The 56,581-nt window shown below is 71.6% G+C and carries 52 protein-coding genes (2 of these 52 running past the window's edge); 23 read left to right on the forward strand and 29 right to left on the reverse strand.

Going from position 1 to position 56,581, the window contains the following annotated elements:
• The 3 genes from ACFFIC_RS24185 to ACFFIC_RS24195 all read left to right on the forward strand — a co-directional run.
• On the forward strand, positions 1-2,235 hold the 3' portion of the coding sequence (locus tag ACFFIC_RS24185; RefSeq protein ID WP_377055191.1) for an efflux RND transporter permease subunit. Its footprint begins 870 nt before the window's first position; the window shows 2,235 of its 3,105 coding nt (coding positions 871-3,105); its start codon lies beyond the left edge, outside the window; the stop codon is at positions 2,233-2,235.
• Between the two features lie 82 nt (positions 2,236-2,317).
• Positions 2,318-3,091, forward strand: a complete 774-nt coding sequence (locus tag ACFFIC_RS24190; protein ID WP_377055193.1) for a hypothetical protein — start codon at positions 2,318-2,320, stop codon at positions 3,089-3,091.
• A 185-nt stretch (positions 3,092-3,276) separates the two neighbouring features.
• Complete coding sequence (locus ACFFIC_RS24195) at positions 3,277-5,637, forward strand: FdhF/YdeP family oxidoreductase (RefSeq protein ID WP_377055195.1); 2,361 nt, start codon at positions 3,277-3,279, stop codon at positions 5,635-5,637.
• Between the two features lie 20 nt (positions 5,638-5,657).
• Here ACFFIC_RS24195 and smpB read toward each other — a convergent pair whose 3' ends face one another.
• Both smpB and dapA read right to left on the reverse strand, forming a co-directional pair.
• Complete coding sequence (gene smpB, locus ACFFIC_RS24200; protein ID WP_377055197.1) at positions 5,658-6,146, reverse strand: SsrA-binding protein SmpB; 489 nt, start codon at positions 6,144-6,146, stop codon at positions 5,658-5,660.
• A 4-nt stretch (positions 6,147-6,150) separates the two neighbouring features.
• Positions 6,151-7,029, reverse strand: a complete 879-nt coding sequence (gene dapA, locus ACFFIC_RS24205) for a 4-hydroxy-tetrahydrodipicolinate synthase (RefSeq protein WP_377055199.1) — start codon at positions 7,027-7,029, stop codon at positions 6,151-6,153.
• Positions 7,030-7,197: 168 nt separating this feature from the next.
• On the opposite strand from dapA, the gene ACFFIC_RS24210 reads away from it, so the two are divergent.
• The 4 genes from ACFFIC_RS24210 to ACFFIC_RS24225 are packed head-to-tail and all read left to right on the forward strand — an operon-like array spanning position 7,198 to position 10,920.
• Positions 7,198-9,150 (forward strand): lytic transglycosylase domain-containing protein, encoded by a 1,953-nt coding sequence (locus ACFFIC_RS24210; protein WP_377055201.1) that lies wholly within the window; start codon positions 7,198-7,200, stop codon positions 9,148-9,150.
• Positions 9,147-9,992: an alpha/beta fold hydrolase gene (locus ACFFIC_RS24215; RefSeq protein WP_377055203.1), complete on the forward strand. Its 846-nt coding sequence runs from the start codon at positions 9,147-9,149 to the stop codon at positions 9,990-9,992. Before ACFFIC_RS24210 ends, ACFFIC_RS24215 begins: the two co-directional genes overlap by 4 nt.
• Complete coding sequence (locus ACFFIC_RS24220; protein WP_377055205.1) at positions 9,992-10,432, forward strand: phosphatidylglycerophosphatase A family protein; 441 nt, start codon at positions 9,992-9,994, stop codon at positions 10,430-10,432. The genes ACFFIC_RS24215 and ACFFIC_RS24220 overlap by 1 nt, the downstream gene beginning before the upstream one ends.
• The gene (locus ACFFIC_RS24225) at positions 10,432-10,920 is read left to right on the forward strand and encodes a CinA family protein (protein WP_377055734.1); all 489 of its coding nucleotides are present in this window, start codon (positions 10,432-10,434) and stop codon (positions 10,918-10,920) included. Before ACFFIC_RS24220 ends, ACFFIC_RS24225 begins: the two co-directional genes overlap by 1 nt.
• Here the strand turns inward: ACFFIC_RS24225 and ACFFIC_RS24230 are convergent.
• From ACFFIC_RS24230 to eno, 10 genes are all read right to left on the reverse strand, one after another.
• A complete protein-coding gene (locus ACFFIC_RS24230) occupies positions 10,917-11,981 on the reverse strand; it encodes a threonine aldolase family protein (protein WP_377055207.1) in 1,065 nt (354 codons plus the stop codon). The two genes, ACFFIC_RS24225 and ACFFIC_RS24230, sit on opposite strands and share 4 nt — an antisense overlap.
• A gap of 67 nt (positions 11,982-12,048) precedes the next feature.
• Positions 12,049-12,540, reverse strand: coding sequence for a type II toxin-antitoxin system RatA family toxin (locus ACFFIC_RS24235; protein ID WP_377055209.1), 492 nt, complete (start codon positions 12,538-12,540; stop codon positions 12,049-12,051).
• Position 12,541: 1 nt separating this feature from the next.
• Complete coding sequence (gene lipA / locus ACFFIC_RS24240) at positions 12,542-13,606, reverse strand: lipoyl synthase (protein ID WP_377055211.1); 1,065 nt, start codon at positions 13,604-13,606, stop codon at positions 12,542-12,544.
• A 71-nt stretch (positions 13,607-13,677) separates the two neighbouring features.
• On the reverse strand, positions 13,678-15,072 hold the full coding sequence (gene lpdA, locus ACFFIC_RS24245; protein WP_377055213.1) for a dihydrolipoyl dehydrogenase: 1,395 nt from the start codon (positions 15,070-15,072) through the stop codon (positions 13,678-13,680).
• 41 nt (positions 15,073-15,113) lie between these two features.
• Positions 15,114-15,605, reverse strand: coding sequence for a GNAT family N-acetyltransferase (locus ACFFIC_RS24250; protein WP_377055215.1), 492 nt, complete (start codon positions 15,603-15,605; stop codon positions 15,114-15,116).
• A complete protein-coding gene (locus ACFFIC_RS24255) occupies positions 15,602-16,972 on the reverse strand; it encodes a pyruvate dehydrogenase complex dihydrolipoamide acetyltransferase (RefSeq protein ID WP_377055217.1) in 1,371 nt (456 codons plus the stop codon). Before ACFFIC_RS24255 ends, ACFFIC_RS24250 begins: the two co-directional genes overlap by 4 nt.
• Before the next feature lie 16 nt (positions 16,973-16,988).
• Positions 16,989-18,443, reverse strand: coding sequence for a pyruvate dehydrogenase complex E1 component subunit beta (locus tag ACFFIC_RS24260; RefSeq protein WP_377055219.1), 1,455 nt, complete (start codon positions 18,441-18,443; stop codon positions 16,989-16,991).
• A 1-nt stretch (position 18,444) separates the two neighbouring features.
• Positions 18,445-19,479, reverse strand: a complete 1,035-nt coding sequence (gene pdhA / locus ACFFIC_RS24265) for a pyruvate dehydrogenase (acetyl-transferring) E1 component subunit alpha (protein ID WP_377055221.1) — start codon at positions 19,477-19,479, stop codon at positions 18,445-18,447.
• A 265-nt stretch (positions 19,480-19,744) separates the two neighbouring features.
• Positions 19,745-20,074: an FtsB family cell division protein gene (locus ACFFIC_RS24270; protein ID WP_377055223.1), complete on the reverse strand. Its 330-nt coding sequence runs from the start codon at positions 20,072-20,074 to the stop codon at positions 19,745-19,747.
• 174 nt (positions 20,075-20,248) lie between these two features.
• A complete protein-coding gene (eno, locus tag ACFFIC_RS24275; protein WP_377055225.1) occupies positions 20,249-21,532 on the reverse strand; it encodes a phosphopyruvate hydratase in 1,284 nt (427 codons plus the stop codon).
• Between the two features lie 226 nt (positions 21,533-21,758).
• Here eno and ACFFIC_RS24280 point away from each other — a divergent pair, with 226 nt between their 5' ends.
• Positions 21,759-22,478, forward strand: coding sequence for a hypothetical protein (locus ACFFIC_RS24280; protein ID WP_377055227.1), 720 nt, complete (start codon positions 21,759-21,761; stop codon positions 22,476-22,478).
• Between the two features lie 34 nt (positions 22,479-22,512).
• Here the strand turns inward: ACFFIC_RS24280 and wrbA are convergent, their stop codons facing one another.
• The 4 genes from wrbA to tpiA form a co-directional block, all read right to left on the reverse strand.
• A complete protein-coding gene (wrbA, locus tag ACFFIC_RS24285; protein ID WP_377055229.1) occupies positions 22,513-23,115 on the reverse strand; it encodes an NAD(P)H:quinone oxidoreductase in 603 nt (200 codons plus the stop codon).
• 151 nt (positions 23,116-23,266) lie between these two features.
• Entirely contained in the window at positions 23,267-24,898 is a 1,632-nt protein-coding gene (locus ACFFIC_RS24290) for a CTP synthase (RefSeq protein WP_377055231.1), read from the reverse strand.
• Positions 24,899-25,001: 103 nt separating this feature from the next.
• Positions 25,002-25,373: a preprotein translocase subunit SecG gene (secG, locus tag ACFFIC_RS24295; protein ID WP_377055233.1), complete on the reverse strand. Its 372-nt coding sequence runs from the start codon at positions 25,371-25,373 to the stop codon at positions 25,002-25,004.
• 68 nt (positions 25,374-25,441) lie between these two features.
• Positions 25,442-26,200 (reverse strand): triose-phosphate isomerase, encoded by a 759-nt coding sequence (gene tpiA, locus ACFFIC_RS24300; RefSeq protein ID WP_377055235.1) that lies wholly within the window; start codon positions 26,198-26,200, stop codon positions 25,442-25,444.
• 132 nt (positions 26,201-26,332) lie between these two features.
• Between tpiA and ACFFIC_RS24305 the strand changes: the two genes are divergently transcribed.
• The 8 genes from ACFFIC_RS24305 to lexA all read left to right on the forward strand — a co-directional run bounded on the left by ACFFIC_RS24305 (position 26,333) and on the right by lexA (position 35,065).
• Complete coding sequence (locus ACFFIC_RS24305; protein WP_377055237.1) at positions 26,333-28,231, forward strand: peptidylprolyl isomerase; 1,899 nt, start codon at positions 26,333-26,335, stop codon at positions 28,229-28,231.
• Positions 28,228-29,745, forward strand: coding sequence for an anthranilate synthase component I (trpE, locus tag ACFFIC_RS24310; protein ID WP_377055239.1), 1,518 nt, complete (start codon positions 28,228-28,230; stop codon positions 29,743-29,745). Before ACFFIC_RS24305 ends, trpE begins: the two co-directional genes overlap by 4 nt.
• Positions 29,746-29,961: 216 nt before the next feature.
• On the forward strand, positions 29,962-30,588 hold the full coding sequence (locus tag ACFFIC_RS24315; RefSeq protein WP_377055241.1) for an anthranilate synthase component II: 627 nt from the start codon (positions 29,962-29,964) through the stop codon (positions 30,586-30,588).
• 2 nt (positions 30,589-30,590) lie between these two features.
• Positions 30,591-31,598, forward strand: coding sequence for an anthranilate phosphoribosyltransferase (gene trpD, locus ACFFIC_RS24320; protein ID WP_377055243.1), 1,008 nt, complete (start codon positions 30,591-30,593; stop codon positions 31,596-31,598).
• Positions 31,599-31,689: 91 nt separating this feature from the next.
• Positions 31,690-32,517 (forward strand): indole-3-glycerol phosphate synthase TrpC, encoded by an 828-nt coding sequence (trpC, locus tag ACFFIC_RS24325; RefSeq protein WP_377055245.1) that lies wholly within the window; start codon positions 31,690-31,692, stop codon positions 32,515-32,517.
• Positions 32,514-33,023, forward strand: coding sequence for a cyclic pyranopterin monophosphate synthase MoaC (gene moaC / locus ACFFIC_RS24330; RefSeq protein WP_377055247.1), 510 nt, complete (start codon positions 32,514-32,516; stop codon positions 33,021-33,023). The genes trpC and moaC overlap by 4 nt, the downstream gene beginning before the upstream one ends.
• On the forward strand, positions 33,023-34,228 hold the full coding sequence (locus ACFFIC_RS24335; protein WP_377055249.1) for a molybdopterin molybdotransferase MoeA: 1,206 nt from the start codon (positions 33,023-33,025) through the stop codon (positions 34,226-34,228). The genes moaC and ACFFIC_RS24335 overlap by 1 nt, the downstream gene beginning before the upstream one ends.
• 105 nt (positions 34,229-34,333) lie before the next feature.
• Positions 34,334-35,065, forward strand: coding sequence for a transcriptional repressor LexA (gene lexA / locus ACFFIC_RS24340; protein ID WP_377055251.1), 732 nt, complete (start codon positions 34,334-34,336; stop codon positions 35,063-35,065).
• 50 nt (positions 35,066-35,115) lie between these two features.
• On the opposite strand, the gene ACFFIC_RS24345 is transcribed toward lexA, so the two are convergent.
• Positions 35,116-37,299 carry a ComEC/Rec2 family competence protein gene (locus ACFFIC_RS24345; protein WP_377055253.1) on the reverse strand — a complete coding sequence of 728 codons (2,184 nt, stop codon included), beginning with the start codon at positions 37,297-37,299 and terminating at the stop codon, positions 35,116-35,118.
• A 79-nt stretch (positions 37,300-37,378) separates the two neighbouring features.
• Here ACFFIC_RS24345 and gltX point away from each other — a divergent pair, with 79 nt between their 5' ends.
• Positions 37,379-38,785, forward strand: coding sequence for a glutamate--tRNA ligase (gene gltX / locus ACFFIC_RS24350; protein ID WP_377055254.1), 1,407 nt, complete (start codon positions 37,379-37,381; stop codon positions 38,783-38,785).
• On the opposite strand, the gene ACFFIC_RS24355 is transcribed toward gltX, so the two are convergent.
• Positions 38,766-39,692: a LysR family transcriptional regulator gene (locus ACFFIC_RS24355; protein ID WP_377055256.1), complete on the reverse strand. Its 927-nt coding sequence runs from the start codon at positions 39,690-39,692 to the stop codon at positions 38,766-38,768. The genes gltX and ACFFIC_RS24355 overlap by 20 nt on opposite strands.
• A 112-nt stretch (positions 39,693-39,804) precedes the next feature.
• On the opposite strand from ACFFIC_RS24355, the gene ACFFIC_RS24360 reads away from it, so the two are divergent.
• The 6 genes from ACFFIC_RS24360 (at position 39,805) to ACFFIC_RS24385 (ending at position 44,868) form a co-directional block, all read left to right on the forward strand.
• Complete coding sequence (locus ACFFIC_RS24360) at positions 39,805-40,821, forward strand: ABC transporter substrate-binding protein (RefSeq protein WP_377055257.1); 1,017 nt, start codon at positions 39,805-39,807, stop codon at positions 40,819-40,821.
• A gap of 4 nt (positions 40,822-40,825) precedes the next feature.
• Positions 40,826-42,217 (forward strand): amidohydrolase family protein, encoded by a 1,392-nt coding sequence (locus tag ACFFIC_RS24365; protein WP_377055259.1) that lies wholly within the window; start codon positions 40,826-40,828, stop codon positions 42,215-42,217.
• On the forward strand, positions 42,214-42,999 hold the full coding sequence (locus ACFFIC_RS24370; RefSeq protein ID WP_377055261.1) for an ABC transporter ATP-binding protein: 786 nt from the start codon (positions 42,214-42,216) through the stop codon (positions 42,997-42,999). Before ACFFIC_RS24365 ends, ACFFIC_RS24370 begins: the two co-directional genes overlap by 4 nt.
• Positions 42,996-43,745, forward strand: a complete 750-nt coding sequence (locus tag ACFFIC_RS24375; protein ID WP_377055263.1) for an ABC transporter permease — start codon at positions 42,996-42,998, stop codon at positions 43,743-43,745. The genes ACFFIC_RS24370 and ACFFIC_RS24375 overlap by 4 nt, the downstream gene beginning before the upstream one ends.
• Positions 43,745-44,491 carry an ABC transporter permease gene (locus ACFFIC_RS24380; RefSeq protein WP_377055265.1) on the forward strand — a complete coding sequence of 249 codons (747 nt, stop codon included), beginning with the start codon at positions 43,745-43,747 and terminating at the stop codon, positions 44,489-44,491. Before ACFFIC_RS24375 ends, ACFFIC_RS24380 begins: the two co-directional genes overlap by 1 nt.
• Positions 44,492-44,622: 131 nt before the next feature.
• Positions 44,623-44,868, forward strand: a complete 246-nt coding sequence (locus ACFFIC_RS24385; protein WP_377055266.1) for a hypothetical protein — start codon at positions 44,623-44,625, stop codon at positions 44,866-44,868.
• Positions 44,869-44,958: 90 nt separating this feature from the next.
• Here the strand turns inward: ACFFIC_RS24385 and ACFFIC_RS24390 are convergent, their stop codons facing one another.
• The 11 genes from ACFFIC_RS24390 to dxr form a co-directional block, all read right to left on the reverse strand.
• Positions 44,959-45,834 carry a DUF697 domain-containing protein gene (locus tag ACFFIC_RS24390; protein ID WP_377055268.1) on the reverse strand — a complete coding sequence of 292 codons (876 nt, stop codon included), beginning with the start codon at positions 45,832-45,834 and terminating at the stop codon, positions 44,959-44,961.
• 49 nt (positions 45,835-45,883) lie between these two features.
• Complete coding sequence (locus tag ACFFIC_RS24395) at positions 45,884-47,287, reverse strand: YcjX family protein (protein WP_377055270.1); 1,404 nt, start codon at positions 47,285-47,287, stop codon at positions 45,884-45,886.
• Positions 47,288-47,307: 20 nt separating this feature from the next.
• Entirely contained in the window at positions 47,308-47,712 is a 405-nt protein-coding gene (gene gloA / locus ACFFIC_RS24400) for a lactoylglutathione lyase (RefSeq protein WP_377055272.1), read from the reverse strand.
• Positions 47,709-48,581, reverse strand: coding sequence for an LpxI family protein (locus ACFFIC_RS24405; RefSeq protein WP_377055274.1), 873 nt, complete (start codon positions 48,579-48,581; stop codon positions 47,709-47,711). Before ACFFIC_RS24405 ends, gloA begins: the two co-directional genes overlap by 4 nt.
• A 7-nt stretch (positions 48,582-48,588) precedes the next feature.
• Complete coding sequence (gene lpxA, locus ACFFIC_RS24410; protein ID WP_377055276.1) at positions 48,589-49,419, reverse strand: acyl-ACP--UDP-N-acetylglucosamine O-acyltransferase; 831 nt, start codon at positions 49,417-49,419, stop codon at positions 48,589-48,591.
• A 2-nt stretch (positions 49,420-49,421) separates the two neighbouring features.
• Positions 49,422-49,940: a 3-hydroxyacyl-ACP dehydratase FabZ gene (gene fabZ, locus ACFFIC_RS24415; protein ID WP_377055278.1), complete on the reverse strand. Its 519-nt coding sequence runs from the start codon at positions 49,938-49,940 to the stop codon at positions 49,422-49,424.
• A 2-nt stretch (positions 49,941-49,942) separates the two neighbouring features.
• Positions 49,943-50,995: a UDP-3-O-(3-hydroxymyristoyl)glucosamine N-acyltransferase gene (lpxD, locus tag ACFFIC_RS24420; protein ID WP_377055280.1), complete on the reverse strand. Its 1,053-nt coding sequence runs from the start codon at positions 50,993-50,995 to the stop codon at positions 49,943-49,945.
• A 3-nt stretch (positions 50,996-50,998) separates the two neighbouring features.
• Complete coding sequence (locus tag ACFFIC_RS24425) at positions 50,999-51,823, reverse strand: OmpH family outer membrane protein (protein ID WP_377055282.1); 825 nt, start codon at positions 51,821-51,823, stop codon at positions 50,999-51,001.
• 31 nt (positions 51,824-51,854) lie between these two features.
• A complete protein-coding gene (gene bamA / locus ACFFIC_RS24430; protein ID WP_377055284.1) occupies positions 51,855-54,482 on the reverse strand; it encodes an outer membrane protein assembly factor BamA in 2,628 nt (875 codons plus the stop codon).
• Between the two features lie 132 nt (positions 54,483-54,614).
• Positions 54,615-55,742 (reverse strand): RIP metalloprotease RseP, encoded by a 1,128-nt coding sequence (gene rseP, locus ACFFIC_RS24435; RefSeq protein WP_377055286.1) that lies wholly within the window; start codon positions 55,740-55,742, stop codon positions 54,615-54,617.
• 26 nt (positions 55,743-55,768) lie between these two features.
• A protein-coding gene (dxr, locus tag ACFFIC_RS24440; protein WP_377055288.1) for a 1-deoxy-D-xylulose-5-phosphate reductoisomerase crosses the window boundary here: on the reverse strand, positions 55,769-56,581 show its 3' portion. The gene runs 357 nt beyond the window's last position; 813 of the gene's 1,170 nt are visible here — the last part of the coding sequence; its start codon lies beyond the right edge, outside the window; the stop codon is at positions 55,769-55,771.

Here is a 56,581-nt window from a genome sequence, read left to right on the forward strand (position 1 = left end):
GCCAACGTGATCGAGGTGGCGGATGGCATCCGCGCCATGCTGCCCGAGGTGCAGTCATGGGTGCCGGCAGGCGTGCGGATCCAGGTGGTGAGCGACCGCTCCGTGACCATCCGCGCCTCGGTGGCGGAGGTGCGGCTGACGCTCGCCCTGACCATCGGGCTGGTGGTGGCGGTGGTGGCGGTGTTCCTCCGCCGCTGGGCGCCGGTGCTGGCCGCCAGCGCGGCCGTGCCGCTTTCCCTGCTCGGCACGGTCGCCGTCATGTGGTGGATCGGCTACTCGCTGAACAACCTTTCCCTCATGGCGCTGACGATCTGCGTGGGCTTCGTGGTGGACGATGCCATCGTCATGATCGAGAACATGGCGCGCCATCGCGAAAGGGGCCTTTCCCCCATCGAGGCCGCGCTGGCGGGGGCGAAGGAGATCGGCTTCACCGTTCTCTCGATCACCGTCTCGCTGATCGCGGTGTTCATCCCGCTGCTGGCGATGGGCGGGATCGTCGGGCGGATTTTCCGCGAGTTCTCGGTGACGCTCGCGGTCGCGGTCGCGATCTCCGGCGTGGTGTCGCTCACGCTGACGCCCATGATGGCCGCCTGGATGGAGCGCGGCGGGCCGGAGAAGCCGCCCGGGCGGCTGGCGCGCTGGTTCGAGGCGGGCCTTTCGGCCACCGTCAACGGCTATATCCGCAGCCTGGCCTGGCTGCTGCGCTGGCGCTGGTCGATGCTTCTCGCGACCTTCGCGCTGATGGGCGTGACGGTCTGGCTCTACATCATCGTGCCCAAGGGCTTCCTGCCGACGCAGGACACGGGGCTGGTGTCAGGCAGCACCCAGGCGGCGCCCGACACCTCCTTCGCCACCATGGAGGCCCTGCAGCGCCGGGTCGTGGACATCATCGCGGCCGATCCCGCGATGGAAAGCGTGGGCTCCACCGTGGGCAGCAGCAGCGGACAGGGGGCGGCCAACCGCGCCACCATGTACATCACCCTCAAGCCCATCGAGGAACGCAAGGTCTCGGCCGAGCAGGTGATCGCGCGGTTGCGTCCGGCGCTGAGCCGCATCCCCGGCGCGGCGGTGTTTCTCCGCGGCAACGAGGACGTGCGGATCGGCGGGCGCCAGGATGCCGGCCGCTTCTCCTACGTGCTGCTGGGCAACGACATCGAGGAGCTGCGCGAATGGACGCAGACCATGGTGCAGGCGCTGCGCGGCGTACCCGGCATCAACGACGTCGGCAGCGACCAGGACCGCGCGGGGCTGGTGACGCGGGTGGAGGTGGACCGGGCGGCGGCCGCGCGGCTGGGCGTGCAGCAGTCCGAGATCAACGCGGTGCTGAACAGCGCCTTTTCCCAGCGGCAGGTCTCGACCATCTATCGCTCCCGCAACCAGTACCGGGTGGTGCTGGAGATCGATCCAACCCTCCAGCAGGGGCCGGAGGACCTGTCACGCGTCTTCCTGCCGGGCCAGGGCGACACGCAGGTGCCGCTGTCCGCCATCGCTCGGGTGGTGCCGGCCTCGGCGCCGCTGTCGGTCACGCACCAGGGCGGCTTCCCCGCCGCCTCCATCTCCTTCAACCCCGATGAGGGGCTGAGCGTGGAGGAGATTCGCCAGCGGATCGAGGAGGTGCAGCGCCAGGTGCGGCTTCCCAGCACCATCCGCCCGCAGTTCGGCGGCAACGCGGCGGCGGCGCAGGCCTTCTCCAAGGACATGCCGCTGCTGATCGCGGGCGCCTTCCTGGCGATCTACGTGGTGCTGGGCGTGCTGTACGAGAGCTACGTTCACCCGTTGACCATCATCTCCACGTTGCCGACGGCGGGGCTCGGCGCGCTGCTCGCGCTGCTGGTCACGGACACGCCCATGACGGTGATCGCGCTGATCGGCGTGATCCTGCTGCTGGGCATCGTGAAGAAGAACGCCATCATGATGGTGGACTTCGCGCTCGAGCACGAGCGCCAGCACGGTGGCACCAGCGAGGACGCCATCCTGGCGGCCTGTCGCGAACGCTTCCGCCCGATCCTGATGACCACGCTCGCGGCGCTGCTGGGCGCGGTGCCGCTCGCCTTCGGAACGGGCACCGGGTCGGAGCTGCGCTCTCCGCTGGGCATCGCGATCATCGGCGGGCTGATCGTCTCCCAGGTGCTGACGCTCTACACCACGCCCGCGGTCTACATCGCGCTGGACCGGCTGCGCTGGCGTGATGTCGCGCGCGAGGGGCCGAATGGGGTGCCCGCGCCGGCGGAGTAGCCGGCCGCCGCGTGCGCGGGGCTTGCGGCGCGGGGTGAAGCCGGGCCTGCTTGCCCCTCCTCCGCCAACAAAGGAAAGCCGCTTGGACCCCATCGATGCCGCCGCCCGCCTCCTGGCGGGTGCGCGCCGCGCCGGCCCCCTGCCCCGCCTGCCACAGGAGTTGCGGCCCCGCGACCTCGCGCAGGCGGAGGCCATCCAGCACGCGACCCTTGCCGCGCTGGGCGAGGAGATCGGTGGCTGGAAGGTCGGACGGCAAGGCGGGCAGCCGTTCAGCGCGCCCTTCCCTGCCTCGGCCACGGTGGAGGACCGGGGCGGGCTCTCCGTGGCTCTCCCGGCCGGGAGCCTGATCGAGTTGGAGATCGCGCTGCGCTTTTCCGCCGCGCTCGATCCGGCCGGCGTGGCGGCCCTGCGGCCGGAGGACCTGCCACGGGTCGCGCGGATCGCCACCCTGTTCGAGTTCGTCCAGCCGCGCTTCGCCGAGGGGGCCGACCCGGCGCCGCTCGACCGCGTCGCCGAATGCCTGGGCAACAACGGGGGCGCCGTCCGGGCCGGGGCGACGTCCTGGTCGCTCGCGATGCTGGACGCGCCGCCCGTGACGCGGCTCAGCCAGGACGGGGCGGTGCTGGCGCGGCACGAGGGGCCGCACGTTGCCGCCCCCGTGCTGCCTTTGATCGAGGCCTGGATCGCGCGGCTGGCGCGCGAGGGCCGCGGGATCGCGGCCGGGGAGGTGCTCACCTTCGGAAGCCTGACGGGGATGCGCCCCGTCCCTGCCGGAGGCGCGGCCTATCTCGGCGAGATCGAGGGGCTTGAGGCGCTTCGCTGCGCCATCGCTCTGCCGGACACGAGGAAGCCGTGACCCGGACCGCCTGAACGGCCCGCACGGATTGTCGGGCGAAACGCCTACCCTCACCCCGCGTTGGCGGTTTGTCGGATGGATCGCGCGGCAGGCCCGGAAAAGGGCCGGCTGCGCTTTGCGCCGGATGGGGCTTGCAGGCCGGCCCCCCGCGGAAGGCCGCAGATAGGGATGGGTGGGCCAGGGCGATGAGCGATCGGGACCAGACGGTTCATTACGACAGCCCCGCGGGCGGCTGGGGCTCGCTCCGGGGGATCGCCCGCATCTTCGGCGAGGAGTGGAACACCCCGGCGGTGATGGAGACGCTGGCGCGGCAGAACAAGCCGGGCGGCTTCATGTGCGTCTCCTGCTCCTGGGGCAAGCCGGCCGACCACCACGCCTTCGAGTTCTGCGAGAACGGCGCAAAGGCGACGCTCTGGGATCTGACCACGCGCCGCTGCACGCCCGAGTTCTTCGCGGAGCACAGCGTGACGGAGCTGCGCGGCTGGTCGGACTTCGAGCTGGAGCAGACCGGGCGGCTCACCCACCCGCTGCGCTACGACCGCGCGACGGACCGCTACCTCCCCTGCGGCTGGGAGGAAGCCTTCGCCGAGATCGGCAGGGAGCTGCGCGCGATCGACCCGAAGGCGGCGGTCTTCTACGCCTCGGGCCGGGCGAGCCTCGAGACGTCCTACCTTTACGCGCTGTTCGCCCGGCTATACGGCACCAACAACCTGCCCGACAGCTCCAACATGTGCCACGAGACGACGTCGGTGGCGCTGAAGAAGGTGATCGGCGCCAGTGTCGGCACGGTGGTCTTCGACGACTTCTCCAAGTGCGACGCGATGTTCTTCTTCGGCCAGAACACCGGCTCCAACAGCCCGCGCTTCCTGCACCCGCTGCAGGAAGCGGCGAAGCGGGGCGTGAAGATCGTCACCTTCAACCCCGTGCGGGAGAAGGGCCTCGAGTTCTTCATCAACCCGCAGAGCCCCGTGGAGATGCTGACCGGCAAGGCGACCCAGATCAGTGCGCAGTATTACCAGGTGCGCCCTGGTGGCGACATCGCGGTGCTCATGGGCATGTGCAAGCACGTCTTCGCCCGCGACGACGAGGCCCGCAAGCGCGACCGGCGCGTGCTGGACGTGGATTTCCTGAAGCAGCACACCGCGGGGCTGGAGGAGTTCGAGTCCAAGGTCCGCTCCACCACCTGGGAAAGCATCGAGGCGGAGTCGGGCCTCTCGCGCGCCGACATCGAGGCGGCGGCGCAGGTCTATGTCGAGGCCGAGCGCGTCATCGGCATCTACGGCATGGGCCTGACCCAGCACGTGCACGGCTTCGAGAACATCACCATGTTCGTGAACCTGCTCCTGCTGCGCGGCAACATCGGGCGGGAGGGCACGGGCATCTCGCCGGTGCGCGGCCATTCCAACGTGCAGGGACAGCGCACCGTCGGCATCTCGGAAAAGCCCGAGCTCGTGCCGCTCGACCGGCTCGCCACCCAGTTCGGCTTCGAGCCGCCGCGCGAGGAGGGCATGAACACGGTCGCCGCCTGCCAGGGCATCCTCGCGGACGAGGTGCGCGCCTTCTTCGGCCTTGGCGGCAACTTCGTGCGCGCCATTCCCGAGCGTGACCGGATGGAGGAAGCCTGGACGCGGATGCGGCTGACCGTGCAGGTCGCGACCAAGCTCAACCGCAGCCACTTGGTGAACGGCGAGGTGGCGTTCCTCCTGCCCTGCCTCAGCCGGACCGAGAAGGACGTGCAGGCGGGCGGCGCGCAGGTGGTCACCATGGAGGACACCTTCAGCTGCATCCACGGTTCGATCGGCCATCGCGTGCCCGCCAGCGAGCACCTGCTCTCGGAAGCCGCGATCGTCGCCGGCGTCGCCAAGGCGACGCTGCCGCCCAACCCACGCCTGTCCTGGGACGCGTGGGTGGGCGACTACGCCCGCATCCGCGCCGAGATCGCCGAAACCTACTCGGAGGAGTTCCACGACTTCGAGGCGCGCAAGTTCACGCCCGGCGGCTTCTACCGCGGCAACTCGGCGCGCGAGCGGATCTGGAAGACCGAGACCGGCAAAGCGACCTTCACCTCGCCGAAGATGATGTCCGCCACGGGCTTCGACGACGCGCCGGGGCGCTACCGCCTCATCACCATGCGCAGCAACGACCAGTTCAACACCACCATCTACGGCTACAGCGACCGTCTCCGGGGCATCGAGGGCACGCGCGACGTGCTGCTGATCAACCCGCAGGAGATGCGCCGCGCCGGGCTGGAGCCGGGCCAGGTCGTCTCGCTTCTGAGCGACGCCGGTGACGGGGTCGAGCGCGCGGTGCACGGGCTGGTGGTGACGCCGTTCTCGCTGCCCGATAACTGCCTCGGAGGCTACTACCCCGAGATGAACCCGCTGATGCCCGTCACGCACCACGACGAGCATTCGAAAACGCCTGCCGCGAAGTCGGTGCCCGTGAAGATCCGCCCGACCGCGGAGTTCCGGCCGGTGGCACCGCTGGAGCCCGACGGGCACGACACCCGCACGGCCGACGGCCCCGTGGGTCTCGACCGCGCCTGAGCGGGACGCGCGACGGGGCTTCAGCCCTTGTCGCGCATCACCCGGGCCTTGTCCCGCTTCCACTCGCGGTCGGCGATGGCCTGGCGCTTGTCGGCCTTGGACTTGCCCTCCGCGAGGCCAAGGGTAAGCTTGGCCAGGCCGCGATCGTTGAAGTGGATGTCGAGCGGCACCAGGGTCGCGCCCTCGCGCGAAATGGCACCGGCCAGCGTCTCGGCCTGCTTGCGGTGCAGCAGCAGCTTGCGCGGGCGGCGCGGCTCGAACTTGGCCACCACGCTGCCGGCCTGCCATTCGGGAATGTAGAGGTTGAAGATCCACATCTCGCCGTCGCGCTCGCCGGCCCAGGCCTCGGTCAGCGTCGCGCGGCCGGCGCGCAGGCTCTTCACCTCCGGGCCGACGAGCGCGATGCCGGCCTCGTAGGTGTCGAGGATCTTGTAGTCGAAGCGTGCCTTGCGGTTCTGCGCGGCGACGCCGTGGCTGATCAGGGTCTTCTTTTTCTTCGGTTCGGCCATGGGTTCAGTTCAGCAGGCCGGCGCCGCTCAGCGCGGACCGGACGCGCGCGCGGGAGGCTTCGGCGATGGGGGCCAGGGGCATGCGGCAGAACTCCGTGCCGCGCCCCAGCAGGCTGGCGGCATACTTCACCGGACCGGGCGAGCTTTCGCAGAACATGGCATCGTGCACGGGCACGAGGCGGTCCTGGATGGCCATGGCATCGGCCAGCCGCCCCTCCGCCCAGGCGTCGTGCATCTCGCGGCACAGACGGGGGGCGATGTTGGCGGTCACGCTGATGCAGCCGACGCCGCCAGCCGCGAGAAAGGAGAGTACGGTGTGGTCCTCCCCCGAAAGCTGGCAGAATTCCGGCCCGCAGGTAGCGCGGGTGTGCAGCGGGCGCGTCAGGTTCGCCGTCGCGTCCTTCACGCCCACGATGTTCGGGTGCTTCGCCAGCCGCGCCATGGTCTCCACGCTCATGTCGATCACCGAGCGGGGCGGGATGTTGTAGATGACGATGGGCAGGTCGGCGGCGTCGGCAATGGTCTTGAAGTGCAGGTAGAGGCCCTCCTGCGTCGGCTTGTTGTAGTAGGGGGTCACCACCAGGGCGCCATCCGCGCCCGCCTTCTTCGCGTGCTGGGCCAGCGCCACGGCCTCGGCGGTGGAGTTGGAGCCGGCGCCGGCGATCACGGGCACCCGGCCGGCCGCCGCCTCGACGCACATCTCGACCACCCGCTGGTGCTCCGCATGGGAGAGGGTCGGGCTTTCCCCGGTGGTGCCGACGGGGATCAGACCCTGGGCGCCCTCGGCCACCTGCCAGGCGACGAGGTCCTGAAAGGCGCGCTCGTCCAGCTTGCCATCGGCGGTCATGGGCGTGATGAGCGCGACGAGCGAACCCTTGAACATCTGGCGTTTCCTGGCAGCGGGATGGGCGTCATGTGGGGTGCCGGCGCCCCGCGCGCCAGCGGAGAAAGGGCTTACGCGCCGCTCCCGGCATGAACAAGGGCCCGCGAGCCTGGCGGGGCGCAGGGCGGGCGCGACAGGCGGGCCCGCAGCGGGCTAGAAACGACGCCGATGCGAATCCCTGCCCGGCCCCTGGCGACCATCCTCCTCGCCTCGCTCTGCCTGCCCGTGTCCGCCCAGCCCTGGACGGGCGAGGGGCAGCGGAACGCCGGGCGCGTGGCGCTCGGCTACGCCAATGGCGGCCGCTATGCCCAGGCCGAGGTGGCGGCGGCGCAGGCGGACCCCCTGGTGCAGAAGATCGCGCTGTGGCTGCGGTTGCAGCAGCGCGGCCAGGGCACCGGGGCGGAACTGGCCGCCTGGGTCGCGGCGAACCCCGACTGGCCCCTGCCCCAGACGATGAACCGCCGCGCCGAGGAAGCGCTGGCCGCCGATCCCGACGATGCCCGTGCCCTGGCCCATTTCGCCCGCAACCCTGCCGTCACGCTGGACGGCGCCCAGCGCCACGCCGATGCGCTCTCCCGCGCCGGGGATACCGTCCGGGCCGCGGCCATTCTGCGCGCCGCCTGGGCCGGAGGCGCCGGGGATGCCGCCGCCGAGGCCGGCTTCGCGGAGCGCAACGCCGGCGTCCTGACGCCCGAGGACCGCTGGCGCCGTTTCGACCGCCTGTTCCTGTCGCGCGATCTGATGGATGCCGGGCGGGCGGCGGCCTGGGTCGATCCGTCCCAGCGGGCGCTGGCGGATGCGCGCCTCGCCATGGCGGCGGAAGCGGCCGTTCCGGTGACGGAGGGTGCCGATCTCGGCCTGCTCGCGGCCAGCGCGCGGCTGCTGCGCCGCCAGGACCGGGATGTCGAGGCCGCGAGCGCCTGGGCCGCCGCCGCGCCGCTCCAGCGCGAGCTGGAGCCGTCCGGCGCGCGGACGATCTGGGCGGAGCGCCAGATCCTGGCCCGCAAGCTGCTGCGCCTCGGGCAGGACCGGCTGGCCTATCAGGTCGCCTCCGAGCACGGGCAGGCCGGCGGTGAGGCGCGGCAGGAGGCGGAGTTCCTGTCCGGCTGGATCGCGCTGCGCCGGCTCGGCGATGCGTCCGGTGCCACGCGGCACTTCGCCCTGCTCGGCGATAACAGCGCCAGCATCATCACCCGCGCCCGGGGCGCCTATTGGCAGGGCCGGGCGCTGGAGGCGACCGACGCCACCCGTGCCCGCGTCAAGTACGGAGAGGCCGCGCTGCTGGGCACCGCCTTCTACGGCCAGATTGCGGCGTTGGCCCTTGGCGAGGACGAGGCACGCGTCTCGGCCCGCATCCGCGCCATCGCGCCGGCCCAGCCGACTGCGGAGGCGGCAGCCCTTTTCGCCGGCCGGGAACTGGCCGCCGCCGCCGCCACCCTGGCAGACCTGGGCGACACGCGCCGCGCCCGCATCTTCCTGCTGCGGATGGAGGAGCTTTCCCCCGACCCGCCGGACCGCGTGCTGATCGCGCGCCTGGGCGCCTCGCTGGGGCGGCCCGACTTCGCGGTCTGGATCGCGCGCCGGGCCGGGGCGGATGGCGTGATGCTGCTGCCCGAGGGCTGGCCCGCCCCCTACCCTGCCCCGCCCGGCACGCTGGAGCCCGCCATCGTCAATGCCATCGCCCGCCAGGAAAGCAACTTCGACCCGGAAGCGGTCTCCGCTGCCAATGCGCGGGGGCTGATGCAGCTTCTGCCTGGCACGGCGGCGGGGGTGGCGCGGAAGCTGGGCGTGCCGCACCAGCCGAGCTGGCTGACCACCGACCCCGCGCACAACATGCGGCTGGGCGCGCAATACCTGGCGGACCAGATGGCGCGCTTCGGCGGCAACCTTGCCCTCGCCGCCGCCGCTTACAACGCGGGTCCCGCGCGGGTGGCGGAATGGCTGGCCACCTATGGCACGCCGGGGGAAGGCGGGATGGACGTGATCGACTGGATCGAGCTGATCCCCTTCGCGGAGACGAGGAACTACGTGCAGCGGGTGGTGGAGAACACGGTGGTCTACCGCGCGCGGGAGCCCGTCGCGGCGCCGCACCCGCTGCGCCCCTGGATGACCGCGCCGTGAGGCCGCTGGTCCGGCAGGTCCGTGCCCGCGATGGCCTCGCGCTCAGCGCGCTGGAATGGGCAGGGGACGAGGCGCGCACACCACTCCTCTGCCTCTCCGGCATCTGCCGCACGGGCTGGGACTACGAAGGCTTGGCCGAGCGGCACGCGGGAAAGCGCCGCGTGGTGGCGCTCGACTACATGGGCCATGGCGAGAGCGCCAGGGCGGCGGAGGTGTCGCGCTACCGGCCCGAGCGGGCCGCGGCGGACGTGCTGGATGCCTGCGCGGCGCTGCACCTTCCCCGGGCCGTGGTGGTCGGGACCTCCTTCGGCGGGATCATGGCGATGATCCTCGCGGTGCTGCGCCCGACGCTGCTGCGAGGCGCCGTGCTGAACGACATCGGGCCGCGGATCGACCCGCGCGGTGTTTCCCTGGTCGGGAACTTCGCAGGCCATGACCCCGGCTTCCGGACGATCGAGGAAGCGGTGGAATACCTGCGCAGGGTGATGCCGCGCATCCCGCTGCCGGACGAGGCCTCGTGGCGGCACTTCGCGCAGCTCACCTACAAGCCCGACGAGGACGGGCGGCTGCACCCGCGCTGGGACACGCGCATCCAGCAGGCCATGGAGGCGGGCGGGGGCACGCTGGACCTCGGCCCGGTGTTCCGCGCCATGCGCCCGATCCCGGCCATGCTGGTCTGGGGCGAGGAAAGCGAGTTCCTGGCTGCCGACACCGTGCGTGCCATGGTCAGGGACAAGCCCGACCTGGAGCTGGTCACCCTCCCCGGCGCCGGCCACGCGCCCACCTTGAACGAACCCGAGATTGCCCGGCCGCTGGACCGTTTCCTGGACAGCATCCGCTGATGGGGCCTGCCCTGGCGGTGGCCAGCCTTTGCGGCATCGGCCGGCTGCGTCCGGCGCCCGGCACCTGGGCTTCGGTGGCCGTGCTTCCGGCAGCACTGCTGGGGCCCTGGTGGTGCCTGGGCCTCGGGGTGAGCTTCGCCCTGCTGGGCTTCTGGGCGGTGTCCCGGCTGCCGGAGGCGCGGGAGGATCCCGGCTGGGTCGTGGCGGACGAGGCCTCCGGCCAGTGCCTGGCCCTGGCGGCTCTTCCCGCCGGCGCTTCCTTCTGGTGGGTGCTGGCGGGCTTCGCGCTGTTCCGGCTGCTCGATATCCTCAAGCCCGGCCCAGTGGGCTGGGCCGACCGCATGGAAGGGAGCCTTGGCGTGATGCTGGACGACGTGCTGGCGGGGCTGATGGCCGCGGGCCTGCTCGGACTGGGGTGGCTGGCGGCGGGGGCGGCGTGATGGAGCCCGGAGAGGACCTCGCGGCCGCCCTGCTGGAGGCGCTGCGGGCGAAAGGCCTGACCATCGCCACGGCGGAATCCTGCACCGGCGGCCTCGTGGCCGCGGCGTTGACCGCGGTGCCGGGTTCCTCCGATGCCGTGGTTGGCGGCTTCGTCACTTACTCCAATGCCATGAAGACCAGGATGCTGGGGGTGCCGGAAAGCGTCCTGGCGGAGGTGGGCGCCGTTTCCGAGGCCTGCGCGCGGCGGATGGCGGAGGGCGCGGCGCGGGAAAGCGGGGCCTCCCTCGCCGTCTCCACCACGGGCATCGCGGGCCCGGGCGGCGGCAGCGCGGAGAAGCCGGTGGGGCTGGTCTTCATCGGCGCGGCCCGGCGCGACGGCCCCACCGAGGTGCAGCGCCACGTCTTCCCCGGGGACCGCGCGACCGTGCGGGCCGCGACGGTGGAGGCGGCGCTGCGCCTCGCCTCGGGGATGCTCGCCGCCGGCTAGTGCCGGATGATGCGGCGGATGGCTTCCAGTGCCTCCCCGATCATCGGCGCCTGCACATCGAGATGCGTGCAGGCGCGCAGCCGCCCGCCGAGGGCGCTGACCGAGATGCCCTCGGCCAGCAGGGCCGACTGCAGGGCCGCCGGGACCATGCCGGCACCGGTCGGGTCGAAATAAACGAGGTTGGTGTCGGGTTCCTCCACCGCCATGCCCTCGATCTGCCGGAGGCCGGCAGCGAACGCCCGGGCATTGGCGTGGTCCTCGGCCAAGCGGCCGATGTTATGGTCCAGCGCATAGAGACAGGCGGCCGCGCAGATGCCGGCCTGCCGCATGGAGCCGCCCAGGCGCTGCTTCCATCGCCAGGCGCGGCCGATGAAGTCCTCCGACCCCACCAGCACGGCGCCGAGCGGGGCACCCAAGCCCTTGGTGAAGTCGAGCCAGGCCGTGTCGAAGCCCGCGCACATCGCATCGGCCGGCACCCCGGCGGCGACGCAGGCGTTCATCAGCCGGGCGCCGTCCATATGGGTGGCCCAGCCCTGGTGATGGGCGATGCCCGTCAGCTCGTTCAGCACCTCCACCGGCCAGACCGCGCCACCGCCGGTGTTGGCGGTCTGCTCGATCTCCAGCAGGGTTTGCGGCGGAGCGTAGCGGCTGCGGGCACGGATGGCGCCGCGCAGCGCGTCGGCGTCGAACATGCCGCGCGGGCCACGCAGCGGGTTGATCTGCACGCCCGCGATGGCCGCGTGGCTGCCGCCCTCGCTGCTCAGGATATGCGCGCTCTCATGCGCCACCACCTCGTCGCCGTTGCGGCAATGGGTGTTGAGCGCGACCACGTTGCACATGGTCCCGGACGGCAGGAACATCGCCGCCTCCTTGCCCAGCAGCCTGGCCATGCGGTCGCACAGGGCGTGCACGGTGGGGTCGTCGCCGTGCTGCTCGTCGCCGACCTCGGCCTCCATCATCGCGGCCTTCATCGCGGGCGTGGGGCGGGTCTGGGTGTCGGAGTAGAGGTTGATGCGGACCGGCGGCGCGCCGGGCACGGGGCGCTCGGGGGCATGGACCATGGAAGAACTCCTCGCGACGTGTCGCGGGGGTTCTGCCAGGGGCGACGGCCGCCGGCCAGGGGGTGGCTCAGCCCTCGCTGGGCTTCGGTGCCGGCCCGGGCCGCGCGGTGAGCCCGGCGCCCGGGCGCTCGCGGCCGTAGAGGGCCATGGCGCGGCGCTCGAAGGCGCGGACCATCAGGCGCACGGCCTCGTTGAAGACGGTGCCGATCACGGCCTGGAGCAGGCGGGACTTGAACTCGAAATCGACGAAGAACTGCACCTCGCAGCCGCCCTCGGCCGGGGCGAAGCGCCAGTGGTTGTTCAGGTAGCGGAAGGGGCCGGTGAGGTATTCCACATGCACGTGGTCCGGGCGCTCCATCCCCACGCGGCTGCGGAAGGTCTCGCGGAACATCTTGAAGCCGATCGTCAGGTCCGCGATCAGCTCCCCCTCGGACCGCGACACGATGCGGGAAGCGACGCACCAGGGCAGGAATTCCGGGTAGCGGCGCACGTCCGCCACCAGGTCGAACATCTGCTCGGGCGTATAGGGAAGGCGCTTGCGCTCCGCGTGGGTGGGCATCTCAGGCGACGGCCGTGCTGCCGCGGGTGGCAGCGCTGAGCAGCGCGGCCTCGCGCGCCCCGCGCAACTCCGCGAAGTCCCGGTCCGCATGGTAGGAGGAGCGGGTGAGCGGGGTGGCGGAAACCAGCAGGAAACCCTTGGCGCGCGCCATGCGGGCATAGTCCTCGAACTCCGCCGGCTCCACGAAGCGGTCAACGGCGGCGTGCTTCACCGTCGGCTGCAGGTATTGGCCAACGGTCAGGAAGTCGATCTCGGCGGAGCGCATGTCGTCCATCACCTGAAGCACCTCCGAGCGGCTCTCGCCCAGGCCCACCATGACGCCCGATTTGGTGAAGATGCCGGGATCCAGCCGCTTCACCTCGTCCAGCAGGCGGAGGGAATGGAAGTAACGCGCCCCGGGCCGGATGGTCGGGTAAAGCCGGGGCACTGTTTCAAGGTTGTGGTTGAACACGTCCGGCCGGGCCTCGACCACCACCTCCAGCGCGCCGTCCTTGCGGAGGAAGTCGGGGGTGAGGATCTCGATCGTGGTTTCCGGTGCCGCGGCGCGGATGGCCGCGATGGTGCGGGCGAAGTGGCGCGCGCCGCCGTCGCGCAGGTCGTCGCGGTCCACCGAAGTGATGACGACGTGGCGCAGGCCGAGCGCCGCCACGGCGTCGCCCACGCGGCGGGGCTCGTCCTCGTCCAGCGCGTGGGGCATGCCCGTGGTGATGTTGCAGAAGGAGCAGGCGCGCGTGCAGATGCCGCCCATGATCATCATGGTCGCGTGGCGCTGCGACCAGCACTCCCCGATGTTCGGGCAGGCGGCCTCCTCGCAGACGGTGACCAGCTTGTTGTCCCGCATGAGGTTGCGGGTCTCGTGGTAGACCGGGTGGTTCGGGGCCTTGACCCGGATCCAGTCCGGCTTGCGCTTGATCGGGTTGTCCGGCCGGTTCGCCTTCTCCGGATGGCGGAGGGGGGCCGTGGCGGCGCTGGGCACGATACGGGCGATAACAGCCGCCGGGGTTTCCGGGGCGTCCGCGGCGGTGGCGCCGCCGGCGCGGTGATCCACCAGGATACGGGTGGTCATGGGTGTCATCCTCGGCCCCGCCCCCCGGTCTGACGCGGGGCGGGGCGATGGGGGTGGAAGCGGTCCGGCCGCTAGATGTGGATCACCCGGCCATAGGCATCAAGCACGGCCTCATGCATGGCTTCACTGACCGTGGGGTGGGGGAAGACGGTGTGCATCAGCTCGGCCTCGGTGGACTCGAGGGTGCGGGCGATGCCGTAGCCCTGGATCAGCTCCGTCACCTCCGGCCCAACCATGTGGGCGCCCAGCAGCTCCCCGGTCTTGGCGTCGAACACGGTCTTCACCAGCCCCTCGGGCTCGCCCAGCGCGATCGCCTTGCCGTTGCCGATAAAGGGGAAGCGGCCCACCCGCACCTCATGGCCGGCCTCCTTGGCGCGCGCCTCGGTCATGCCGACGCTGGCCACCTGCGGGCGGCAATAGGTGCAGCCCGGGATGTTGTTCACGTCCATGGCGTGCGGATGCAGGCCCGCGATGCCCTCCACGCAGAGGATCGCCTCATGCGAGGCCTTGTGGGCCAGCCAGGGCGGCCCGGCCACGTCGCCGATCGCGTAGATGCCGGGCTCCCCGGTGCGGCAAAGCTCGTCGATGACGATGTGCGAGCGTTCCACCACCACCTTGGTGCCCTCGAGGCCGAGGTTCTCCACGTTGCCGACGATGCCCACCGCGGAAATCAGGCGGTCCGCGGTGATCTCCTGCACCTTGCCGCCGACATCGACGCTCACCGTCACGGAATCGGCCGACTTCGTGACCTTGCCGACCTTGGCGCCGGTCAGGACCGTCATCTTCTGCTTGGTGAAGGCCTTGTGGACGAAGGTGCTGATCTCGACGTCCTCCACGGGAAGGATGCGGTCGAGCGCCTCGATCAGCGTCACCTGGGCGCCCATGTTGAGGAAGAAGCTGGCGAACTCGCTGCCGATCGCGCCCGAGCCGACGACGACCAGGGACTTCGGCATGGCGTCCGGCACCAGCGCCTCGCGGTAGGACCAGATCAGCTTGCCGTCCGGCTCCAGGCCCGGCAGCACGCGGGCGCGGGCGCCGGTGGCCAGGATGATGTGCTTCGAAGCCAGCTCCGCCACCGGCTTGCCATCCTTGGTGACGGACAGCTTGCCGGGGCCGGCGAGCTTGGCGGTGCCGTCAAACACGGTCACCTTGTTCTTCTTCATCAGCCCCTTCACCCCCGCCGAAAGCTGGCCGGAAACGGCGCGGGAACGCTTCACCACCTTCTGGAAGTCGTAGCGGATGTTGTCGGCCGAGAAGCCATAGGCATCGAGCGTGTGCAGGAGGTGGTTGATCTCGCTGGCGCGCAGCAGGGCTTTGGTGGGGATGCAGCCCCAGTTCAGGCAGATGCCGCCGAGGTTCTCGCGCTCCACCAGCGCGACCTTCATTTTGAGCTGGGACGCGCGGATGGCGGCGACATAGCCGCCGGGCCCACCGCCCACCACCACCAGGTCGAATTCGTCGGCCATGCGGGCCTCCTCCGTGCGGGCGCCGGGCGCCGCGTGATCCGTCAGGCGGCCAGTTGCCGCAGGGCCTCTCCGGACAGGCGCTGGCCCGTCCATTCGTCCATGCCCCGGGCACCCAGGCCGCGATAGAAGGCGATGGAGGGCTCGTTCCAGTCGAGCACCTGCCAGTCCAGCCGCGTCCATCCCTCCGCGACCGCCCGCCGGGCGAGGAAGCGGAAGAAGGCGCGGCCGATGCCGAGGCCGCGATGCGCGGGCTCGACGAAGATGTCCTCCAGGTAGATTCCGGGGCGCCCGGTGAAGGTGCTGACGTTGTTGAACCACAACGCCTGCCCGACCACCCTGCCCCCGACCTCCGCGAGCACCGCGTGCAGGAAGGGCTTCTCCCCGAACAGCAGGGCGCGGAAGTCCTCCTCGGTGGCGACCGCCTCGTGCAGCAGCTTCTCGTAATCCGCCAGCTCGCGGACCAGGCGAACCACCTCGGCCAGGTCGGCCGGGGTGGCGTCGCGCAGCGTGAACGGGGCGGCCGCCTCGGTCACAGCATCAGGCTCAGGGGATCCTCGACGATCGACTTGAAGGTCGCGACCCATTCGGCCGCCAGCGCGCCGTCGATCGCCCGGTGGTCCACGGAGAGCGTCACGGTCATCACCGTGGCCACGGCAAGCTGCCCGTCCTTCACCACCGGCCGCTTTTCCCCGGCGGAAACCGCAAGGATGCCGGCCTGGGGCGGGTTGATGATCGCGGAGAACTCCTTCACCCCGAACATGCCCATGTTGGAGATGGAGAAGCCGCCGCCCTGGAACTCCTCGGGCTTCAGCTTGCCGGACTTCGCGCGCGCCGCGAGGTCCTTCATCTCGTTGGAGATGGTGGCCAGCCCCTTCTGGTCCGCGCGGCGGATGATCGGCGTGATCAGCCCGTCCGGGATGGAAACGGCGATGCTGATGTCCACGTCGTCGTAGAGGACCATCGCGTTGTCGGTCCAGGTCGCGTTCGTCGCCGGCAGCTTCCGCAGGGTCGCGGCCGCGGCCTTGATGACGAGGTCGTTGACCGACAGCTTGTAGGCCCCCGCGCCTTCCTTGGGCGAACGCGCGTTCAGGTCGGCCCGCAGCTTCAGCAGCGCGTCGAGTTCCACGTCGATCGAGACGTAGAAATGCGGGATGGTCTGCTTCGCCTCGCTCAAACGGCGGGCGATGACCTTGCGCATGGAGGAATGCGGCACCTCCTTGTGCGGGGCGGTGATGACCGGCGCGGCAGCGGGCTTCGGCGCCGCCGGGGCGGGCGCCGCGGCCGGGGCCGGCGCGGCCGCCTGGGGTGCGGGTGCCGCGGCGGGCTTCGGTGCGGCCTGCGCCGCCTCCACGTCCGACTTCACGATGCGGCCGTTCGGGCCGGAACCCTTGAGGGAGCCAAGGTCGATGCCCGCCTGCGCTGCGATGCGGCGGGCGAGCGGGGAAGCGAAGATGCGGCCGTTCGCCGCGCCGCCGGAGGCGGGCGCCGACGGCGCCGGCTGCGCCTTGGGCATGTCGGGCACCACCGGCTGCTCGGCGGCGCCCGCCACCTTGCCACCCGAGGCCTGCACGCCCTCGAGGGCGGGGCTGCCGGAGGGGGAGGGCGTGGATTCGGTGGCCTTGGATGCCGGCGCGGAGGCGCCCGAGGGAACCGCCTCGCCTTCCTCCACCATGACGCCGATGGGCTGGTTGACCTTCACGCCCTCGGTGCCGTCGGGCACGAGGATCTTGCCGAGGATGCCCTCGTCGACGGCCTCGAACTCCATCGTGGCCTTGTCGGTCTCGATCTCGGCGATCACGTCGCCGGACTTGACCGCCTCGCCTTCCTTCTTGAGCCAGCGGGCGAGCGTGCCCTCGGTCATGGTGGGCGACAGGGCGGGCATCAGGATGTTGGTGGCCATGGTGCGCGCGCCCCTCTTACTTGTAGGTGACTTTGCGCACCGCCTCGACCACCTGCGCCACCGTGGGCAGCGCGAGCTTCTCGAGGTTGGCGGCATAGGGCATCGGCACGTCCAGGCCCGCGACCCGGACCGGCGGCGCGTCCAGATGGTCGAAGGCGCCCTCGATCACCTGCATGGCGACCTCGGAGCCGATATTGGCGAAGGCCCAGCCCTCCTCCACCGTGACGAGGCGGTTGGTCTTCTTCACCGAAGCCAGAACCGTCTCGATGTCGAGCGGGCGGATGGTGCGTAGGTTGATCACCTCGGCCGAGATCCCCGCCTTCTCCAGCTCGGCGGCGGCCTGCATCGCGAGCCCCACCATGATGGAGTAGGACACGATGGTGACGTCCGCGCCCTTGCGCTCGATCTTCGCCTTGCCGATCGGAAGGATGAAGTCCTCCGCCACCGGGCACTCGAAGGTCTGGCCGTAAAGGATCTCGTTCTCCAGGAACACGACCGGGTTGGGGTCGCGGATCGCGGCGCGCAGCAGGCCCTTCGAATCCGCCGAGGACCAGGGCGCGATCACCTTCAGTCCCGGCACATGCGCGTACCAGGAGGTGTAGTCCTGGCTGTGCTGGGCGGCCACGCGGGCGGCGGCACCGTTGGCGCCGCGGAACACGATGGGGCAGCCGAGCTGGCCGCCGGACATGTAGAGGGTCTTGGCCGCCGAGTTGATGATGTGGTCGATCGCCTGCATGGCGAAGTTGAAGGTCATGAACTCGACAATGGGCTTCAGCCCCGTCAGCGCCGCGCCGACGGCCATGCCGGTGAAGCCGTGCTCGGTGATGGGCATGTCGAGCACCCGCTTGGGCCCGAACTCGTCCAGCATCCCCTGGGAGATCTTGTAGGCGCCCTGGTACTGGGCGACCTCCTCGCCCATCAGGAACACGTCCTTGTCGGCGCGCATCTCGGCCGACATGGCATCGCGCAGTGCCTCGCGCACCGTGATGGGCTTGGTCGGGCCCCAGTCCTTCTCCGGCTCCGCGGTGGCCTTGGGCTCGGCCGCCGCGCCCTCGCGGCGCTCGGCACCGCGGGCGGACACCGCGCCGTAGTCCTCGGCTGTTTTGGCGACCTTGGCCACGTCGCCGCCGTGCTGGGTTGCGTTGGATTCCGGAAGCTGGACCGAGGCGGCCTTGCTCCCCTGGTCGGCGGCCGGGGTGGCGGCATCGCCCGCGGGTGCCGCGCTGCCGTCGCCGCCGTCCAGCTCGGCAATGGCGGCGTTCACCTGCACGCCCTCCGTGCCCTCGGGCACGAGGAGCTTCGTGATCTTGCCCTCGTCGACGGCCTCCACCTCCATGGTGGCCTTGTCCGTCTCGATCTCGGCGAGCACGTCGCCGGACTTCACCTCGTCGCCTTCCTTCTTCAGCCAGCGGCTGAGCTTGCCCTCCGTCATGGTGGGAGAAAGGGCGGGCATCAGGATCGTCGCGCCCATGTCAGCGGGTCTCCACCAGGATGTCGGTCCAGAGCTCGGACTCGTCGGGTTCGGGGCTCGACTGGGCGAACTCGGCGGCATCGGCCACGATGCCCTTCACCTCGTCCTCCACCGTCTTGAGCTCCGCCTCGCTCCGGCCAGCCTCCAGCAGCAGCTTGCGCACCTGCTCGATGCAGTCGCTCTGCTCGCGCATCTTCTGCACCTCCTCGCGCGTGCGGTACTTCGCGGGGTCGGACATGGAATGGCCGCGGTAGCGGTAGGTGAGCATTTCCAGCAGGTAGGGGCCCTTGCCCTCGCGGCAGTGGGCCACCGCGCGCTCGCCGGCGGCCTTCACGGCCAGCACGTCCATGCCATCCACCTGCTCGCCCGGGATGCCCCACGGCGCGCCGTTCAGGGAAAGGTTCCGGGAGGCGGAGGCGCGCTCCACGCTCGTGCCCATGCCGTAGCGGTTGTTCTCGATAACGAAGACGCAGGGCAGCTTCAGCAGGGCGGCAAGGTTGAAGCTTTCATAAACCTGTCCCTGGTTCGAGGCACCCTCCCCGAAATAGGCGAGCGCCACCTTCCCGTCCTCGCGGTACCAGTTGGCGAAGGCCAGGCCGATGCCGAGCGCGACCTGCGCGCCGACGATGCCGTGCCCGCCATAGAAGCCCTTCTCGCGGGAGAACATGTGCATGCTCCCGCCCTTGCCCTTGGAATAGCCGCCGATCCGCCCGGTCAGCTCGGCCATCACGCCGCGGGCCTCCATGCCGGTGGCCAGCATGTGCCCATGGTCGCGGTAGGAGGTGATGACCTCGTCGCCGTCCTGAAGGGTCATCTGCATGCCCACCACCACGGCCTCCTGGCCGATGTAGAGGTGGCAGAAGCCGCCGATCAGGCCCATGCCGTAAAGCTGGCCGGCCTTTTCCTCGAAGCGGCGGATCAGCAGCATCTCGCGGTAGGCGCGGGCCAGGATGTCCTGATTGTGCCCGGCGGAAGGAGGCGCGTCCTTTCCGTTGCCACCGCGGCTCTTGACCGCGCTTTCCGTCCCGTTGGCCATGGGCTGCTCCTGGGTTCAAGCCGTTCGAAACACGGCCTTACCAGGGCAGATACGTTTGCCGACGCCCGACGGCAAGTTATAGGACTCAGCTAAGTCCTTGATGTTGCAGTGCGGTATGAGGATTTCCAGAAAACAATCTCATGGGCGTGAGCGGTTCTCGCCGACGAAGCAGGGCAAGCCCCGGCAGAATTCATGTTCTGCCCATGGGAAAGCGGCCCGGCGCTTGCGCCCGGGCGACGTTCCCCGCCCATGCCGTGGCCGCCGATCAGAACAGGCGGCGGTTCGGCGCGTAGGGCACGATGATCTCGTCCTTGGCGACAACATTCAGCAGCGCGCGGGCGCGCTCCTCCAGCATGTCGCGGTCCAGGTGCTCGGCCCGCAGGCCCGCCACCTTGCGCTCCATGGCGTCGCGCTCCGTTTCCGCCTCGGCCAGCACGATGCGGGCCATGGCGATCTCGGCATTGCGCGTGTCACGCGCGATCAGGCCACGCGTGCCGTGCGTGGCATGATGCGCGAAGTAGCCGCAAAGCGCGAAAAACATGGCCGGAAGCACCAGAGCTTGCGCCCGGCGCTTCACGCCTTTGAAAAAAGCCAACTGCCCCTCCCCCGAAGAGCTTAGGCCGATCGGAATGATCCCCTGCGCCCGAGTAGAATAGCAGCGCTGCTGCGGTGCAAGGCGTTTCGCGGCGAAGTCGTTGAATTTATGCGTTCGCGTTGCCGGTGAAGCGCCATTGCCACAGGCACGGGCGCTTCACCGCACGCCAGGGCGCTACCGTGCGCGGGGAAGAACCGTGCGGCCGGCGTAGCGCCCCGCGCGGCCCAGCTCCTGCTCGATCCGGATCAGCTGGTTGTACTTGGCCAGACGGTCCGAGCGGGACAGGGAGCCGGTCTTGATCTGCCCGCAGTTGGTGGCGACCGCGAGGTCGGCGATCGTCGCGTCCTCCGATTCGCCGGAGCGGTGCGACATGACGGCCTTGTAGCCGGCGCGGTGCGCCATCTCCACGGCCTCCAGCGTCTCGGTCAGGGTGCCGATCTGGTTCACCTTCACCAGGATGGCGTTGCCCACCCCGCGCTCGATCCCCTGGCGCAGGCGCTCGGGGTTGGTCACGAACAGGTCGTCGCCCACCAGGTTCACCGTCTTGCCCAGCCGCTCGGTCAGCAGCTTCCAGCCCTCCCAGTCATCCTCGGAGCAGCCGTCTTCGATGGAAACGATGGGGAAGCGGCCGCAAAGGTTGGCCAGGTAGTCCACCATCCCCGCGGCATCGAGCTTCTTGCCCTCGCCCTCCATGTCGTAGGTGCCGTTCTTGAAGAACTCGGTGGCGGCGCAATCCAGCGCGAAGACCACGTCCTCGCCCACCCGGTGCCCGGCGGCCTCGCAGGCCTTGGAGATGAAGCCGAGCGCCTCCTCCGCGCTCTGGAGATTCGGCGCGAAGCCGCCCTCGTCGCCCACGTTGGTGGCGTGGCCGGCGTCGTGCAGCGCCCGCTTGAGCGACTGGAAGATCTCCGAGCCGATCCGCACGGCATCCGCCATGGTGCCGGCGGCCACCGGCATCACCATGAACTCCTGGATGTCGATCGGATTGTCCGCGTGCTGGCCGCCGTTGATGATGTTCATCATCGGCACCGGCAGGGTGCGGGCGAAGGTGCCGCCGACATAGCGGTAGAGCGGCAGGCCGTAATGCTCCGCCGCCGCCTTGGCCGAGGCCAGGGAGACCGCGAGGATGGCGTTCGCCCCAAGGCGCCCCTTGTTGGGGGTGCCGTCCAGCTCGATCATCGTTTCGTCGAGCTTGATCTGGTCGGTCGCGTCGAAGCCCGAAAGGGCATCGAAGATCTCACCCTCCACGTTGGCCACCGCCTTGCGCACGCCCTTGCCGCCGTAGCGGGACTTGTCGCCGTCGCGCAGCTCCACCGCCTCGTGCGCGCCGGTGGAGGCGCCGGAGGGAACGATGGCACGGCCGGTGGCGCCGCTGTCCAGCACCACCTCCACCTCCACCGTCGGGTTGCCGCGGCTGTCGAGGACCTCGCGGGCGATGATGTCGGCGATGGCGGACATGGGGCTTGCTCCAGCTCTTGCTTGCGTGGGTGGGCGGGGGACGATGGGGGCGGCGATACGGCCGCGGGGCCCGGGGGGCAAGGGGGACGGCTCTGCCAACATCGTTACGAGCCCCTTCGGATCCTCGCGGCCACGCCGCCGCTTGCACCCCGGCTCCCGCGCGGATAGCACCGGAAACGGAACGGAACCGCACGGCCGCGCCCGCGGCCTTTGCTGGAGCATCGGGATGAACCGCCTCACCCTCGCCTCCGCCTGCCTCGGCCTGGCCCTTGCCCTGCCGCACGGCGCCCTTGCCCAGAAGCGCGATGGCCAGCCCACGCTGGCGCAGCTGTTCACGTTCGACATGCTGGACGTCCAGGTGCCCTTCCTCGAGCGGACGCTCGGCCCGGCCAAGCGGGTGAACCGCATGGGGTCCGGCTCCGAACGGGAATACGTGGTCGAGCGCTGCACCGTTCGTGCCCGGGTGGCCCGCGACAACAGCGTGATGGCCTACACGCTGGTGCTCTCCCCGCGCTGCACGACGAACCTTTCGGACATCTTCCGGCAGCCCTTGCCGACGGCCAACGTCATGACGGCCGGTGCGCTGCTCCGCACCGGCGCCACCGTCACCATCCCCTGCCTGGTCTCCTGCGGAAACGCCGCCGACCCGGAGGGGGCCGTCGCCTGGGAGGGTGGACGGTCGAACAGCCTGGTGGACATCGTCGGGCGCATCACCTTTGCCGACAGCGCCACGCTGGCGGCGGCCGGCGCCCTGAAGGACCGCATCCAGCGCGAGCGGGGGGAGGCTTACGTGGTGGACGAGCGCTACAACTGCGAGCCGCGCTACCGCGAGGCGGCGGCGGAGGCCTTCCGCAATCTCACCTTCACCAGCATCACCGTGGGCCGCGGCGTCGCGGCGGAGCTACGGGCCGCCACCACCCGCTCCTGCGCCCCCGCCCGCCGCTGAAAGGGAAGGAGCCGTTCCCGGCCCCTCCCCGTGCTCAGACGGCCAGCTTCGCCGCGATCTTCGCCACGTGGGCGCCCTGGTAGCGTGCCCCGGCCAGGTCATCCGCGGTGGGCTTGAGGCTGCCATCCCCGCCCGCGACCGTGCTGGCGCCATAAGGCGTGCCGCCCTGGGCGACGGCCGGGTTCATCTGCGGCTTGAAGGAATAAGGCAGGCCCACGATCACCATCCCCAGGTGCAGCAGCACCGTGTGTGTCGAGGTGAGCGTCGTTTCCTGCCCCCCATGGAGCGAGGCGGTGGAGGTGAAGGCCGCGCCGACCTTTCCCACCAGGGCGTCGGTGAACCAGAGGCCACCCGTCTGGTCCAGGAAGTTCTTCATCTGCGACGCCATGTTCCCGTAGCGGGTGGGCGTGCCGATGATGATCGCGTCGTAGTTCGGCAACTCCGCCACCGTCGCGACCGGCGCGGCCTGGTCCATCTTATAGTGGGAGGAGCGGGCGACATCCTCGGGCACCAGTTCCGGCACCCGGCGAATGTCCACCGTGGTTCCGGCAACGGAGCGCGCGCCCTCGGCGACCGCATCCGCCATCGTCTCGATGTGGCCGTAGCTCGAATAATAGAGGACCAGCACTTTCGCCATGATCGTACATCCTTATCGGCAGCCCGCCGGATTGGCGGACGGTTGCCGCTAAGGTAGGGCCGGGCCGCGAGGCTGCACCGCGCGTGCCGGAAATCGCCGTTATTCACGCGCAGGGGGTGACAAGGCCGTCATCCCCCCGCCGCCGGCAGGTTCAGACCAGCCGCGCCTGCCGAACAGCCGCCCCGATGAAGCCCGCGAAAAGCGGGTGCGGCTCGAAGGGCTTGGACTTCAGCTCGGGATGGTACTGCACACCAAGGAACCAGGGATGGTCCGGGCGCTCCACGATCTCAGGCAGAACGCCGTCTGGCGACATGCCGGAGAAGCGCAGGCCCGTGGCCTCCAGCTTCTCGCGGTAGTTCACGTTCACCTCGTAGCGGTGGCGGTGGCGCTCGCTGATCTCGGCGCGGCCGCCATAGATGGAGCGCACCAGCGAATCCTCCGCCAGAAGGGACGGATAGGAGCCCAGCCGCATGGTGCCGCCGAGATCCCCGCCCTCCTCGCGCCGCTCAAGCTGGTTGCCCCGCTTCCATTCGGTCAGCAGGCCCACCACCGGGTCCTCGCAGGGCCCGAACTCGGTTGAGGAGGCGCCAGGAAGGCCCGCCTGGTTCCGCGCGGCCTCCACCACCGCCATCTGCATGCCGAAGCAGATGCCGAAGAAGGGCACGTTCCGCTCCCGCGCGAACTGCACCGCCCGGATCTTGCCCTCGCTCCCCCGCTCGCCGAAGCCGCCGGGCACGAGGATGCCGTGCACCCCCTCCAGCCGCTTGGTGGCGCCCTCTCCCTCGAAGATGGAGCTGTCCACCCAGTCGAGCCGCACCTTTACGTTGTGCGCGATGCCGCCATGGGTCAGCGCCTCGCCCAGCGACTTGTAGGCATCCAGCAGGGACATGTACTTGCCCACCACCGCGACCGTCACCTCGCCCTCCGGCTGCTGGAGGGACTGGACGATGCGCTGCCAGCGGGACAGGTCGGGCTCGCCATAGACGGACATGTCGAAGTGGCGGAGCACTTCGCGGTCCAGCCCCTCGGCGTGGTATTGAAGCGGCACGGCGTAGATCGAGGAAGCGTCCAGCGCCGGGATCACGCTCTCGGGCCGCACGTTGCAGAAGTTGGCGATCTTGCGCCGTTCGTTCTCGGGGATCGGCCGGTCGCTGCGGCAGAGCAGCACATGCGGCTGGATGCCGAGCCCCAGCAGCTCCTTCACGCTGTGCTGGGTGGGCTTGGTCTTCAGCTCGCCGGCCGAGGCGATCCAGGGCACCAGCGTCAGGTGGACGAAGATGCTGCGGCGCGGCCCCAGCTCGTTGGCCAGCTGACGCAGCGCCTCCAGGAACGGAAGGCTCTCGATGTCGCCGACGGTGCCGCCGACCTCCACCAGCACGAAGTCGTAGTCCTCCACACCCGCGGTGATGCCCTCCTTGATGGCATCGGTGATGTGCGGGATCACCTGCACGGTGCCGCCCAGGTACTCCCCGCGCCGCTCCTTCGCGATCACCTCCGAATAGATCCGCCCGGTGGTATAGGCGTCGGACTGGTTGGCGTGCACGCCGGTGAAGCGCTCGTAATGACCGAGGTCGAGGTCGGTCTCGGCCCCGTCATCGGTGACGAAGACCTCGCCGTGCTGATAGGGGCTCATCGTCCCCGGATCGACGTTGAGATAGGGGTCCAGCTTCCGCAGCCGGACCTTGTGGCCGCGCGCCTGCAGGAGGGCCGCGAGGGATGCGGCGGCGATGCCCTTGCCGAGGGAGGAGACCACGCCGCCGGTGATGAATACGTACCGCGTCATGGGAGACCCTCATAGCAAGCGTTTGGGCGCCGCAGCCAGGGGCGCGGACGCAAGGAAGCCATGCGCGGCCGCCCCTTGCGAGGGGGGCGGCCGGAACCGGTTCTCAGTTGGTCGGAACGGCCGGCGCCGGGGGCAGCGCGGGCGCGGCCGGCGCGGCAGGTGTGCTGCCGGGGGCGGCGGGCGTCGCGCCGGAGGGACCGCCCGGCACGGCGGCCGGCGGGGCGTCGAACAGCGAGCGCTGGCGTCCGGTGCCCTGGTTCATCAGGCCCAGCGCAAGGGCCAGCGCCATGAACACGGCGGCGAGCACCCCGGTGGCCCGGGTCAGGAGGTTGGCGGTGCCCCGGCCGGACATGAAGTTGCCCATGCCCTGGGAGGAGCCGATGCCCAGCCCGCCGCCCTCGCTGCGCTGGAGCAGCACCACCCCGATCAGGGCGGCGGCGACGAAGAAATGCAGGACGAGGAGGACGGTGATCATGGCGGCCGGGTTCTAGCGCCGTTGCGCACCCGGGGGGAAGGGCTAACGCCCTTCCCCTCCCCGGCCTGTCAGGCCGGCACGGCGGCGGCGATGCCCAGGAAGTCGGCCGCCTTGAGGCTCGCGCCGCCCACCAGAGCCCCGTCCACGTTCGGCAGGGCCAGGATGGCGACGGCGTTGGAGGGCTTCACGGAGCCGCCGTAGAGAAGGCGGAGCGTTTCCCCCTCCCCCGGGAAGCGCGCCACCAGCTCGGCCCGCATGCGGGCGTGCATGGCGGCGATGTCGGCCTCGGTGGGGGTGCGCCCGGTGCCGATGGCCCAGACCGGCTCATAGGCGACCACGCCCTTGGCCGCCGGGAAGCCGTCCGGCAGCGATCCCGCGAGCTGGGCCGCGACCACCGCCTCCGCCTGGCCCGAATCGCGCTGCGCCTCCGTCTCGCCCACGCAGACCACCGGGATCAACCCGGCATCGATCACGGCCTCTGCCTTGGCCCGCACCAGGGCGTCGGTCTCGCCCCGGTCGGCCCGGCGCTCGGAATGGCCGAGGATGACGTAGCCACAGCCGGCATCGGCCAGCATGGCCGCCGAGACGTCGCCGGTATGGGCGCCGTTGGGCTCGGCCGCGCAGTCCTGCCCGCCGATCGCGACGGCCTTCCAGCCCATGGAGGCGGCGGCGACGTGCAGGTGCAGGAAGGGCGGGCAGATCAGCAGGTCGGCGCCGGTGGCCTGTTCCAGCCCGGCGCGCACGCCCTCGGCCAGCGCCGCGGCGTCCCGCAGGGTGCCGTTCATCTTCCAGTTGCCGGCGATCAGGGGACGGACTCCGGGGGTCATGCGCGCTTCTCTCCTGGCCGCTGGGTGCAACAATGCGTCCCGGGGCGCGTATCGGGGCGCGGGCCGTTTGGCAACGGGGCCCGGGTGCGCTACGGGCTGGCGCTCTTTCCGCCTCCCTGCAGGGCTGCCGCCATGATCACCGCGTTCCGCCGGCTCGCCGGCACCTGGTTCGCCAAGGGCCTCTTCATCCTGCTGGTCCTGTCCTTCGGGATCTGGGGCATCGAGGACGTCGTCCGCAACTTCGGGCGCGACAGCGCCGTGGCGCGGGTGGGCGGCCAGCCGATCGAGCTGCCGGAGGCGCAGAACGCCGCGCGGCGCGAAACGCAGCGCCTGGCGCGCCAGCTCGGCCCCAACTTCGAGCCCAACGACGCCTTCCGCACCGCGGTCGCGCGCCAGGCGGTGGAGAACCTGATCGCCTCCCGCGCCCAGACGCAGGAAGCGCAGCGCATGGGGGTCGGCGCCTCGGTGGACGCCATCCGCGCCTATACCTTCTCCATTCCGTCCTTCCAGGGCGCGGATGGCCGGTTCAACCCGCTGATCCTCAACCAGTTCCTTCGCCAGAATGACCTAACGGAGGCCGACTTCACCCGCCTCGTGGTGGCGGACCTGGAGCGCCAGCAGCTTGTCGGCGCCATCCGCGCCGGCGCGCGCTCCCCGGACGCGCTGACGCGCCGGCTTCTTGCCTTCGCGGAGGAGAAGCGGGTGGCGGAGGTTGCTGAATTTCCCCTGTTGAGCGCCCCCGAGGTGCCCGAGCCGACCGAGGCGCAGCTCACCCGCTTTCACGAGAACAACCCGGCCCAGTTCTCCTCTCCCGAATTCCGCGACGCATCCCTCGCCCTGCTCTCGGCCCAGTCCGTCCTGCCGCGCGTGACGGTGAGCGACGCCGAGGTGGAGGCCGGGCTCGACGCCCAGCGCGAGCGCAACGGCTCCCCCGAGCGCCGCACGGTGGAGCAGGCGCTGGTCAGCACCCGCGAGGCGGCGGATGCGATCCGCGTGGCCTGGACGGGTGGCGGCGACCTGTCCGCGATCAAGGCCCAGGCCGAGGCCGCAGGAGGTTCCGCCCTGGAGATGGGTCAGATCACGCGCTCCGAGATGCCCGTGGAGAACATCGCCCAGGCTGTCTTCGCCCTGCCCGAGGGCGGCGTGACGGAACCCGTGCAGAGCCCCTTCGGCTGGCACGTCATGAAGGTGACGGCGATCCAGCCCGCGGCGGAGGTGCCGATCGAGCAGCTGCGCGCCCAGGCCCGGCAGGCGCTGTCGCTGGAAAAGGCGGCCGACATGGTGTTCGAGGAGGCGAACAAGCTGGAGGACGCGCTGGCCGGCGGCGCCACGGTGGAGGAGGCGGCCCAGCGCTTCGGCCTCGCCGCCGCCCGCGTTTCGGTGGACCGGCAGGGCAACGGGCGCGACGGCCAGCGGGTGGAGCTGCCCGGCGGCCCCGTGGCGCGCACGGCGGTGCTGGACGCCATCTTCGCCAATGCCCCCGGCAACGGCCCGCGCGTGGCCGATGCCGCCGGCAGCTTTGTGGCGCTGGACGTTCCGGCGGCCACCCCTGCTGCCCTGAAGCCCTTCGCCGAGGTGCAGGCCGAGGTGCGCCGCGCCTGGACGCTGGACGCCCGCCGCCGCGCGCAGGAGGAGCGTGCGGCGGCGCTTCTGGCAGCCGCCCAGGGCGGCAAGGACTTCGCCGAAGCGGCCCGCGAGGCGGGCGTGGAGGCGGTCCGCATGGGGCCTTCCGCCCGCGATCCCCAGTCCGCGGCCCCCGGCGGCATCCCGCGTGAGCTTCTGCCGGGCCTCTTCGCCGCCAAGCCCGGCGAGGTGACGATGGCCGCCACGGCGGACGGCTTCGCGGTGGCGCGGCTGGCGGAGGTTGTGGCCGCGGACGTGGCGGCGGACACGGCCGGCCTGGCCCGCGTGAAGGGGGAGGTGGAGCAGTCCATGCAGGACGACCTGGAAGCGCAGTTCGCCGCGGCGCTCCGCGCCCGCAGCAGCGTGACCATCAACCCGTCCATGATGGACCAGGTGGCGGGGCGATGAGCGCCGCCGGAACCGGCTACGCCACCTTCGCGGAGGTCTATGGCGCCGGGCGCGGGCAGGTGGTTTCGCGCGAGCGGGTGGCGGATCTCGACACCCCCGTGGGCGCCTTCCTGAAGCTTGCCGAGGGCCGCCCCAACACCTTCCTGCTCGAAAGCGTGGAGGGCGGGCAGAGCCGGGGCCGCTATTCCGTCATCGGCCTCGCGCCGGACCTGGTCTGGCGCTGCCGCGACGGGCAGGCCGAGATCAACCGCCATGCCCTTTCCGCGCCGCACGCCTTCGTGCCCGAGGAGGCCGCGCCGCTGGACAGCCTGCGCGCCCTGATCGCCGCCTGCCGGATGGATCTGCCGCCGGGCCTGCCGCCGCCCGCGGCCGGGCTCTTCGGCTATCTCGGCTATGACATGGTGCGCGAGATGGAGCGCCTTCCGGCGCGCACGGCGGACGTGCTGGGCATCCCCGACGCCATCCTCGGACGCCCCACGCTGATCGCGGTCTTCGACCATGTGCGGGACGTCCTGACCCTTTGCGCGCCCGTCCACCCCACCGAAGGCCAGACGGCCCGTGCCGCCTTCGAGGCCGCGCAGGCCAGGCTGGACGAGGCCGAGGCGGCACTGGACCGCCCGGTGCCGCGCGCAGCGCCGCCGGCAGCGCTTCCCGCCCCGGGCACGCCTTCCTCCAACTTCACGCGCGAGGGCTTCATGGCCGCGGTGGAGCGCGGCAAGGAGCTGATCGCGGCGGGCGACGCCTTCCAGATCGTGCTGAGCCAGCGCTTCCAGGCTCCCTTCGCCCTGCCCCCCTTCGCCTTGTACCGGGCGCTGCGGCGGCTGAACCCGGCGCCCTTCCTGTTCCACTTCGACTTCGGCGGCTTCGCGGCGGTGGGGGCGAGCCCGGAGATCCTGGTCCGCCTGCGCGACAACACCGTCACCGTCCGCCCGCTGGCCGGAACCCGGCGCCGCGGCACGACGCCGGAGGAGGACGCCGCGCTGGAACGCGAGCTGCTCGCCGACCCCAAGGAGCGGGCCGAGCACCTCATGCTGCTGGACCTCGGCCGCAACGACGTGGGGCGGGTGTCCGCCATCGGCAGCGTGCGCGTGACCGCCCAGTTCGGGATCGAGCGCTACTCCCAGGTCATGCACATCGGCAGCGAGGTGCAAGGGCGCCTGCGGCCCGGGCTCTCCGCGCTGGACGCGCTGGTGGCGGGCTTTCCGGCCGGCACGCTCTCGGGCGCGCCGAAGGTGCGGGCCATGGAGATCATCGAGGAAACCGAGCCCTCCCGCCGCGGGGTCTATGCCGGATGCTTCGGCTATTTCGGCGCCGATGGAGGCATGGACACCTGCATCGGTCTGCGGATGGCGCTGGTGAAGGACGGGGTGATGTCCGTGCAGGCCGGCGCGGGCGTGGTGGCCGACAGCGACCCGGAGGCCGAGTACGAGGAAACGCGCCAGAAGGCGCGCGCCCTGTTCCGCGCGGCGGAGGAGGCGGTGCGCTTCGCCGCCGTGCCAGGACGTAACGGCTGAGGCGCCGTTCGGGCCCGGCGGGAGGAACCAGAGAACGGGTTCGATCCGCCGGCGACTCACTGTTCGCATGGGCGCCGGGGCCTCGCCTGATGCGGAAGACCGACCCGCCGGGCCGCGATGCCTGCGGCCGGCCTGGGGCGCGGAGCCATGCCCGCCACGCCAAGCGCCCAACCGCCGCTTGACCGCGGACGGTCCCTCGGCGGAAGTGAGGGGGCCATGATCCTGCTCATCGACAACTACGACAGCTTCACCTTCAACCTCGTCCACTTCCTCGGCGAACTGGGCGCGGAGGTGGAGGTCTGGCGCAACGACGCGCTCTCGGTGGAGCAGGTGCTGGAGAAGCGGCCGGCGGCGGTGGTGATCTCCCCCGGGCCATGCACCCCGAACGAAGCGGGGATCTGCCTGGACCTGATCGGAGCGTCCGCGAGGAAGGGCGTGCCGGTGTTCGGCGTCTGCCTTGGCCACCAGGCGATCGGGCAGGCCTTCGGCGGCACGGTGGTGCGCGCGCCCGAGCCCGTGCACGGCAAGGTGCACGCGGTGCATCACGGCGGCACGGACGTCTTCGCGGGCCTCCCCTCCCCCTTCCAGGCGACGCGCTACCATTCCCTGGTGGTGCGGCGGGAGGACATGCCGGAGCAGCTTGCCGTCACCGCCGAGACGCGGGAGGGGCTGGTCATGGGGCTCGCGCACCGCGACCTTCCGGTCTGGGGCGTGCAGTTCCACCCCGAAAGCATCGCCTCCGCCCACGGGCACGACATCCTGGCCAATGTCATGCGCATGGCGGGAATCAACCTTCCGCCGCGCACGGGGAACCCGTCCGGGCCCCTGCCGCAGGCGGCCTGAGCATGTCCCTCAAGCCCGTCCTGGCCCGCCTCGCCGCCGGGGAGCGCCTTGCGGAAAGCGAGGCGGAGGCGGCCTTCGGCACCGTCATGGCGGGGGAGGCCACGCCCGCGCAGATCGCGGGCATGCTCATGGCCATGCGCGTGCGGGGCGAGACCGTTTCCGAGATGACCGGCGCCGTCCGGGCCATGCGCGCCCGCATGGTGGCCGTGGAGGTACCCGAGGGCGCGATCGACCTCGTCGGCACGGGCGGGGACGCCGCGGGCACGCTGAACATCTCGACCGCGGCCGCCCTGGTGGTGGCGGGGGCCGGGGTTCCGGTGGCCAAGCACGGCAACCGCGCCCTGTCCTCCCGCGCCGGGGCGTCGGATGTGCTGGCGGCGCTGGGCGTGAACACCGACGTCCCCTTCGAGCGCTTGCCCGAGGTGATCCGCAGCGCCGGCATCCTGTTCCTCATGGCCCCCCGCCACCACGCGGCGCTGCGCCACGCGGCCGGGCCCCGGATGGAGCTGGGCACGCGCACCATCTTCAACCTGCTGGGGCCGCTGACCAACCCGGCGCGGGTGCGGCGGCAGATGACCGGCGCCTTCGCCCCGCAATGGCTGCGGCCCATGGCCGAAACCCTGGCGCGGATCGGGACGGAGCATGCCTGGCTCGTCCACGGGCAAGGCCTGGACGAACTGACGGTCGCCGGCCCCTCCGATGTCGTGGAATTGAAGAACGGTTCCATCCGTGAGTTCCAGGTCACGCCGGAGGAGGCGGGGCTCGCCCGGCACCCCGCCGAATCCCTGCGCGGCGGCGAACCCGGGGAGAACGCCGAGGCGCTTCTTGCACTGCTGCGGGGCGCGGAAGGTGGCTATCGCGACTGCGTCCTGCTGAACGCCGCCGCGGCCCTGATCGTCGCCGGCCGGGTATCCGACCTTCGCGCCGGCGCCGCGATGGCGGCCGAATCCGTCGCCTCCGGCGCGGCGATGCTGGCGTTGGAGAGGCTTCGGGTGGCCACCGCCGCCTGACCTCCCCGCAGCCGGGATGGCTGCCCTGCGGCGCGGCCCTCTCAGGACCCGCTTGACGCGCGGCGCGCATCGGCGCCAGGAACCGCCCATCATGGACCAGACCTTTCCGGTTACGGACGCGCCCTTCTCGGACACGCTCCGGAAGATCCTCGACGAGAAGCGGGCCGAGGTTGAGGCCCGGCGGCGGGAGACCCCCCTGGGGGAGATGGAGCGGCGGGCCCGCTCTGCCCCCGCGCTGCGCCCCTTCACCGGCGCGCTCTGCGAGGCCGTGGCGGAGATGCGCATCGGCCTGATCGCCGAGATCAAGCGTGCCTCCCCCTCGGGCGGCCTCATCCGCGAGCCCTTCGACCCCGCCGCCATCGCCCGCGCCTACGAGGAGGCCGGCGCCACCTGCCTCTCGGTGCTGACCGACGAGCCCTGGTTCCAGGGCAATGCCGAGCACCTGCGCCTGGCCCGCGAGGCGACGAAGCTGCCCGTGCTGCGCAAGGACTTCATGATCGACCCCTGGCAGGTCTTCGAGGCCCGGGCCATGGGCGCGGATGCCATCCTGATCATCATGGCCGCGCTGAGCGACGCCGAGGCCGAGGCGCTGGAGGACGTGGCGCGCACGCTCGACATGGGCGTGCTGGTGGAGGTCCATGACGAAACCGAGCTGCAGCGCGCTCTGGGCCTGGAGACGCGGCTGATCGGGGTGAACAACCGCGACCTGCGTTCGCTCAAGACCGACATCTCCGTGACCGAACGCCTGGCCCCCATCGTGCCGGCGGACCGCATCCCGGTGGCCGAGAGCGGCATCCGCACCCCCGCCGACGTTCGCCGCATGGCCGCCGCCGGGGCGCGCTGCCTCCTCGTGGGCGAGCACCTGCTGCGCCAGCCCGATCCCGGCGCCGCCGCCCGCGAGCTGGTTCAAGCCGCTTGAGCGGCCCACAACCCGCCGGCGCCGACCGCGAAGGCGGTGCCCTCACCCATTTCGACACCGCCGGCCGGGCGGCGATGGTGGATGTCTCGGCGAAGGCCGAGACCGTGCGGGAGGCCACCGCGCGCGGGCGCATCGTGATGCAGCCCGAAACCCTGGCCCTGATCGCCGCCGGCCGCGCGGGAAAGGGCGACGTGCTGGGGGTCGCGCGGCTGGCCGGGATCATGGCCGCCAAGCGCACGGCGGACCTCATTCCCCTCTGCCATCCCCTGCCCCTGTCCTCCGTCTCGCTCGACCTGGACCTGGCGGCGCCGGACGCGGTGGAGATCGCGGCCACGGTGCGCACCGCCGGGCGCACGGGCGTGGAGATGGAGGCGATGACCGCCGTGACGGTGGCCGCGCTGACCATCTACGACATGGTCAAGGCCGCCGACCGCGGCATGCGGATCGAGGCCGTGCGGCTGGTGCGGAAATCCGGCGGCAAGTCGGGCCTGTTCGAGGCGCCCTGATGATCGCGGTTTCCGAGGCGCTGGAGCGCATCCTGGCCGGGCTGCGGCCGACGGGCGCTGAAACCGTGGCCCTGCCCGACGGCTGGGGGCGGGTGCTGGCCCGGCCCGTGGCGGCGCGGCTGACGCAGCCCCCTGTCGATGTCTCGGCCATGGACGGCTATGCGCTGCGGGCCGCCGAGGCGACGCTCGGCGCGCGGCTCCGCCTGGCCGGCGCCTCCCCCGCCGGACGCCCCTTCACCGAGGCCCTTCGGCCGGGCGAGGCCGTGCGGATTTTCACGGGCGGCGCCCTGCCGCCCGGCGCCGACGCCATCCTCCTGCAGGAGGACGCCCGGGCGGAGGACGGCCACGTCACCCCCACCGAAGCACCCCGCGCCGGCCGATGGATCCGCCGCGCCGGGCTGGATTTCCGCCTCGGCGACGTGCTTCTGCAGCCGGGCCGCCGGCTCAGCGCACGCGACGTCGGGCTGGCAGCGGCGGCCAACCACCCGTGGCTGCACGTCCACCGGCGCCCGCGTGTCGCGATCCTGGCCACAGGCGACGAGATCGTCCTGCCCGGGGAGGCCCTGCCGCCCGGGGGCATCGTGTCCTCCAATGCCCATGCCTTGTCGGCCCTCGTGCGGGCCGCCGGCGCGGAGCCGCTGGTGCTGCCCATCGCGGGCGACGACCGTGCGGCGATCGGCGCCAGCGCCGAGGCCGCCGCCGGTTGCGACCTGATCGTGACCACCGGCGGCGCCAGCGTGGGGGAGCACGACCTCGTCCAGTCCGCGTTGGAGCCGCTGGGCTTCTCGCTGGACTTCTGGAAGATCGCGATGCGGCCGGGCAAGCCGCTGATCTGGGGCGGGCTGCGCGGCGCGCCTCTGCTGGGCCTGCCGGGCAATCCGGTGTCGGCGATCGTCTGCGCCGTGGTCTTCCTGGTGCCGGCGCTGCGCCGCCTGTCCGGGCTTCCGGCAGCTCCCGTGGAAACCCGCTCCGCCCTGCTGGGCCGCCCGCTTGAGGCGAACGACCGCCGCCAGGACTACCTGCGCGCGGAGCTTTCGCGCGATACGCAGGGCCGCCAGGTGGTCACGCCCTTCCCCGTGCAGGACAGCTCCATGCTGGCGACGCTGGCGCGGGCCGATGCCCTGGTTGTGCGCGCGCCGGGCGCGCCGGCCGCCGGAGCCAACACCGAGGTGGAGTTCGTGGAACTTTCCTTTCTGGGAGTTTGAGGAACAGATTGACCGACACGGGAGAACTTTCATAGAACTTCCAGGTCGGTTGCCCGTTTGTTCGTGCAGAAGACTGCCCCTCGCCCCCAGGGAGACGCCCGGACCATGCTGACCCGCAAGCAGCACGAACTTCTCACCTTTATCGACCGGCACCTCCGGAACACCGGCTTCTCCCCGTCCTTCGAGGAGATGAAGGAAGCGCTGAACCTCAAATCCAAATCCGGAATTCATCGCCTGATCACGGCACTGGAGGAGCGCGGTTTCCTCAAGCGCCGTGCCCACCGCGCCCGCGCCCTCGAGGTCATCCGCGTTCCGGACAGCCTGTCGGCGCGCAGCCCCGCGCCGGCGGTTCCCGCCGCGCCCGCCCCGGCCACGGTTTTCCCCGCCAATGTGATCCGCGGAAACTTCGCCCAGAACCTGCCCGGCGCGGTGCGCACGGCGAATGATGCCGCCGCGGTCCACCTGCCGCTCTATGGCCGCATCGCCGCGGGCCTTCCCATCGAGGCGCTGCGCGACGGTGGCGAGAGCGTCGAAGTGCCGGCCGCCATGCTCGGCGGCGGCGAGCACTACGCGCTGGAAGTCGCGGGCGACTCGATGGAGGGCGCCGGCATCCTGGACGGCGACACCATCATCATCCGGCGCGGCGACACCGCCGACAGCGGCTCCATCGTCGTGGCGCTGGTGGACGAGAACGAGGTGACGCTGAAGCGCCTGCGCCGGCGCGGCAATTCCATCGCTCTCGAGGCCGCCAACCCGCGCTACGAAACACGGATCTTCGGGCCGGACCGGGTCAAGGTGCAGGGCCGTCTGGTGGGCCTCGTCCGCCGCTATCACTGAGCGGCCACAAAGGACCGGGAGGCCGGGGGAAGCCATTCCCCCGGCCTTTTTCATTCCGTTTCGGCTGCCGGCTCGGATTGCGGCTGCGCCTTCGGGGTGGGGACCGGAGGCACCCAGGGCCGCTCCCCGCGCGTCATGCGGTCCGACCGGATCACCACCCCTTCCGGCCTTAGCCAGACCGCGTGGGCACCGTCTCGCCAGACGCTGAAGCGGTCCACGCGCGGCGTCTCGCGGCACCGGCCGCGGATCGGTTCGAGCGAGAGCATCACGGCGGCCTTCCCGCAGCCGGTCTCCGCCATCACGGGCGGCGGTGGCGCGGCGGGCCCGCGTCGCGGGCGCGGGACCTCGCGCGGCGGCTGGCGCAGCAGGATGGCCGCCGGGCCTCCTTCGCGGAGGCGCAACAGGCAGGAAAGCGGCGTGCAACTGGCCCCTGGCAGCTCCCCCTCGCGCGGCAGGGTGGCGGCACCGTCCTCGCCCCAACTCCGCAGCCAGGATTCCCGCATCAGGCGGTTGGCACCCGAGGCGCGCTCCGACAGCACGCCGGCCGGGGTGGAAAGCGCCAGCATCCGCCCATCCGCCGCCACCAGGATGTCGGGCGGGGTGACCAGAAGGCCCGAGCACAGTCCCAGCACCATGACTGGCACCCCCGCCCAGCGCCAGGCAAGGCGCCAGAGGCAGAGCCAGCAGAGCCCGAGGGCGAAGAGGATCAGTCCCCAGCCCGGGATGGGCGGCGCGGCCATCGCGGCGCCGGGCCAGGCCGCCACGAACCGCCCCACGGCAAGCGTGGCCTCCACCCCCCAGCCCATGACGGCAAGGGCTGGCCCGTCCCAGCCCAGCGGCATCAGGAACAGCGCCAGCATGCCCGCCGGCATCACGACCAAGGAGGTGACGGGCACCGCCACCGCATTGGCCACGACGCCGTAGAGCTGCAGGCGGCCGAAGTGGTGGAGGCCGAAGGGCGTGGTCGCGGCGCCCGCCACCACGGAGGTGAGGATGAGGCCCAGAATGGCCAGCGCCGCCCGCCCCCGCCAGCCCCGCACGCGCAGCCGGCGGGAGGGTCCGCGCAGGGCCTCGGCGGCCGCGACCAGCGCCAGCACGGCGGCGAAGGACATCTGGAACGAAGGGCCGAGCAGAGCCTCCGGACTGAACAGCAGCACCATCCCCGCCGCCACGGCGAGGGCGCGCGGCGAAAGGGCACGGCGGCCGGTCAGGATGGCCAGCGTCACCAGCGCCGCCATGGCGAAGGATCGCAGCATGGGCACGCCCGCGCCCGTCAGCAGCGTGTAGCCGCCGCCCATCGCCAGGCCCAGCACCGCCGCGGCACCCTTGGAATCCATCCGCAGCGCCAGCCATGGCACGGCGGCGATGCCGGCGCGCAGCAGCAGGAAGCCGGTCCCGATCACGATGGCCACGTGCAGGCCGGAGGGCGAAAGCAGGTGTGCCAGCCCGGCGTCGCGCAGCGCCGCCAGTTCGGCCGCCGGAATGGCCGACTGGGATCCCGTCAGCAGCGCCGCCGCCACCGCGCCGGTTCCGCCCGGCAGAGCGGCGGCGACGCGCGCCTCGATCCCCGCCCGGAGGCTGGAAAACACCGGCGCCTTCCCCTCCGCCAGGATGGCCGCCGGGTTCAGCGCGAAGCCCGATCCCGCAAGCCCCGAGAAGAAGGCCGCCCGCTGGAAATCGAAGGCGCCTGGATAGGCCGGGGCCATGGGCGGGCGAACAAGGGCGCGCACGGAGATGGTGTCCCCTGGCCGGGGCCGGGCGGGATCGGCGTTCCGCAGGCGGATGCGGAGCTGGCGGGCCAGCGGCGCCTCCCCGTCCAGCCGCGGCGCGTCCAGCAGCAGGCGGCGGCCCTCGGGCAGCAGGTCCACCGCCGCCACGGTGCCTGTGACCACGGTGGCGGTGCGCGGCAATGCCGAAGAGCCGGGTGCGTTGGCCGCGTGGAACAGGGGCGCACCGAACCCCAGCGCCGCGGCGCCGACCAGCGCCAGGGCGGCGCCGGTGAGCGGCCACCGCCCCACAGCCAGAGCCGCCAGCAGCAGCGGCGGCCAGGGCATCGCGAGCCAAAGGAGGCCGGGCTCGGCCGGCAGCCCGAAATAAATCAGGACCCCCGCGCCCATGGCCACCGGCAGCCAGAGCGGCCAGCGCCCCCATTCCGCGGCCACCCAGCCCCGAGCGCGCTCGGAAAGCGGGGGACGGGGCTCGGCAAGGGGAAGCGGCGCGGCGTGAGCGGACATGGGCGGGACCCATGCTAGCGCAAACACATCACGCGGGCGTGAGGAGTCAACAGCGCGGCCTTGCGTGATAGAGGGGCGCATGACCGTCCGAACCCGCTTCGCCCCCTCCCCCACCGGCTACCTCCACATCGGGGGGGCGCGCACCGCCCTCTTCAACTTTCTCTTCGCGCGCCACCACGGCGGCCGGTACCTCCTGCGGATCGAGGACACGGATCGCGCGCGCAGCACGCCCGAGGCGGTGCAGCAGATCCTGGACAGCCTGGACTGGCTGGGCCTTTCCCCGGACGAGCCGCCGGTGATGCAGACCTCTCAGGAGGCGCGGCACGCGGAGGTCGCGCGCGCGCTGCTGGAGAAGGGCGCCGCCTATCTCGCCTTCGACACGGCGGAGGAGCTTGTCGCGATGCGCGAGCGCGCCCAGGCCGAGGGCCGCCCACCCCGCTACGATGGCCGCTGGCGCGACCGCGACCCGGCGGAGGCCCCGGCCGGCATCGCCCCCGTCATCCGCATCAAGGCGCCCCGGGACGGCGAGACGGTGGTCCACGACCTCGTGCAGGGGGAGGTGCGGGTCCAGAACAGCGAGCTGGACGACATGATCATCCTCCGCTCCGACGGCACGCCGACCTACCTCCACGCCGTGGTGGTGGACGACCACGACATGGCCATCACCCACGTCATTCGCGGCGACGACCACCTGACCAACACCTTCCGCCAGTGCATGGTCTATGACGCCATGGGCTGGGCGCGTCCGGAATTCGCCCATATCCCGCTGATCCACGGGGCGGACGGCGCCAAGCTTTCCAAGCGGCACGGCGCCGTGGGGGCGCTGGAGTTCCGCGACCAGGGCCTGCTTCCGGAGGCCGTGTGCAACTACCTGCTGCGCCTGGGCTGGGGCCATGGCGACGAGGAGTTCGTGCCGCGTGAGCGGGCGATCGAGCTGTTCGACCTCAAGGATGTCGGCCGCGCCGCCTCGCGCATGGATTATGCGAAGCTGATGCACCTGAACGGCCAGTACATCCGCGCCGCGGCGCCGGAGGCGCTGCTGCCCCGCGTGCTGGCCCGGCTGGGCGAGGTCGGCGAGGCGCAGGCGGCCCGGATCGCCGCGCTGATCCCCGACCTGCAGCCGCGCGCCCGCAGCCTGGAGGAAATGGCGGAGGGCGCCCGCTTCGCCCTCGCCTCGCGCCCCCTGAAATACGAACCCAAGGCCGCGCTGGCGCTGGAGGACCATGTGGCGCGGGAGCGGCTGGCGAGGCTCTCACGCGCGCTGTCCGCCATCGAATGGGACCGCGCCGGGCTGGACGCCGCGCTCCGCCAGTTCGCGGAGGCTGAGGGCGTGAAGCTCGGGCAGGTGGCGCAGCCGCTGCGCGCCGCGCTGACCGGCAGCCTGCAATCCCCGCCGATCGACGCCGTGCTCTTCGCGCTCGGCCGCGAGGAAAGCCTGGCCCGCATCGGCGACGGGGCCGAGGGCGTCACCCTGGTGGGCGGCTGACGGGTTCCGCGATGGTGGCCAGCGCCGCGAGCAGCCGTTCCAGCAGGGCCTCGCTCAGCGCCGGCAGTCGCCGGTCCGTCGGGACGCAGACCGCGAGCGCGGTGCGGGAATGCGGCGCCGAGTCCAGCGGGCGCCAGACCAGCTCGCCGCGCGTCTCGTCCGCCAGCACATCCAGGCGGGAAAGATAGGCGACCCCGAGCCCCGCGCGCGCCAGGGCCCGCATGGGCAGCACGCGGTTGCACTCGGCGAGCGTGACGAGGTTGACCCCCGCCGCCTGCACGGCCTGCGCGATCTCCCATCGCCCGGCGATGCTGGCATCGGGCAGGATGGCAGGCCAGGCGGCGCAATCCCGCAGGCTCGGCCGGGCGGCGGTGGCCAGCGGGTGCGAAGGCGCGACCACCGCCCCCATGGGAAAGTGAAAGCGCCTGACCACGCGGGCCGGGCCGGGCTCGGCGGGGTTGAAGCAGGCGCCGAGATCCGCGGTGCCATCCGCCAGGGCACGCAGCACGCCTTCGGCGTCCGACAAGGTGATGGCGAAGGAGGCGCGGGGCGATTCGCGGCGAAAGGCCTCCAGCAGCGAAGGCAGCACGGCCTCGGACAAGGCTTCTCCCACGGCCATCCGAACGGTGCCGCTGCCGGGCCCGCGCATGGCCTCCAGCGTTTCGCGGAGCTGGCGCTCCTCACGGCGCCACAGGCGGATGCGGTGAAGCATCATCTCCCCCGCCGAGGACAAGCGAAGCCCGCGCGGCAGCCGCTCGAACAAGGGAAGGCCGAGTTCGGATTCCAGGTTCAGGATCTGCCGGTTCACGGCGGAAGGCGTGAGCGAGAGGCGTTCGGCCGCGCGGCGGATGCCACCCTGTCGGGCCGCTTCCTCGAAGCAGCGCAGGGCCTGTGTGAGAAGCGGCACGGCAACACCTCCGACCGTTCGGGTTTCGTCGACGGTCCAGCGAAAATTATGTCATGGAATTGGTCGGTCCGTGGCGGCAGATTGCGGCCTCCCGCATCGCAGGTTGCCCGCCATGATCGCCCTTTCCCGCCGCGCCCTTCTCGCCGCACCCGCCGCGCTCGCCCTTCCCGGCGCGGCCATGGCACAGGCCCCGGCGAAGCCGCTCCGCGTCGCCTTCCTGTGGATCCCCAACGTGGAGTATGGCGGACTCTGGATCGCCTTCGACAAAGGCTACCTGAAGACCGAGGAGGTGCAGTGGCAGCCGGGCGGGCCGAATGCTCCGGCGGCGGTGGTGAGCGTGGCGGCGGGAGCGGCCGATATCGGCGTGGTGCAGTTCCTGCCGTTCCTCGACGCCGTTTCCCGCGGGAACGACTTCGTGCTGCTCGGCACCACCTTTCAGCGCTCGCCGCTCGGCGTGCTGTCGCTGGCGGGCAAGCCGATCCGCACGGCGGCTGAGTTGCAGGGCAAGAAGATCCTGGCGCAGGGCCCGAACGAGCGCACGGCGGTGGAAGCGGTGCTGAAGCTGGCGAACCTGCCCGGTGGAGTGGAGTTCATCCCCACGGGCTTCTCGCCCGAGCCGCTGCTGGCCCGGCAGGGCGACGGCTACACGGCCTTCGAGACCAACCAGGCCGTGACCCTGGAGAAGATGGGCATGACGCGCGGAAAGGACTTCTTCTTCGCCTCCATGGACGAGATGGGGTTCCGCTCCTACGCCAGCATGATCTTCACCACGCGCAAGTTCCTGGAGGAGGAGCGCCCGCGCGTGATCCGCTTCATGGCCGGGCTGACGCGCGGCTGGGCGGAGAATGCGAAGGACCCGGCGGTGGGCGCGCGCCTGGCGGTGCGCAACTACGGGCGCGACCTCGGCCTCGATCTCGACCAGCAGACCCGCCAGAACACCATCCAGAACCAGTTCCTGCGCTCGCCCGAGAACCCCACCGCGCCCCTGCTGAGCCTCGATCCCGCGCTGCTGGGCGGCAAGATGATGGAAACGGCCCGCGCGACCGGCCGCACCAACCTGCCGCCGGTCGAGCGCATCGCGGACTTCACCCTGATGGACGAGGTCCACCGCCTGATCGCGGCGGGCTGAACCGGTGCAGGGAACGAACACGCCTCCCCGCCCTGTGGACCTGCTGGTCGAGGGCTGCGACCTCGTCGCCTTCGACGCGGCCGGCACGGTGCTGCGAGACGCGGCCATCGCGGTGTCGGACGGCGCGATCGCCTGGATCGGCGCCGCCGCAGAGGCGCGCGCGCTCTTCGCGCCGCGCGAGCGCATCGACGCGCGCGACCGCATCGCCATGCCCGGGCTGATCGACAGCCACATGCACACCGCCCAGCAGTTCCTGCGCGGCAAGCTGTTCGAGATGTCCCGCCGCGGCATCGGCATGCGCAACCCGATCTGGAAGAACTACTACATCCCCTTCGAGGGCATGCTGGACGAGGAGGACGTGCGCCTCTCCGGCCTCGTCGCCTATGCGGACATGCTGAGCACCGGCACCACCTGCTTCGCCGAGGCCGGCGGCCCGCGCCCCGACATCATGGGCGAGGCCGCGCTGGAGGCCGGCATCCGCGGCGTGATCTCCCTCTCCACCGTGGACATGGGCACGGGCATCCCGGACAGCATGATGCTCTCCACCGACGAGGCGCTGCGCCGCAACGTCGAGCTGGTGGAGCGCTGGCGGCAGAAGGGCGAGGGCCGCGTGACCGCGAGCCTGAGCCTGCGCCAGATCATGGTCTGCACCACCGACCTGATCCGCATGATGGCGGAGGAGGCGCGGCGCATGGGTGCCATGATCCACACCCATCTCTGCGAGGGTTCCTACGAGATCGACTTCGCGCTCGAACGCTTCGGGATGCGGCCGGCCGAGTACCTGGACAGCCTCGGCTGCATCGGCCCCTTCCTGCACGCGGCGCACGCCATCATGCTGTCCCCGAACGAGATGGACCTCCTCGTCAACAACGACGTCTCGGTCGCGCACTGCGCCTTCAACAACTACGCCATCGGCCATCCCCGCGTGATCGAGATGATGCGGCGCGGCATCCGCCTGGGCCTCGGCACGGACGGCGCCGCGGCACTGGGCACCATGGACATCTTCCAGGTCGCGCGCTGCGGGCGGATCGCGCAGCAATGCATCGGCGGCACCTCCTGGCACGAGCGCTTCTCCATCAGCGGCGAGGCCGTGCTGGGCGCGGGCTGCGCCGGCGGCGGGCGCGCTCTGGGCCTCGAGATCGGCACGCTCGAGGTCGGCAAGCGCGCCGACATCCTGCTCGTCCAGGCGGACGATCCCGACCATTTCCCGGTCTACGACCCGCTCTTCACCGCCGCCAACACGGTGGTCGGGCGCGACGTGCGGAGCGTGATCGTGGATGGGCGCGTGGTGATGAAGGAGCGCGAGTTCACGGCGCTGGACACCGAGCGGCTCCGCGCCCGCCTTCGCGAGCGCCACCCGGCCCTGATGGAACGCTTCGAGGCCGCCGTCCTGTGAGGACGCCCGGCGCCGCCATCGCCCTGTCCGACGTCACCCGCCGCTTCGCCCTGAAGGGCAGCCGGGACGGCGTGCTGGCGCTGGACCGCGTGACGCTGGACGTGCAGCCCGGCGAGTTCGTGGCCCTCCTCGGCCCCTCCGGCTGCGGCAAGTCCACCCTGCTGCGGATGACGGCGGGGCTGGACGAACCCAGCACCGGCAGGGTGCGCGTGGGCGGCGAGAGCCCCGCCGCGATCGCCGCGCGCCAGGGCTTCGGCGTCGCCTTTCAGGACCACGCCCTGCTGCCCTGGCTGAGCGTGCGGGACAACATCGCCCTTCCCTACCGTGTCGCCGGGCGCCGGGTGGATTCGGCCCGCATCGCTTCCCTCATTGCCCTCGTGAAGCTCACGGGCTTCGAGGAAGCCTTCCCGCGCGCCCTCTCGGGCGGGATGCGCCAGCGCGTGAACATCGCGCGCGCCCTGGTGCTGGAACCCGCCGTGCTGCTGCTGGACGAACCCTTCGGCGCGCTCGATGCCGTGACGCGCCGGCACATGAACCTGGAGCTGCAGCGCATCTGGACGGAAACCCGCACCACCACCCTGCTCGTGACGCATGCGGTGGAGGAGGCCCTGTTCCTGGCCGACCGGGTGGTGGTGATGACCGGCCGCCCCGGCCGCGTGGCGCAGGATCTCGCGGTTCCCTTCCCCCGCCCGCGCCCGGTGGAGGTGATGCGCGAGCCCGAGTTCCACCGCCTCTCCGACGGCCTGGTCGCGGCCCTCGAACCGGAGGACGCGGCACCGTGAGGATCGCGAACGACCCGCGCATCCTCGGCCTGCTCGGCACGCTTCTTCTCTGCCTGACCTGGGAGGCGGTGGGCGCCTCGGGCCTGGGCGGCTTCACCTGGCCGCCGCTCTCGCGCGTGATCGCCATGCTGGCCGACCCCGACCGGTGGGACCTGTTCGGCCGCGCCGCGGGGGCAACCCTCTCCTCGGCCGCGGCCGGCTACGCGCTTGGCGCGCTCGCCGGGGTGGGACTGGCGGTCGGGACGCACCTGCTGCCTCCGCTCGCGCCCGGCGCGGACCGGCTGGCCGCCGGGATGAACGCGGTGCCGACCGTGGCCCTGGCACCGGTCTTCCTGATCCTGCTGCCGGCGGGCGGCACCCCCGCGACGCTGGCGGGCATCGGCGTGATGTTCCCGGTCTATGTCGCGGCCGCCTCGGGGCTGCGGGCGGCGGGGCCGGCGCACCGCGACCTGCTCACCGTTCTCGGCGCGCGGCCGCTGGCCCGGCTCTGGCGGCTGGACCTGCCGGCGGCCCTGCCCTCCATCGCCACGGGGCTGCGGCTGGCGGTGCCCGCAGCGCTGATCGGGGCGGTGATCGGCGAATGGTTCGGCGCGCCGCGCGGCCTCGGGGTGCTGATCGTGAACGGCATGCAGAACTTCCAGATCGTGTTGCTCTGGAGTGCCGTGCTGCTCGTGGCGCTCCTGTCGCTCGCCGCCTATCTCGTGGCCACCGCGGTCGAGCGCGCCGTGCATGCGAGGTTCGGCTGATGCGCGGGGTCTCGGCCATCCTGCGGGACTGGTGGGGCGTGGGCCTGATCCTGCTGGCCTGGCAGGCCTGGGTGGTGCTGTCCGGGCTTAACGCCATCGTCATGCCCCACCCGCTGGACGTGGTGGCGGACCTCGCGACGGGCCTGCCGGACTACCTGCCCGCCCTCGGCGTCAGCCTCTCGGCGGCGCTGGCGGGGTTGGCGGGGGGATTCCTGCTGGGGTTGGGGCTGGGGATCCTGACCTGGGCTTCGCCTGTCGCGGCGGGGCTCCTGACGCCGGTGACGGTGCTCTTCTCCTCCGTACCCGTGGTCACGCTGATCCCGGTCCTCGCGCGGCTTTTCGGCTATGGGCCGGGGACGGTGGTCGCGATCACGGTGGTGATCTCGTTCTTCCCGGCCTTCGTGTTCTCCTCCGCCGGGTTGCGGTCCCTGCCGCCCGGCAGCGCGGACCTGTTCCGGGTGCTCGGCGCCTCGCGCTGGCGGGTGCTCCTGTCGCTGGCGCTGCCGGCGGCGATGCCCAGCCTGGCGGTCGCGCTGCGGATCGGGGCGGCGCACGCCCTTCTCGCCGCGATGGTCGCGGAATACCTGATGGGGTCCTCAGGCCTAGGTGCCATGTTCGCCGCGGCGAAGTCCGACTTGCGGACGGAGCGCGCGCTCGGGGCCAGCCTGATCGTGGCGGGGGTGTCCCTCATGCTCTACCTGCTGTCCCTGCGGGCGGAGCGCTGGGCACGGGCACGCTTCGGCTGAGCACCGGTTCCATTCACCGCGCAGATGGAGCGCATCCATGCCCTGAAGTGGATTCGAGGCGCACCGGGGTCCATATCGCGGTTCAAGAGACGACGACATGGTGCCGCCGCCATCCAATCAGGAAATGAGCGATGTCCGCTTTCAATCTTCCCAAGACCCTCCGTGCCCTCGGCCTCGCCGCCGCCGTCATGGGGTCCTTCGTTGCGCATGATGCGCTCGCCGCCCGCACCCTCTGGACCGTGGATGGCGTGATCACCGTGCCCGATGCTCCCGCCGCGACGGCCAGCCGCACGCCCCTCGCCAACACGAGCCGCTCCCCCGCCCAGACCTTCCTGGAGCTGAGCGGCGCCACGGGCGGCGGCGGCCAGCACTCCTGAGCCCCAACGCGGTCTCCGTGCCGCGCCGAACATGCGAAAGGGCCGCCGGCATTGTGCCGGCGGCCCTTTTGTTATGCGCCGCCCCTCGCCTCAGGCGATGTCGCGCGGGACGATGCGGCAGGCAGCGGCCGTGGCGCGCGCCAGGGTGATCAGCCGGCGGGCCGCCACCGCGCCCGTGGCCGCCTCGCCCACGACATGGCCGATCAGCGGATTGGTGACGATGGCACGCACGGCGGTGTCGGTCGCCACCTCCGTCGCCGCCACCGTCGCGGCATCGAAGGCGGCCCGGCGGAGCAGGGAGGCGGTGGCGGCGATGCCTGGCCGCATCCCATGCAGGGCTGCCACCTGCCGCACCAGCCGCAGCCCGCGCCATCCCACCACCAGGGCGTCCAGCGAGGGGGACGGGCTGATCGCCGTGGCCGCGAAGCCCTGCATCGCCGCGATCCGCCCGAGGGCCCGCGCGTCCGCATCCAGCGCCGCGAGCGGTCCGGCCTCCAGCAGGGCACGGAGCGCCGGAAGGTCCGGCGCCTCCCGCAGGGCGGGCAAGGCGGCGGCGGCCAGCGGGATCGGCGTGGCCCAGGCCAGCACATGGGCCTTGGCGGAGGCGAAGTCGCCCCTCGCGAAGGCCGCGCGCGCCGCATCCACCTCGCGCAGGCGGAACACCGCCCGGAATTCCCGCACCACCGCCCAGCCGACCGTGCCGAAGCCACCGAGGGCCACGAGCAGGGTGGCCCAGCCGAGCCAGGGGGCGCGGGTGAACTGCTCGGAAACGTAGTTGCCCGCCGCGAGGGCCGAGAAGCCGAAGATCAGCGCGGAGATCCCGATCGCCAGCAGGGACAAGGTGGAGAAGCCCGCCGGCGGCACCACCACCGGATCGGTTCCCTCCATCCAGGCATGGTCCAGGCGAGCGGGTCCGGCCTCCTCCTCCAGGATGATGCGGGGCGGACGGGGGACGGTCTCGCTCAAGCTGGGCCTCCTACGCGCAGGCCGCGCATATGGCCCGTGGGCCGGCGGTTTACAGCGCGTCCCCCAACAGCCCGGCGAGCAGGCCGTCCAGGCCGAGATGGGGGACGCCGCCGCGCCCATCCGGGTCCAGGCCCGGCGGGCGGAAAACCGGCATCTGGAAATAGGGCGCGTTCCAGAAGCTCTCCGGCGGGCGCCGGGCGGGAACCAGCCCGGGATCCACCGTGGCCCAGCGGCCGTTCTCCAGCAGGATGCCGCGCACGGCCGGGGATGGCCGCCCGTCATGCAGCGCCGTTGCCTCCTCCGTGCAGCGGATCGCCGCCACCGAATGCACCGAAACGGACGCGCCCGCGATCTCCGCGCGCCGGCGCGGCGCCTCCACCAGGTCGGAGAGGAGGGAGGACAGGCTGTCGCGGCTGACCTCCGGCACGTGGTCCGCCTTGGTCGCGGCAAAGGCAACCCGGCCGATGCCACCGCCCGTCAGCAGGTCCAGCCAGCCGCGTCCGTAGCGCAGGGTGGCGGAAATCGCGGCCAGGGCCTCGGCGGTGTCCTCGAAGGCCTCGCGCCCGGCGTGGAGGGAGCCGAGCACGTCCACCAGCACCACCTGCCGGTCGAAACGGCGGAAGACGGGGTCGAGGAAGCGGTCCCGCTGGTCACGCAGATAAGCGCCGTGGCGGCGTTCCAGCAACTCGCCGAGCGGCGAGTTCCGGGCGGCGGCGGGAAGCGGGAAGAACCAGAGCAGCGGCGCGTCCCCGGCCGGGCCGGGGTTGAGGAAGCGGCCGGGCTGGAGGAAGCGCAGCCCGAGTTCGTCCCGCGCCGCGAGAAGGAAGCGTCGGTAGAGGGCATGGCCGCGCCGGGCCAGCGAATCCTCCGCCGGGGCATTGGCGGGCAGGGACCGGGCGAAGGCGAGGAACTCGGCGGCGGGCGCCGCGCGGATGCCCTTGGACAGGCGCGAGAGCGTCTCGTCCGACCAGGCCGCGAAATCCTGCGCGAACATCGGCAGGTCGAGCAGCCATTCCCCGGGATAGTCGAGCAGGTCGAGCGTCACCTCGCGGTCGGGAAGCAGCTGGCCGTAGATGCCGTGGCGGCGGAGGGTGAGCGCGAGGGAAAGAGTGGAAAGGTCATCGGTGCGCGCTGGCCATTCCGGCGGATGCGCCGCCAGCGCGGCCAGATGCGCCTCGGCATCGAAGCGGGGCGTGGCCTCCACCCCCGGCGGGATCGCGCGGGCGCGGCGCAGGCGCCCCGAGGTGGCCTCCAGCGCCGGCAGCGTCCGCCGCCCGGCCCCCGCCGCCACGAGATTGGCGACGAGGGAGGTGAGGAAGACGGTTTTCCCCGCGCGCGACAGGCCGGTGACGGCCAGCCGCACGCGCTCCCGCCCGGCCAGGGCCAGCGCCGCCTCCGCGCTGCGGCTGGCGGCCTCGCCCAGCAGGCGGACGGGATCGGGAAAAAGCGCCACGCCGGCTTACTGGCCCTGTGTCACTGGCGCTGGATCAGTTCGATCTTGTAGCCGTCCGGGTCCTCGACGAAGGCGATGATGGTGGTGCCGTGCTTCACCGGCCCGGCCTCCCGCACCACCTTGCCGCCGGCCGCGCGGATGCGCTCGCAGGCGGCGGCCACGTCGGGCACGCCGATCGCGAGGTGCCCGAAGGCGCTGCCGAGGTCGTACTTCTCGGTGCCGTAGTTGTAGGTCAGCTCGATCTCGGCCTCGCCGGTCGCGTTGCCGCCATAGCCAAGGAAGGCGAGCGTGTACTGGCCCGCGGGCACGTCGTTGCGGCGAAGCTCCCGCATGCCGAACATGCCCGTGTAGAAATCGATGCTCCGCTGGAGGTCACCCACCCGGATCATCGTGTGAAGGAACTTGCCCTTCTGCGTCTCGCTCATGTCGCGGCTCCTGCTGTCGCGGCGCCCACATGGTCATCCGGACGGATGGCGAGAAGGAAGAGGCCTGCGGAATCCGCATGCGCGACCATTTGTGCGCGGTCGAGCAGCAGCGCGCCCTCCGCTTCGAAGGCAATTCCGGCGAGACCGGCGGCAACGGCGTTCTCCACGGTGCGCGGGCCGAGGGCGGGCATGTCCACCTCCCGGTCCTGCCCGGGCTTGACCAGTTTCACGAGCACGCCGCCCGGCCCCTCCCGCCGGAGGGTGCCGACGCGGGACAGCAGCGCGTCGGTGCCCTCGATCGCCTCCACCCCGAGCACGAGGCCCTGCTGCACCACCGCGCCCTGCCCCACATCCAGCGCGCCCAGCGCACGAACCACCGCAACGCCGCGGGCGATGTCGGCCAGGGCCATGGCGTTGGGCCCGGCCTGCGTCAGCAGCCCCGCGGGGGACTGTGCCTCGGCCAGGAAGCGCGTGGGCCCGACAGGGTCGAAGCCCTCCTCCCGCAGCATCTGGCGAACGGCCGAGAGCAAGGTGTCGTCCCCGCTGAAAGCCTTCATCCCGATGCGCGCGAGGTGCTTCGCAGCCCCCGCATCCGGGCGCAGCGACAGGATCGAGGGCCGCCGGATGTCTCCCACCAGCACGATCTGGTGCGCGCCCTGCCGTTTCATCCAGTCGATGCCGGCGCCGGCCGCGCCGAGCCGGATGGTGATCTGCGGCACGCCCCGCCATTCCTCGGGGCGGGCGAAGCCCTCCAGCAGCACGGCGACATAAGGACGGCCGGTGGCGCGGCAGGCCGCGGCCACGCGCAGCGGCATGGCGCCGCCGCCGGCCACGATGGCGACCGGCGCCTCGGTGCTGGTCGGGTTCATGCCGGCCTCAGGCCGCCTCGGCCTCGGCCTCGCCGGCCTGGCGCCCGGCGCGCATCAGCCCGCGGTGGCTGGAAGCCTCGATGAAAGCGAGGATCTCGGCCACCTGCGGCTGGGCACCATGGTCCTGCGTGACCAGCGCGACGCGCGCGTCGAAGGTGCCGCGGCCGAGGAACAGGCCGCGATAGGCGGCGCGAAGCGCGTTGATGGCTTCCCGCCCGAAGCCCCGACGCTTGAGGCCGATGAGGTTCAGCCCGATCAGCCGCGCGCGGTTGCCCATGCAGGAGCCGAAGGGGATCACGTCCCGCTCCACCCCGCTCATGCCGCCGATCACGGCCTGGCGCCCGATGCGGACGGACTGGTGGATGGCCGTGCCGCCGCCGACGAAGACGTTGTCGCCGATATGGACGTGGCCGCCGAGCATGACGTTGTTGGCGAGGATCACGCGGTCCTCCAGGACGCAGTCATGCCCGACATGGGCGACGCACATGATCAGGCAATCGGCGCCGAGCCGCGTGACGCCCTCGCCCGAGACGCTGCCGCGGTGGACCGTCGCGTGCTCGCGGATGATGGTGCGCGGGCCAACCTCCACCCGCGTGGGCTCGCCCTTGTACTTCAGGTCCTGCGGCGGAAGGCCCACCGAGGCGAAGGGCAGCACCTGCACGCCCTCGGCGAGGGTGGTGATGCCGTCCAGCACCGCATGCGCGCCGACCTGCACGCCCTCGCCCAGCACGACCTGCGGGCCGATCGTGGCATAGGGCCCGACCGTGACGCCGGCGCCGAGACGCGCGCCCTCGGCCACGATGGCGGTGGGATGGATGGTGGCTTGGGTGGGGGCCATGCTCAGCCGTCCAGGATCATGGCGGCATAGGTGGCCTCGGCCACCACCACGCCGTCCACCTTGGCCTGCGCCGAGAACTTCCAGACATTGCCGCGCTGGCGTTCCTTGGTGACGTGCACGCGCATCTGGTCGCCGGGCACCACGGGCTTGCGGAACTTCGCGCTGTCGACCGACATGAAATAGACGAGCTTGCCGCGCGCGCTCTCGCCCAGCGTTTCCACGACCAGCACGCCCGCCGTCTGGGCCATGCTCTCGATGATCATCACGCCCGGAAAGATCGGGTGCCCCGGGAAATGGCCCTGGAAGACGTGCTCGTTGATGGTGACGTTCTTGATCCCGGTCGCGCTGGTGCCGGGGATGAGGTCCACCACCCGGTCCACAAGCAGGAAGGGGAAGCGGTGGGGGATGGATTCCATGATCCGCGCGATGTCGAGGACACCTCGCGTGTCCCCGCCCGGCGTCACGGCGCCCCCTGCCCTGTCCACCCCTTCGTCAGGGCCCTTCGCTGTGCTGTCCGACATGCTCAATCGCTCTTTGTTTCGGGCATGCGGGCCGCTGCCTTCGATCGGCCCAGCTTCCGCATGGCGGCGGCAACCCGCAAGCCCTCCCGGGCGGGCATGGCGGGGAAGCCGAAAACGTCCATGCCGGCCGGCACGTCGTTGATGACGCCGGACTTGGCGCCCACGCGGGCCTTGGCCCCGATGTTCAGATGTCCGGAGATCCCGGCCTGGGCCGCGACCACGACGAAATCGCCGAGCGTGGTGGAGCCGGAGATGCCGGCCTGGCCGACGATCACGCAGCCGCGGCCGAGGCGCACGTTGTGCCCGATCATCACCAGGTCATCCAGGCGGCTGCCCGCGCCGATCACCGTGTCGTTGCCCGAGCCACGGTCGATGCAGGTGTTGGCGCCGACCTCCACGTCATCGCCCAGGATCACCCGGCCAAGCTGCGGCACGGTGACATGCTCGCCCTCTCGCGTGGTGGCGAAGCCGAAGCCCTCGCTGCCGATGCGCGCACCCGGGTTGAGCGTCACGCGGTCGCCGGCGATGCAATGGGTGACGGTGACATGGGACATGACGCGGCATTCGGCGCCGAGCACGACATGGGCGCCGACATGGGCGTGCGGCCCGATGATGCAGCGTGCGCCGAGCACCGCGCCGTCCTCGACCACGGCATAGGGCCCGATCTCGCAGCCCTCGCCCAGCGTCACGCCTTCGCCGACCACGGCGGTGGGGTGGCGGGTGCCGCGCGCGGATTGAGGCGGATGAAGAAGGGTCGCGATGCGCGCGAAGGCGAGAACGGGAGCGGGTGCCACCAGGGCGACCGCGCCGTCCGGCACGGCATGGGCATTCGCCTCGGCCAGCACCACCGCGCCCGCGCGGCTTTCCCGCAGGCTCGGCAGCCAGCGCCGGCTTTCCAGAAAGGAAACATCCTCGGGGCCCGCCGACTGCAGGGTCGCGACACCGGAGAACAGGCGCTCGCCCGTCCCTTCCGGCAGCGCGATCCCGGCCGCCTCCGCCAACCGCCGGAGCGGCAGCGGGCCGGCGACGGCGTGGAAACGGAAATCCGCCGCCACAGCCTAGCGGCGGGGCTGCTGCGGCTGCGCGGGCGGCGTGGGCGGCTGTGCGGGACGCGCCGCGGGTGCCTGCCCGCCGGGAGCCCCGCCCTGGGCAGCCGGCTGCGCCGGGGCCTGCCCCTCGGGCGGCAGGGTGACGTTGCGCAGCACCCGGTTCACCTGCTGGCTGATCTCGTCCGTCAGGTCGAAGGGCGCGTCGTTGAAGATCACGAGCGGGCGGGGCAGCACGAGGTTAACGTTCCGGCTCGCGGCCACCTGGCGGATCACCACGGCCAGGGCCTGCTCGATCTCCTGCAGGGCGCCCTGGGCCACCTGCTCGATGGCGCGGGAACGATCGCGGAACACGCGCTGGCTGTCGGTGATGCGCTCCTGCAGCTCCCGCTCGCGCTGGCGGAGCTGGTCGGGGTTCATGGTGGCGCGCTGGTTGGCGAGCGTCGTCTGCTCCTCACGCCAGCGGGTCTGCTCGCGCTGGAGATCGTCGTTCAGGCGCTGGCGGCGGCGCTCCACCTCCTCGCGCACGCTGTTGAAGGCGGTGGAGTTCCGCTGGATCTCCGGCACGTCCACGATCCCGATCACCGCGGCCGGCGGCGGCTGGCCGGGAGGCAGCGGCGCCGGGTTCGGCTGCGGCGACCGCTGGGCCTGGGCAGGGGGACGCTGGGGCTGCTGCTGCGCCGGACGGGCCGGCGCCTGCGCCGGGCGGGACTGGCCGCCACCCTGCTGGGGCGGGATGAAGAAGCCGGGGTCGGACTGCGCGAGGGCGCCGCCGGGTGACAGGACGGGGATGAGGAGGGCCGCAAGGGCGGCGACGGCGGGGCGCGCGGGCATCATTCGGGCTCCAGTCTGCTTCTCGTCTTCGTTCTCAGAACCGCGTGCCGAAGCCGAAGCGGAAGACCTGCGTCTCGTCATAGGACTTCTTCACCACCGCCTGGCCGAAATCGAGGTTGATCAGGCCGAAGGGGCTGCGCCAGGAAACGCCGATGCCGGCACCCACACGGGGCGAGGATTCGTCCACGACGCCGGGACCGGTGGAGGAACCGCTGAGCCCGCCCACGTCCACGAAGGCGCGGCCGGTGATGCCGATCTCCTCGGGGATGGGAAGCGGGAAGCGGAACTCGGTGGTCTGGGTGTAAAGGAAACGGCCGCCGAGGCTGTCGCGCGTGGAGGTGGAAATGTCGCGCGGGCCCGCACCGGCGGTCTGGAAGCCGCGCAGGTTCTCGCCGCCGAGGAAGAAGCGGTCCACGATCCGTTCGTTCTTCCCGCCGAAGGGCTCAAGGTAGCCGACGGAGCCGAGGATCGCGAGAACGTAGTTGGGATCGCCCAGGAGCCGCTCGAAGGGAATGTAGTAGGAGCCGTCCACGCGCCCGCGCACATAGCTGACGTCGCCACCCAGCCCGGCCACGTCGGTGCCGATCCGCACCAGGTAGCCCGTGCGCGGGTCGAGCCGGCTGTCGCGCCGGTCATAGGTCAGCGTCTGCCCGACCTGCGAGAGCAGCGTCTCGCCCTGCTGCTCCGAGATGTAGCGGGACACGTTGTCCACCACGCTGAAGATGTTGCGCTGAGACAAGGTGTAGGAGAAGGACTGGCGCAGGAACTCGTTGTACTCGTAGCCCGCGCGCAGCGCGAAGCCGTAGCGCCGCTCCTGGTAGCCCGAGTACGAGCGCAGGTCGCGGTTGATGTAGAACACGTCCGCGCCCACCGCGAGGTTGCGGTCCAGGAAGGACGGGTCCGTCACCGAGAGGTCGAGCTGGCTGCGCCGCTGGGCGAGCACCCCGTTGATGCGCGCGTCGATGCCCGTGCCCAGCAGGTTGCGCTCGCGCAGGCCCACATCCGCCAGCGCGCCGGCGTCGGTGGAATAGCCGCCGCCCAGCGACACCTCGCCCGTTGCGCGCTCGGTCACGTTGGCGCCGAGGATCACGCGATCGGGCGCCGAGCCTGGACTGGTGTTGATGGTGGCGTCGCTGAAATAGCCGAGGTCGCGGATGCGCTGGCGGGAGCGCCGGACCTGCGCGGCGTTGAAGGCGTCGCCCTCCGCCAGGCGGAACTCGCGGCGGACCACCCGGTCCTGGGTGCGGACGTTGCCCGTGACGTCGATGCGCTCGACGTAGAGGCGGTTGCCCTCCTTCACCTCGAAGGTGATGTCCACCGTGCCCGCCTCGGTGTTGCGGACGATGCGCGGCGTGACCTCCACGAAGGGGGCGCCAAGGGCGTTGGCGCGGTCGGACATGGTCTCGCTGATGCGCTCCACCAGCTCGCCGTCATACTGTTCGCCGGAGGCGACGTTGACCTCCGGGCGGAGCTGGTCGGCACGCACGTTGCGGAGCGCGGAGGTGACATCGACCTTGCCGAAGCGGTAGCGGCGGCCTTCCTCGACCACGTAGGTGACGAAGAAGCCGGAGCGGTCGGGCGTCAGCTCGGCGGTGCTGGCGGTCACGTTCACGTCCGCGAAGCCCTGGCGCAGGTAGTAGCGGCGCAGCAGCTCCCGGTCGAAGTTCAGGCGCTCGGGGTCGTAGGTGTCGCTGCTGCTGAAGGGCCGGTACCAGGCTGCCTCGCGCGTCGCCACGATCTCCTTCAGCCGGCTGTCGGAGAAGGAGCGGTTGCCGACGAAGTTGATGCGGCTGACGAGCGCGATCTCGCCCTCGTTGATCTCGAAGACCACATCCACCCGGTTCTGGTCGAGCTGGATGATCTTGGGCTCCACCGTCGCCGAAAGGCGGCCGCGGCTGGCGTAAAGGTCGAGCACCCGCGACCGGTCGGACTGGGCCGCCTGCGGCGTGAACACCGAGCGCGCGCGAAGCTGGACCGCGTTGCGCAGCACGTCGTCGCTGAGCTTGCTGTTTCCCTCGAATGCGATGCGGCTGACGATCGGGTTTTCCTCGACCTGCACCTGGATGCGGTCGCCCTGGCGCGAAACGCGGACATCGCGGAACAGGCCCGTGGCGTAGAGCGTGCGGAGCGAGCGGTCGAGCCGGTCGCCCTCGAAGGCGTCGCCGGGCTGCAGCAGCATGTAGGAGCGGATCGTCTCCGCCTCGATGCGCTGGTTCCCCTGCACGTCGATGGCCTGGACGACGCCGGTGGCGGGCCGCGCCGGGCCTCGCGCCTGGGCGAGGCGGACGGCCGCCGGGGCGCCGGGGCGCCGCACCGGGTCGCCGGCCGCGAGATAGGTCCGCGCGGCGCGGGGCCGCGGTGCCTCGGCCGCCTCGCTGACCCGCACCGGGGCGCGCGGAGCGGCCCGGCGCTTCGCTGCCGCCTGGTGGGCGGCCGGACGCGTGTTGCGGGGGCGCTGGGTGACGCCCTGGTGCGGTGCCGCATGGGCCGGCTGGCGACGCTCTGCCAGGGCAGGAGCGGAAGCCCGAGTCCCGGTGGCCGGCGCCTCGTCGGCGGGGTGGCCGCCACGGGCGGGCCGGGCCTCCGCCATCGGCGGGGCCAGCACGGGGACAAGGCAAGTGGCGGCCAGGAGGAAGGCCCGGGAGAAAGGCGAGACGTGCAAGGCTTGATCCTGTGCCGGCGGTTCCGGTTCGCGGGGCCGCAACCTAGCGACAAGGGCGGTGTGTTGCCACCCCTGCCAAGGTTGCGGAACCGCTGGCCGGAAAAAAGGCGCCCGGCGCGTTTTCCGTGCGGCTCAGCCGAACAGGCCGTGCACCCAGCGGAACAGGCCGAAGTTCGACAGGTCGTTCCAGGTGGCGAAGATGAACAGGGTGGCCAGCACCGCGAGCCCGGCGCGGAAGCCGTATTCCACGGCGCGCGGGGGCAACGGCCGGCCCCGGATCGCCTCGATCGCATAGAACACCAGGTGCCCGCCATCCAGCACGGGGATGGGGAACAGGTTGATCAGCGCGAGGTTCACCGAAAGGATCGCCATGAAGGTCACGAGGCTGGCGAAGCCGAGGCTCGCGACCTGGCCGGAAAGCTGGGCGATGCGAAGCGGCCCGCCGAGTTCCTCCGTGCCCCGCTGGCCCGCGATCATCTGCCAGATGCCCCCGAGGGTTTGCACGGTGATGTCGGCCGTATAGGAAACGCCGCCCCAGATGGCCGAAAGCGGATCCGTGCGCTCATAGGTGGGCGCGCCACCGCCGATCCCGAGCAGGCCGGCGGCCGCAGCGCCCTCCGCCGCGCCCGGCCGGGGCAGCGGCGTGGCGGTCAGCACCAGCTCCCGGCCCTCGCGCTGCAGATGCACCTGGATGGGCTGGTTCGCGCGCGGCTGCACATGGGCCTGCACCTGCTCGAAGCGGGTGACGGGCACCTCGTCCAGAGCGGTGATCCGGTCGCCCACCATCAGCCCCGCGCGCTCGGCGGCGCCGCCGGGCACGACGGATGCGATGGTCGTGGTGCCGACCGGCTTACCCACCGCCATGAACAGCGCGGCGAAGAGCACCGCGGCCAGCACGAAGTTGGCCACGGGCCCCGCCGCGACGACGATGGCCCGGTCCAGCACGGGCTTGTCGTGGAAGCGCGGGCCGCGCGGGTCGTGTCCGGGAGAGGCATCGACCGAATCGGTCACGTCGCCCGGGCCTTCCTGGCCATAGAGCTTGACGTAGCCGCCCAGCGGCAGCCAGCCGATCTGCCATTCCGTGCCGCGCCGGTCCGTCCAGGCCGCGATGCGGCGGCCGAAGCCGATGGAGAAGCGCTCCACGAAAATGCCGCGCCACCGGGCGGCGGCGTAGTGGCCGAGCTCGTGGATGAACACCAGCACGCCCAGCACGACAAGGAAGGCCAGGATGGTGCGGAAGGGATCGGGGAGGAACTGCACCGGTTTCTCTCTGGCTTGGGTGACGGCTAGGCGGTGGCGGGAAGGCTGTCCGCAAGCCGGGTGGCTTCCCGGCGGGCTTCGGCATCCAGCGCGAGCACGGCGTCGAGCCCCCCCACCGGAGGGGCGCCGAGGCGTTCCAGCGTTTCCTCCACCACCCGCGCGATGTCGAGGAAGCCCAGGCGGCGGGACAGGAAGCGTGCCACCGCCACCTCGTTGGCCGCATTCAAGATGGTGGGGGCGCCCTGCCCTGCCAGCAAGGCCTCCCGCGCGAGGCGCAGCGCCGGGAAGCGCAGGGGATCGGGGGCGGAGAATTCCAGCCGGCCCAGTGCTGCCAGATCCAACCGGGGCACGTCCGCCCGCATCCGGTCCGGCCAGGCCAGGGCATGGGCGATGGGCGTGCGCATGTCGGGCGTGCCGAGTTGGGCCAGCAGCGAGCCGTCGGCGTACTGCACCAGGCCGTGCACGGCCGATTGCGGGTGCACCAGCACCTCGATGCGCTCGGGCGGCACGGGAAAGAGCCGCGCGGCCTCGACCAGCTCCAGGCCCTTGTTGAACATGGTCGCGCTGTCGATGCTGATCTTGGCGCCCATGGACCAGACCGGGTGGCGCACCGCCTGCTCGGGCGTCGCGGCCCGCATTTCCGCAAGGGAGGCCGTGCGGAAGGGCCCGCCGGAGGCGGTGAGGATGATGCGCTCCACCATCGCGGGGTCGCGGGCGTCGAGCGCCTGGAAGATGGCGTTGTGCTCGGAATCGACGGGCAGCAGCGTGGCGCCTGCCTCCTCGGCGGCGCGCAGCACGATGTCGCCGGCGCAGACCAGCGCCTCCTTGTTGGCCAGCGC

Source organism: Muricoccus vinaceus (assembly GCF_042433125.1).
In the GTDB taxonomy this organism is placed as follows: Bacteria; Pseudomonadota; Alphaproteobacteria; order Acetobacterales; family Acetobacteraceae; genus Roseomonas; species Roseomonas vinacea.

Coding starts and splice junctions, on each gene's coding strand:
- ACFFIC_RS24230 (WP_377055207.1), bottom strand. CDS start 11,981: ATGGTCCATGCCCCCGAGCGCCCCGTGCCCGGCGCGCCGCCGGTCCGC.
- lexA (WP_377055251.1), top strand. CDS start 34,334: ATGCTGACCCGCAAGCAGCACGAACTTCTCACCTTTATCGACCGGCAC.
- gloA (WP_377055272.1), bottom strand. CDS start 47,712: ATGAGCGAGACGCAGAAGGGCAAGTTCCTTCACACGATGATCCGGGTG.
- smpB (WP_377055197.1), bottom strand. CDS start 6,146: ATGGCCGAACCGAAGAAAAAGAAGACCCTGATCAGCCACGGCGTCGCC.
- ACFFIC_RS24425 (WP_377055282.1), bottom strand. CDS start 51,823: ATGATGCCCGCGCGCCCCGCCGTCGCCGCCCTTGCGGCCCTCCTCATC.
- ACFFIC_RS24260 (WP_377055219.1), bottom strand. CDS start 18,443: ATGGGCGCGACGATCCTGATGCCCGCCCTTTCTCCCACCATGACGGAG.
- ACFFIC_RS24385 (WP_377055266.1), top strand. CDS start 44,623: ATGTCCGCTTTCAATCTTCCCAAGACCCTCCGTGCCCTCGGCCTCGCC.
- secG (WP_377055233.1), bottom strand. CDS start 25,373: ATGATCACCGTCCTCCTCGTCCTGCATTTCTTCGTCGCCGCCGCCCTG.
- ACFFIC_RS24235 (WP_377055209.1), bottom strand. CDS start 12,540: ATGCCCACCCACGCGGAGCGCAAGCGCCTTCCCTATACGCCCGAGCAG.
- ACFFIC_RS24210 (WP_377055201.1), top strand. CDS start 7,198: ATGCGAATCCCTGCCCGGCCCCTGGCGACCATCCTCCTCGCCTCGCTC.
- gltX (WP_377055254.1), top strand. CDS start 37,379: ATGACCGTCCGAACCCGCTTCGCCCCCTCCCCCACCGGCTACCTCCAC.
- ACFFIC_RS24220 (WP_377055205.1), top strand. CDS start 9,992: ATGGGGCCTGCCCTGGCGGTGGCCAGCCTTTGCGGCATCGGCCGGCTG.
- tpiA (WP_377055235.1), bottom strand. CDS start 26,200: ATGACCCCCGGAGTCCGTCCCCTGATCGCCGGCAACTGGAAGATGAAC.
- ACFFIC_RS24195 (WP_377055195.1), top strand. CDS start 3,277: ATGAGCGATCGGGACCAGACGGTTCATTACGACAGCCCCGCGGGCGGC.
- ACFFIC_RS24345 (WP_377055253.1), bottom strand. CDS start 37,299: ATGTCCGCTCACGCCGCGCCGCTTCCCCTTGCCGAGCCCCGTCCCCCG.
- lpdA (WP_377055213.1), bottom strand. CDS start 15,072: ATGGCCGACGAATTCGACCTGGTGGTGGTGGGCGGTGGGCCCGGCGGC.
- trpE (WP_377055239.1), top strand. CDS start 28,228: ATGAGCGCCGCCGGAACCGGCTACGCCACCTTCGCGGAGGTCTATGGC.
- fabZ (WP_377055278.1), bottom strand. CDS start 49,940: ATGTCGGACAGCACAGCGAAGGGCCCTGACGAAGGGGTGGACAGGGCA.
- ACFFIC_RS24290 (WP_377055231.1), bottom strand. CDS start 24,898: ATGACGCGGTACGTATTCATCACCGGCGGCGTGGTCTCCTCCCTCGGC.
- eno (WP_377055225.1), bottom strand. CDS start 21,532: ATGTCCGCCATCGCCGACATCATCGCCCGCGAGGTCCTCGACAGCCGC.
- lpxA (WP_377055276.1), bottom strand. CDS start 49,419: ATGGCCCCCACCCAAGCCACCATCCATCCCACCGCCATCGTGGCCGAG.
- ACFFIC_RS24405 (WP_377055274.1), bottom strand. CDS start 48,581: ATGAACCCGACCAGCACCGAGGCGCCGGTCGCCATCGTGGCCGGCGGC.
- ACFFIC_RS24280 (WP_377055227.1), top strand. CDS start 21,759: ATGAACCGCCTCACCCTCGCCTCCGCCTGCCTCGGCCTGGCCCTTGCC.
- dapA (WP_377055199.1), bottom strand. CDS start 7,029: ATGTTCAAGGGTTCGCTCGTCGCGCTCATCACGCCCATGACCGCCGAT.
- ACFFIC_RS24360 (WP_377055257.1), top strand. CDS start 39,805: ATGATCGCCCTTTCCCGCCGCGCCCTTCTCGCCGCACCCGCCGCGCTC.
- ACFFIC_RS24315 (WP_377055241.1), top strand. CDS start 29,962: ATGATCCTGCTCATCGACAACTACGACAGCTTCACCTTCAACCTCGTC.
- ACFFIC_RS24255 (WP_377055217.1), bottom strand. CDS start 16,972: ATGGCCACCAACATCCTGATGCCCGCCCTGTCGCCCACCATGACCGAG.
- ACFFIC_RS24335 (WP_377055249.1), top strand. CDS start 33,023: ATGATCGCGGTTTCCGAGGCGCTGGAGCGCATCCTGGCCGGGCTGCGG.
- pdhA (WP_377055221.1), bottom strand. CDS start 19,479: ATGGCCAACGGGACGGAAAGCGCGGTCAAGAGCCGCGGTGGCAACGGA.
- trpD (WP_377055243.1), top strand. CDS start 30,591: ATGTCCCTCAAGCCCGTCCTGGCCCGCCTCGCCGCCGGGGAGCGCCTT.
- ACFFIC_RS24225 (WP_377055734.1), top strand. CDS start 10,432: ATGGAGCCCGGAGAGGACCTCGCGGCCGCCCTGCTGGAGGCGCTGCGG.
- wrbA (WP_377055229.1), bottom strand. CDS start 23,115: ATGGCGAAAGTGCTGGTCCTCTATTATTCGAGCTACGGCCACATCGAG.
- lipA (WP_377055211.1), bottom strand. CDS start 13,606: ATGACCACCCGTATCCTGGTGGATCACCGCGCCGGCGGCGCCACCGCC.
- trpC (WP_377055245.1), top strand. CDS start 31,690: ATGGACCAGACCTTTCCGGTTACGGACGCGCCCTTCTCGGACACGCTC.
- ACFFIC_RS24305 (WP_377055237.1), top strand. CDS start 26,333: ATGATCACCGCGTTCCGCCGGCTCGCCGGCACCTGGTTCGCCAAGGGC.
- ACFFIC_RS24380 (WP_377055265.1), top strand. CDS start 43,745: ATGCGCGGGGTCTCGGCCATCCTGCGGGACTGGTGGGGCGTGGGCCTG.